Annotated in this window: 45 protein-coding genes (1 of these 45 running past the window's edge); 20 read left to right on the top strand and 25 right to left on the bottom strand. The window is 49.4% G+C overall.

The genetic code is table 11. The features are described 5' to 3' along the window. The 4 genes from tssM to AB1757_12830 form a co-directional block, all read left to right on the top strand. Positions 1-1,044: the 3' end of a type VI secretion system membrane subunit TssM gene (gene tssM / locus AB1757_12845; GenBank protein MEW6127919.1), read on the top strand. Its footprint begins 2,457 nt before the window's first position; the window shows 1,044 of its 3,501 coding nt (coding positions 2,458-3,501); its start codon lies beyond the left edge, outside the window; it ends in the stop codon at positions 1,042-1,044. Positions 1,045-1,330: 286 nt separating this feature from the next. Further along, positions 1,331-2,962 (top strand): 2,3-epoxybenzoyl-CoA dihydrolase, encoded by a 1,632-nt coding sequence (boxC, locus tag AB1757_12840; GenBank protein ID MEW6127918.1) that lies wholly within the window; start codon positions 1,331-1,333, stop codon positions 2,960-2,962. A 12-nt stretch (positions 2,963-2,974) separates the two neighbouring features. Continuing rightward, positions 2,975-4,375, top strand: a complete 1,401-nt coding sequence (boxB, locus tag AB1757_12835) for a benzoyl-CoA 2,3-epoxidase subunit BoxB (GenBank protein ID MEW6127917.1) — start codon at positions 2,975-2,977, stop codon at positions 4,373-4,375. Positions 4,376-4,411: 36 nt separating this feature from the next. Then, the gene (locus tag AB1757_12830) at positions 4,412-5,293 is read left to right on the top strand and encodes a shikimate kinase (protein ID MEW6127916.1); all 882 of its coding nucleotides are present in this window, start codon (positions 4,412-4,414) and stop codon (positions 5,291-5,293) included. Positions 5,294-5,301: 8 nt separating this feature from the next. Here the strand turns inward: AB1757_12830 and AB1757_12825 are convergent, their stop codons facing one another. From AB1757_12825 to AB1757_12790, 8 genes are all read right to left on the bottom strand, one after another. Further along, positions 5,302-7,023: a serine/threonine-protein kinase gene (locus AB1757_12825; protein MEW6127915.1), complete on the bottom strand. Its 1,722-nt coding sequence runs from the start codon at positions 7,021-7,023 to the stop codon at positions 5,302-5,304. Further along, complete coding sequence (locus tag AB1757_12820) at positions 7,020-7,934, bottom strand: Stp1/IreP family PP2C-type Ser/Thr phosphatase (protein ID MEW6127914.1); 915 nt, start codon at positions 7,932-7,934, stop codon at positions 7,020-7,022. Before AB1757_12820 ends, AB1757_12825 begins: the two co-directional genes overlap by 4 nt. Before the next feature lie 11 nt (positions 7,935-7,945). Continuing rightward, positions 7,946-9,214, bottom strand: coding sequence for a serine/threonine-protein kinase (locus AB1757_12815; GenBank protein ID MEW6127913.1), 1,269 nt, complete (start codon positions 9,212-9,214; stop codon positions 7,946-7,948). 79 nt (positions 9,215-9,293) lie between these two features. Then, on the bottom strand, positions 9,294-11,057 hold the full coding sequence (locus AB1757_12810; GenBank protein ID MEW6127912.1) for a trypsin-like peptidase domain-containing protein: 1,764 nt from the start codon (positions 11,055-11,057) through the stop codon (positions 9,294-9,296). 297 nt (positions 11,058-11,354) lie between these two features. After that, the gene (locus AB1757_12805) at positions 11,355-11,531 is read right to left on the bottom strand and encodes a hypothetical protein (protein MEW6127911.1); all 177 of its coding nucleotides are present in this window, start codon (positions 11,529-11,531) and stop codon (positions 11,355-11,357) included. Between the two features lie 328 nt (positions 11,532-11,859). After that, entirely contained in the window at positions 11,860-13,005 is a 1,146-nt protein-coding gene (locus AB1757_12800; GenBank protein MEW6127910.1) for a hypothetical protein, read from the bottom strand. 283 nt (positions 13,006-13,288) lie between these two features. After that, positions 13,289-14,809 (bottom strand): M48 family metallopeptidase, encoded by a 1,521-nt coding sequence (locus AB1757_12795; protein ID MEW6127909.1) that lies wholly within the window; start codon positions 14,807-14,809, stop codon positions 13,289-13,291. A 144-nt stretch (positions 14,810-14,953) separates the two neighbouring features. Continuing rightward, positions 14,954-15,358 carry a DUF4190 domain-containing protein gene (locus tag AB1757_12790; protein ID MEW6127908.1) on the bottom strand — a complete coding sequence of 135 codons (405 nt, stop codon included), beginning with the start codon at positions 15,356-15,358 and terminating at the stop codon, positions 14,954-14,956. A 205-nt stretch (positions 15,359-15,563) separates the two neighbouring features. Here AB1757_12790 and AB1757_12785 point away from each other — a divergent pair, with 205 nt between their 5' ends. From AB1757_12785 to AB1757_12775, 3 genes are all read left to right on the top strand, one after another. Then, the gene (locus AB1757_12785; GenBank protein MEW6127907.1) at positions 15,564-16,133 is read left to right on the top strand and encodes a sigma-70 family RNA polymerase sigma factor; all 570 of its coding nucleotides are present in this window, start codon (positions 15,564-15,566) and stop codon (positions 16,131-16,133) included. Next, a complete protein-coding gene (locus AB1757_12780; protein ID MEW6127906.1) occupies positions 16,126-18,792 on the top strand; it encodes a protein kinase in 2,667 nt (888 codons plus the stop codon). Before AB1757_12785 ends, AB1757_12780 begins: the two co-directional genes overlap by 8 nt. A gap of 261 nt (positions 18,793-19,053) precedes the next feature. Then, a complete protein-coding gene (locus AB1757_12775; GenBank protein ID MEW6127905.1) occupies positions 19,054-19,554 on the top strand; it encodes a nuclear transport factor 2 family protein in 501 nt (166 codons plus the stop codon). Positions 19,555-19,580: 26 nt separating this feature from the next. Here the strand turns inward: AB1757_12775 and AB1757_12770 are convergent, their stop codons facing one another. Next, positions 19,581-20,261, bottom strand: coding sequence for a response regulator transcription factor (locus AB1757_12770; protein ID MEW6127904.1), 681 nt, complete (start codon positions 20,259-20,261; stop codon positions 19,581-19,583). A 214-nt stretch (positions 20,262-20,475) separates the two neighbouring features. Continuing rightward, a complete protein-coding gene (locus AB1757_12765; GenBank protein MEW6127903.1) occupies positions 20,476-22,230 on the bottom strand; it encodes a HAMP domain-containing sensor histidine kinase in 1,755 nt (584 codons plus the stop codon). Positions 22,231-22,498: 268 nt separating this feature from the next. Between AB1757_12765 and AB1757_12760 the strand changes: the two genes are divergently transcribed. Beyond that, on the top strand, positions 22,499-25,816 hold the full coding sequence (locus tag AB1757_12760) for a S41 family peptidase (GenBank protein ID MEW6127902.1): 3,318 nt from the start codon (positions 22,499-22,501) through the stop codon (positions 25,814-25,816). Between the two features lie 68 nt (positions 25,817-25,884). Here the strand turns inward: AB1757_12760 and AB1757_12755 are convergent, their stop codons facing one another. Beyond that, positions 25,885-27,108: a hypothetical protein gene (locus AB1757_12755; GenBank protein ID MEW6127901.1), complete on the bottom strand. Its 1,224-nt coding sequence runs from the start codon at positions 27,106-27,108 to the stop codon at positions 25,885-25,887. Between the two features lie 199 nt (positions 27,109-27,307). On the opposite strand from AB1757_12755, the gene AB1757_12750 reads away from it, so the two are divergent. After that, positions 27,308-27,967, top strand: coding sequence for a hypothetical protein (locus AB1757_12750; GenBank protein ID MEW6127900.1), 660 nt, complete (start codon positions 27,308-27,310; stop codon positions 27,965-27,967). A 90-nt stretch (positions 27,968-28,057) separates the two neighbouring features. Here the strand turns inward: AB1757_12750 and AB1757_12745 are convergent, their stop codons facing one another. Both AB1757_12745 and AB1757_12740 read right to left on the bottom strand, forming a co-directional pair. Next, entirely contained in the window at positions 28,058-29,770 is a 1,713-nt protein-coding gene (locus AB1757_12745) for an NAD-dependent malic enzyme (protein ID MEW6127899.1), read from the bottom strand. A gap of 168 nt (positions 29,771-29,938) precedes the next feature. Beyond that, positions 29,939-31,186, bottom strand: coding sequence for an ROK family transcriptional regulator (locus AB1757_12740; protein MEW6127898.1), 1,248 nt, complete (start codon positions 31,184-31,186; stop codon positions 29,939-29,941). A 175-nt stretch (positions 31,187-31,361) separates the two neighbouring features. Here AB1757_12740 and AB1757_12735 point away from each other — a divergent pair, with 175 nt between their 5' ends. Beyond that, positions 31,362-33,113 carry a CRTAC1 family protein gene (locus AB1757_12735; protein ID MEW6127897.1) on the top strand — a complete coding sequence of 584 codons (1,752 nt, stop codon included), beginning with the start codon at positions 31,362-31,364 and terminating at the stop codon, positions 33,111-33,113. 9 nt (positions 33,114-33,122) lie between these two features. Beyond that, entirely contained in the window at positions 33,123-34,880 is a 1,758-nt protein-coding gene (locus tag AB1757_12730) for a tetratricopeptide repeat protein (protein ID MEW6127896.1), read from the top strand. Between the two features lie 81 nt (positions 34,881-34,961). Here AB1757_12730 and AB1757_12725 read toward each other — a convergent pair whose 3' ends face one another. The 9 genes from AB1757_12725 to AB1757_12685 all read right to left on the bottom strand — a co-directional run bounded on the left by AB1757_12725 (position 34,962) and on the right by AB1757_12685 (position 40,372). Next, positions 34,962-35,360: a YciI family protein gene (locus tag AB1757_12725; protein MEW6127895.1), complete on the bottom strand. Its 399-nt coding sequence runs from the start codon at positions 35,358-35,360 to the stop codon at positions 34,962-34,964. 8 nt (positions 35,361-35,368) lie between these two features. After that, entirely contained in the window at positions 35,369-36,244 is an 876-nt protein-coding gene (locus tag AB1757_12720; GenBank protein MEW6127894.1) for an alpha/beta hydrolase, read from the bottom strand. A 68-nt stretch (positions 36,245-36,312) separates the two neighbouring features. Next, positions 36,313-36,918, bottom strand: coding sequence for a dihydrofolate reductase family protein (locus AB1757_12715; GenBank protein ID MEW6127893.1), 606 nt, complete (start codon positions 36,916-36,918; stop codon positions 36,313-36,315). Between the two features lie 188 nt (positions 36,919-37,106). Continuing rightward, on the bottom strand, positions 37,107-37,499 hold the full coding sequence (locus AB1757_12710) for a YciI family protein (GenBank protein MEW6127892.1): 393 nt from the start codon (positions 37,497-37,499) through the stop codon (positions 37,107-37,109). Between the two features lie 110 nt (positions 37,500-37,609). After that, positions 37,610-38,863 (bottom strand): RNA polymerase sigma factor, encoded by a 1,254-nt coding sequence (locus tag AB1757_12705; protein ID MEW6127891.1) that lies wholly within the window; start codon positions 38,861-38,863, stop codon positions 37,610-37,612. A gap of 420 nt (positions 38,864-39,283) precedes the next feature. Continuing rightward, positions 39,284-39,448 carry a hypothetical protein gene (locus tag AB1757_12700; GenBank protein MEW6127890.1) on the bottom strand — a complete coding sequence of 55 codons (165 nt, stop codon included), beginning with the start codon at positions 39,446-39,448 and terminating at the stop codon, positions 39,284-39,286. A 248-nt stretch (positions 39,449-39,696) separates the two neighbouring features. Next, positions 39,697-39,852, bottom strand: a complete 156-nt coding sequence (locus tag AB1757_12695) for a hypothetical protein (protein ID MEW6127889.1) — start codon at positions 39,850-39,852, stop codon at positions 39,697-39,699. A 42-nt stretch (positions 39,853-39,894) separates the two neighbouring features. Continuing rightward, positions 39,895-40,086, bottom strand: coding sequence for a hypothetical protein (locus AB1757_12690; protein ID MEW6127888.1), 192 nt, complete (start codon positions 40,084-40,086; stop codon positions 39,895-39,897). Between the two features lie 133 nt (positions 40,087-40,219). After that, positions 40,220-40,372: a hypothetical protein gene (locus AB1757_12685; GenBank protein MEW6127887.1), complete on the bottom strand. Its 153-nt coding sequence runs from the start codon at positions 40,370-40,372 to the stop codon at positions 40,220-40,222. 562 nt (positions 40,373-40,934) lie between these two features. Here AB1757_12685 and AB1757_12680 point away from each other — a divergent pair. After that, positions 40,935-41,690 carry a hypothetical protein gene (locus AB1757_12680; GenBank protein MEW6127886.1) on the top strand — a complete coding sequence of 252 codons (756 nt, stop codon included), beginning with the start codon at positions 40,935-40,937 and terminating at the stop codon, positions 41,688-41,690. A gap of 50 nt (positions 41,691-41,740) precedes the next feature. On the opposite strand, the gene AB1757_12675 is transcribed toward AB1757_12680, so the two are convergent. The 3 genes from AB1757_12675 to AB1757_12665 all read right to left on the bottom strand — a co-directional run bounded on the left by AB1757_12675 (position 41,741) and on the right by AB1757_12665 (position 45,832). After that, the gene (locus AB1757_12675; GenBank protein MEW6127885.1) at positions 41,741-43,492 is read right to left on the bottom strand and encodes a CRTAC1 family protein; all 1,752 of its coding nucleotides are present in this window, start codon (positions 43,490-43,492) and stop codon (positions 41,741-41,743) included. An 89-nt stretch (positions 43,493-43,581) separates the two neighbouring features. Next, complete coding sequence (locus AB1757_12670) at positions 43,582-44,622, bottom strand: tetratricopeptide repeat protein (protein MEW6127884.1); 1,041 nt, start codon at positions 44,620-44,622, stop codon at positions 43,582-43,584. Between the two features lie 109 nt (positions 44,623-44,731). Beyond that, positions 44,732-45,832, bottom strand: a complete 1,101-nt coding sequence (locus tag AB1757_12665) for a GntR family transcriptional regulator (GenBank protein ID MEW6127883.1) — start codon at positions 45,830-45,832, stop codon at positions 44,732-44,734. 406 nt (positions 45,833-46,238) lie between these two features. Between AB1757_12665 and AB1757_12660 the strand changes: the two genes are divergently transcribed. From AB1757_12660 to AB1757_12625, 8 genes are all read left to right on the top strand, one after another. Beyond that, complete coding sequence (locus AB1757_12660) at positions 46,239-49,598, top strand: TonB-dependent receptor (GenBank protein MEW6127882.1); 3,360 nt, start codon at positions 46,239-46,241, stop codon at positions 49,596-49,598. Positions 49,599-49,949: 351 nt separating this feature from the next. Next, entirely contained in the window at positions 49,950-50,990 is a 1,041-nt protein-coding gene (locus AB1757_12655) for a hypothetical protein (GenBank protein MEW6127881.1), read from the top strand. A gap of 3 nt (positions 50,991-50,993) precedes the next feature. Then, positions 50,994-51,914, top strand: a complete 921-nt coding sequence (locus AB1757_12650) for a carbohydrate kinase (protein ID MEW6127880.1) — start codon at positions 50,994-50,996, stop codon at positions 51,912-51,914. A gap of 44 nt (positions 51,915-51,958) precedes the next feature. Further along, positions 51,959-53,035 (top strand): sn-glycerol-3-phosphate ABC transporter ATP-binding protein UgpC, encoded by a 1,077-nt coding sequence (gene ugpC / locus AB1757_12645; GenBank protein ID MEW6127879.1) that lies wholly within the window; start codon positions 51,959-51,961, stop codon positions 53,033-53,035. A gap of 153 nt (positions 53,036-53,188) precedes the next feature. Beyond that, the gene (locus tag AB1757_12640; protein MEW6127878.1) at positions 53,189-54,469 is read left to right on the top strand and encodes an ABC transporter substrate-binding protein; all 1,281 of its coding nucleotides are present in this window, start codon (positions 53,189-53,191) and stop codon (positions 54,467-54,469) included. A gap of 64 nt (positions 54,470-54,533) precedes the next feature. After that, positions 54,534-55,418: a sugar ABC transporter permease gene (locus AB1757_12635; GenBank protein MEW6127877.1), complete on the top strand. Its 885-nt coding sequence runs from the start codon at positions 54,534-54,536 to the stop codon at positions 55,416-55,418. Between the two features lie 92 nt (positions 55,419-55,510). After that, positions 55,511-56,329 carry a carbohydrate ABC transporter permease gene (locus AB1757_12630; GenBank protein MEW6127876.1) on the top strand — a complete coding sequence of 273 codons (819 nt, stop codon included), beginning with the start codon at positions 55,511-55,513 and terminating at the stop codon, positions 56,327-56,329. 204 nt (positions 56,330-56,533) lie between these two features. Next, positions 56,534-57,529, top strand: coding sequence for a nitrilase-related carbon-nitrogen hydrolase (locus AB1757_12625; protein MEW6127875.1), 996 nt, complete (start codon positions 56,534-56,536; stop codon positions 57,527-57,529). Positions 57,530-57,671 lie beyond the last annotated feature (142 nt).

Here is a 57,671-nt window from a genome sequence, read left to right as displayed (position 1 = left end):
TTGTCGCAGGCGAAAAGCGAAGGGTGGTGGGGATGGATTACAGGGCTGTTCTCATCGCAGGCAAACAGCAATACCAATGTCAGTGAAGTTGAAAAAGATTTCGACCCATTATACAAATTTACCAACTCGGAAGGCTCAAAAGAATCACCGGCGATTTCTGCCTATCTGACGATATTAACTACCATGCGCGATGGGCTGGGCGATCCTTCAAAATCCGTGCTTACGCAAAAAGAGGGCGAGAACCTGCAAAAAGCTGAACAACAAATCGGTAATCTCCTGGCAACTTTTACGACGGCTGCGACCTCGGAAGCCGGTCGCGTGCTGAGGCAACCGTTGAGTCGGATTCGCGAGATGGGCAATGTAGGTGAATTAGACCAGATTACGCAAATTTGGCGCAATCAATTATATCCGCTGGCTGTGAGGTTGCAGGATGGCTATCCTTTTTCTGCATCAGGGGAAGTCGCCATCACCGAACTTGCGGGATTCCTCAATCCGCAGGACGGGAAATTTTCTCAATTTTTTAAAGAAAAACTGGCGACCTCTTTTGAAGATGTGAACGGTCAATATACATTGAAAGAATCGGGGGCTTTCCGGTTGACGCCGGAGTTCATTAAATACCTGAACGAAGTGCGACAACTTCAGGAAGCTTTATTTCCGAATGGTTCAAAAGAAGCGAATTTCAGCGGCACGCTTTCAATAGACCCGGCGGCGGGCGATGCGGTAATTGAGATTGGCAATGATCGCGTCAGTCAAACAACGCCATCAGTAAAGTTCAACTGGCCGCCAAAGACTGGCGCGTCAGGAGCCAGAATTTCATTTACTCAAGGCGGAGATAAAGCCTGGACTGGCGACTGGGGATTATTCAAGATGTTCCAGGAGGGAAGCGGTGGCAATAGTTCGCCGCAAGGCGACGGGCAATTTCAATTAATCTGGCGAGTCGGTGCTGGGAGCATCAAAGCCAAACTCAATACTGGCGATAAGAATCCCTTTAGAATTTTAAATCTTTGTCGGCAGATGAAAGTACCTGAGCGGATTCGAGAATAACCCAAGTGCCAAATAAGAAGCCCTAACGATGACCGCCCACATTAACCTGAAGTTCTCCTCTGGTTCAATCATCGCATGTCGAGTCCGATAATCAATCTTACGTACAATTCAACCCCCTCACCCTTATAACTCTAATCCTCTCATTCATGCTTTATTCTACTCACTTCCCGTGTTATCAGACTTTAGTTTAATTAATTTTGGAAATATAGTGCGCTTGCAATTAAATAAGTAGCGTACTATATTGCACTGTTGAAATTATCTCCGTTTAACGATTAGAGGAGGCACGATGGCAGTTATTAATTTTGAAACTTCTCCAGAGCAATATCACCACTGGAAGCTGTCCATTGACGGGCAGGTAGCAACCTTGGCAATGGACGTCGATGAAGAGGAAACCCTGGCGGAGGGTTATAAATTGAAACTCAACTCCTATGATTTAGGGGTTGATATCGAACTCGCCGATATGATTCAGCGACTGCGATTCGAGCACCCAGAGGTCAAGGTGGCGATCATCACCAGTCTCAAACCGCGAATCTTCTGCGCGGGCGCTAATATTTACATGCTTGGTCATTCAACTCATGCAGCCAAAGTCAATTTCTGCAAATTCACCAATGAAACCCGCTGCGCCATTGAAGATGCTTCAAGTCATTCAGGTCAACGCTACATTGCAGCTTTAAATGGCACAGCCTCAGGCGGTGGCTATGAACTCGCCATTGCCTGTGATGAAATCTATCTGGTTGATGATGGGAACTCTGCCGTGTCGCTTCCCGAAGTCCCGTTACTTGGTGTCTTGCCCGGCACTGGCGGACTCACACGACTTGTCGATAAACGCAGAATTCGCCGCGATATTGCCGATGTCTTCTCAACCCTTGCCGAAGGCTTCAAAGCCAAACGCGCCAAAGCCAGCGGACTTATCGATGGCTTTTTCTCTACTTCAAAATTTCAAGAGGGCATCAATGAACGGGTTAAAATCTTAATCGAATCAACCCACCCGATAACCGAAACCGGTATCAAATTACAGCCATTAAAAATTGCGGATTCTGAAACCCTTCGTGCTTATGAATATGTCGCTTTAAACTTTCATCGAGAGCAACGCTACGCCGACCTAACTATATCCGTGCCCGATACCCCGCAACCCACTGAACCGGAAACCATCAAAGCCTTGGGCGATAGTTACTGGGCGCTTCAGGCTTACCGGGAACTTGATAACGCACTCTTGCATCTGCGCGTCAATGAACCTGAAATCGGGCTGGTCTGTTTGCGAACCAAAGGCAATCCCGAACAGCTTCTCTCCATTGATGCAACCCTCAATAAACATCGCGATCATTGGTTGATTCGTGAAATCATCTTACACATGGCGCGGGTGCTGCGCCGTTTGGATCTCACAGCTAAAAGTTTTTTTGCCATCGTCGAACCCGGCAGTTGTTTTGCCGGAAATTTATTAGAGGTGGCGCTCGCAGCTGATCGCATCTATATGCTGGACGACCCGGCGCAAAAAATCGAACTGATTACCAGTTCTTTAAATGATTCGGCGTTACCGATGAGCAACCGGCTTTCGCGGCTGCAATCGCGCTTTCTTGCCACCCCTGAGCGCGTCGCAGAGATTCTCGAACAACAACGCTTCGACACCAAAGCGGCTCTGGAAGCCGGTTTGGTGACTTCTGCGCCTGACGATCTCGACTGGGACGATGAAATCCGTCTGGCAATCGAAGAACGCACTTCCCTGTCGCCGGATGCCTTAACCGGCATGGAAGCCTCTTTGCGGTTTGCCGGTCCTGAAACACAGGACACCAAAATTTTCGGACGCTTGACGGCATGGCAAAACTGGATTTTTCAAAGACCGAATGCCACAGGCGAACACGGGGCGCTGACGAATTATGGCAAGCCCACACAACCGAAATTTGATTATCGAAGAACCTAACAGGAGAATTTTATGAGCCTTTATGATCGCATTCCTAACAATGTCAATTTGTCCGAAGACCCGCATCTGCAACGCGCCCTCGAAAAATGGTTGCCCAATTACCTCGAATGGTGGCGCGAAATGGGACCTGACGGTTTTCAGGATAAGGATATTTATTTGCGAACTGCCGTGAGCGTTGAACCGAACGGTTGGGCGCATTTCGATCATGTGAAAATGCCTGATTATCGCTGGGGCATCTTCCTGACCCCTGCGGAATCCGACGCCACTATCGGCTTTGGCGATAATTTCGGCAAAGCCGCCTATCAGGAAGTGCCCGGCGAATTTCGCAACCCCCTGCGTCGCATCATCGTCACCCAAGGCGACACCGAACCGGCATCGGTCGAGCAACAACGACAACTCGGACACACCTGCCCTTCGCTTTACGATTTGCGCAATCTCTTTCAAGTCAATGTCGAAGAGGGGCGTCACCTCTGGGCAATGGTTTATCTACTGCACAAATATTTTGGACGCGATGGACGCGAAGAGGCTGAAGAGTTATTGCAACGTCGCAGCGGCAATCCCGACAAACCGCGCATCCTGCAAGCCTTCAATCAACCCTGCGATGACTGGCTGAACTTTTTCTGCTTCACGATGTTTACAGACCGCGATGGCAAATATCAACTGGCGGCGCTTTCGGAATCCGGTTTTGAACCCTTGGCGCGCACCTGTCAGTTTATGCTTACAGAAGAGGCACATCATATGTTCGTCGGCGAAACCGGCATCGGTCGCATCGTCAAACGCACCGCCCAACTCATGAAGGAAAACGAAGATGTGACAAAGGTCGGCGGCATCCCGCTTTCGATCATTCAAAAATATATCAACTACTGGTTTACCTATTCGCTTGATCTATTCGGCGGCGAAATCAGTTCCAATTCGGCGGACTTCTTTGCAGCCGGTCTGAAAGGACGGTTCCAGGAACAGAAGAAATACATCGACCACATCGCCATCGAAGGCTCAACCAAAATCGATTACCTGGAAGGCGGCGTCATCAAAACTCGCGAAGTACCACTGCGTAACGGGCTGAATGAAGTGTTGCGCGCCGAATATATCAGCGATAGTGAACGCGGGCTGGCGCGTTGGAATAAGTTCATTGAAGACCAAGGCATCACCGAACGCCTCTATATTCCAAGCAAACGATTCCATCGCCATGTCGGTGAATTTGCCGGAAGTTTCTTCGATGTTTACGGCAATCCGTTATCGAAAGCGGAATTTGAACGTCGCCAAGGTGAATGGCTGCCAACCCTCGAAGACCGTCTCTATGTGAAAAGCCTGATGCAGCCGGTTTTCGAGCCGGGTAAAATTGCCAACTACATTGCGCCGCCCACCAGCGGCATCAATGGCAAGCCGTTCGATTTTGAATATGTTCGTCTTTAATTTCGTTGCCGAGTTGCTTGTCAATGCGATGGTTCAATGAATGAACGAGAGAAAAATTCGCTTTTAAAAAACATCGGTCTGCGCGTGAGAAACCGTCGTCTTGAAGCCGATTTGACGATTCGCGAATTGGCTTCACGCGCAGACCTCTCCTTGCGTTTCATTAATCAACTCGAAGCCGGACAAGGCAACATTTCGATTGCCGGTCTGGCGCGTGTCGCGCAGGCGCTTTCCTGCTCTCTAAATGAATTGCTCCCGCCGACCAATAGCGATCACTCTTTGCGCTCACAGGTCTGGAAAAAGTTTTCCGAATGCAGTGAAGCCGATTTACAGGCGTTGCAGGAATGGTTCGCAATGCGCGCGAAAACCCTGCACTCCAAATTTATTGCCCTCATCGGTCTGCGCGGCGCCGGGAAATCAACCATCGGTGAATTATTAGCCAACAAACTGAACACCGAATTTATAGAACTCGACGCGCATATCGAAAAAGCCGCGGGTATGAAACTCGGAGAAATTTTTTCGATTCACGGAGAAAATTATTATCACAGGCTTGAAGCAGAAGTTTTGCAAAAACTTTTCCGCAACTCGAAAAGCTGTGTGCTCGCCGCAGGCGGCTCCATTGTCAACGACACGGAAAGTTGGAATCTCGTCAAACGGTTCTGCTTTACCGTCTGGTTACGCGCAACTCCGAGAGAGCATATGACCAGAGTGTTGAATCAAGGCGACCTCAGACCGATGAAAGATAATCCCTCGGCGATGACCGAACTGAAAGCCCTGCTTGCCCGCCGCGAATCTGTATACGCTGAATCGGAACTCACAATCAGCACCTCAAGAAAGCATCCACAACAAATCGCTGACCTGATCGCGCAAAAAATCAATAAACATCGGACAACTCAGCTCAAAAATCCGAAAGCCGGTTAAGCTTTCAATTAATCATCATTGTCTTTTTTCTTCTTGAAGGGGTTCAATTTTTTAAAGGTTCCCCAAACGCCACCATCCTTTTTCTTATCTTTCTTCGCTTTTTTGTCTTCATCCTTTTTATCGTTCTTATCGTCATTATCATCATTGGAATCTTTTTTCGTCGCCGTCTTATTCGGCTCCTGTTTAGTTTCAGGTTGCGGTTTTACGGTTCGTTCGCGACGTTTGGTTGCGGGCTTTGAGGTCTCGCTTTTGCCTGCGGGCGCTTCATCGACAATGGCGATGGGTTTCTCCGTTTGCTCCTCTTTCGGCGCTTCAACCGAACCGTTGCCAGCTTCCGAAATCGTTGGTGTGACCGCTGATTTTTCTTCTCTGCTCCTTCCTGCTGATGACGAATTGGCATTGCCCTTTTGCCTAACCGTTTCAGAGTCACTCTGTAATAGTAGCGGTGGAATGAACCAAAAACTGATGATCAGCAAAAGTGTGAAAAGCCCTGCGCCAACGAAATATTTTTTGTTGATTTGTTGATTGAATGGCTGCCATTTTTTAATCAATCCCGAAAACCGAAAAGACCGCTTCTGATTTGTTTCAACGCCAACTGCTAAAGGGACATTCAAAGGTGTATTCAATTGTGGTGATACAGGCGATTGCCAGTACATCGGGTGATTGGTTTTTCCGGTAATCCCCTGTGAGCCGTTGTCGCTGGCAACTCTGGTCTCTTTTAACCGGTTTGCTTCATCCGCCAATCGCGTCTCTCGTACGCCTTCGCTGGCATCAGGCAAGCGCGTCTCTTTGATAACCGGCGCAGGCGGTTTGGAACCATCAACCAGGGTAGTGATTTTTTCCTTAGGGTTCTTAGCTTTTTGAATGCCCGCAACCTTGCTGCTTGAACGCTTCCCTTCTTCGACATTCGCGGAGGCGCTCTTTACACCGGCAAGCAAAGTCAAACGAAATTCATCGGCGGTTTGAAATCGCGCTTCCGGTCTTTTTGCCAACGCCCGCATAATCGCCTGCTCCAGTGCCAGGGGAATCTGTTTGGCAAAGGTGCGCGGTGGAATCGGCGCATCGTCAATCTGTTTGCGCATCAACTCGTATTCGCTGTTGCTTTGAAAAGGCACGCGCCCGGTGAGCATTTCATAAAGCAGAATGCCCAGACTGTAAATATCCGAACGAATATCGGTCTCTTCACCGCGCACCTGTTCGGGCGACATATACTCTATTGTGCCGATGAGATTGCCTGACCGTGTGAAGCGTGAACTGCCCATCGCCCGGGCAATCCCGAAATCCATCACTTTGACCAATCCCGCGTGCGTCAACATGAGGTTTGCGGGTTTCACATCGCGATGAATGATGCCGAGTCGATGAGCGTGCGCCATGCCTTCAAGCGCCATCGCAAACAACTCAATGGCACGGGCAACCGGAATCGCGCCGGTTTGCCGTATGAGTTGTTCAAAGGTGTAGCCTTGAACATATTCCATCACCATAAACAGGTCATCGCCCTGGCGCGTGAAACTATAAAGCGTCGCAATGTTGGGGTGGTTCAATTTCGCAAGGGTGATGGCTTCGGCGCGAAACCGTTCAACCAATGCCGACCGTCTGCTTAATTCCGAACGCAAAACTTTAATCGCCACGGGACGTTCCAGCATCAGGTCAATGCCTTTATAAACTTCGCCCATTCCGCCTTCACCGATTTTTTCAGTGATTTTGTAATTGCCTACGATATAGCCGATCATTGCAATACCTCCGTTTCCCGCGTCGGTTTCACTTCCCTGCTCTCACCATTTTCACGCGCCATTAAACTGACCACGCCCACAGTGATGTTGTCGTAACCGCCTCGCGATTTCGCTAAATCGATCAATACCTCACAGGCGCTATAAGGCGAATTTTCAATAATCGCGGTTTTCATTTCCCCATCTTCCACGAGGTCGTAAAGCCCATCCGAACAGAGCAAAAATTTATCGCCGACACGCACTGGCAAAGGGTGTGTCCAGGTGGCGACTTCTACGATAGGATGACTGCCGAGCGCCCTTAAAATCACATTCTTTTCAGGATGCTGACGTGCCTGCGAAACGCTTAACACCCCGCGTCTGACCATCTGCATGACTGCCGAATGGTCTTCGGTCATCAGATAAATTTCTCCGTCGCGAATCAGATACAGACGACTATCCCCGATGTGCGCCGAGATTGCCGAACCATTTTGCAAAACCAAAGCCGTGCAGGTGGTTCCCATACCCAAAAGATTCGGGTCTCTGGCGGCTTCCAGATAAATCGCGCTGTTGGCTTCAAGAATCGCGTTTTCCAGCGCCGATTGCGCATCGGCATTTTTTTCATAATAGAACCGGCTGACGACCTCAATCGCCAAACGACTCGCGACTTCACCGCCGCTATGTCCGCCCATGCCATCCGCCACCAGAAAGAGCATCCCTTTTTTCGCAAGCATCTCCGGGTCATTCGGTTTGATGTACCGACCATTATCTTCATTGATGGCGCGATGGCACCCAACATCCGAAAGAAAACTCGCGACAACATCATAGGAAACTTGCGGCGCGTTTTCGGGCGACTCGGATGGAAAATCCTGATGATGAGCGGTGGAAATTTTTTTCATACCAAATCGTGATTGAATGCCTTTCCAAAAGCTGAACATAGCGTGACCTCTTATTCTTTCTTTAAGGTGATGACGTATTCCGGTTTTTCAGTGACCGCAAACTCGACCTTCTCATTTAAAAATCCTTCGCTCTTTAGCAAGAGATTCACCGGCTCTCCCAATCGCGCCTTAATTTCATAAGGGGTTTTGCCGACCAACTGCCCGTTGCTGTAAACCTCTGCCTGACCGTTCGCAGCAATAATTTTTACGGTTCTCAGCGTTGCATCTTTGGTCGATGGCGGTTGCGATGGATTTTGACGCGACGGCTCGGCAACTTTCGGTGAATGATCTTCAGGCCAGAAGGCGATACCCAGTCCCAATAAAACGACAACCAGTAAGGATGCGACGGCAACCCAGCCGAACTTGCGCTGCCCGAATTGTTCCAGCACAACGCCGATAGAAAACGGCTCAACAGCGATTTTCTCTCCGCTGTTTGGTTTTTCCTGCAAATCCTCAGTCACCGAGAGGCGTTTGACATCTTCAAACAATTCCTGTGTCGTTTGATAGCGCGCCGCAGGATTTTTTTTCAAACAGCGGGCAATCACCTGCTCGACGGCTTTCGGGAGTTCCGGGTTGATAACCGTCGGCGGCACATACTCGCTCTTCAAAATGCTTTCACATAAGCGACCAAGGGTGGTGGCATCAAACGTCACTTTCCCGGAAACCATTTCATAAAAGACGCTGCCCAGCGCCCAAATATCGGAACGCTCATCGGCAACCTCGCCTTTGACCTGTTCCGGCGACAGGTATTGCAAGGTGCCGATGACCGAACCGGTGGCGGTCAGTTGCGGCGAAGTTTCGCCTTTGGCAATGCCGAAATCGAGAATTTTTACTTCGCCTTTGGCATTGATCTTGATGTTGTTGGATTTGATGTCGCGATGCACGATGCCATTATCGTGAATGTAATGGATGGCTTCGACCACGCTTTTAAAAATTCGCAGCGCATCTGCCAGAGGTAACGCGCCCGACAAGCGAATCTTTTCATCAAGCGTTTGCCCGTCGATGTATTCCATCACGATGCAGCATCTGCCGTCGGCTTCAATGAAATCGAAAAGCGTCGCGATGTTCGGGTGATGCAGACGCGCTTGCAGTTGGGCTTCGTTGCGGAAACGTTGAACGAGTTGTTGATTATTGTGGGTTTGCGTCAGCATTTTTACGGCAACCACTCTTCCGAGTCTGGTATGAACGCCGCGATAGACTTCGCCCATCCCACCGGCACCGATAAAATCAATCAATCTGTAATCCCCGATTGTCGAATTTAAATTTGCTCTGTTTCTCATCGCCGTTCTCCAACTCATCATTAAAACTAAAATTGACCAGGTGGTTGATGACTGCCGCCAATCAACCACCTGCCACCGTTCAGTTAATCGCCTTTCTCGTCGGGTCCATAATTTCCAGACCGAAACGAATCGGCACCGCTGCGGAGGCTTGGAAATCCGAAACCACGCCGTAGGTGTAGATGGCAATGACCCGCCCTTTTTCGTCAAACACCGGACCGCCGCTGTTGCCGCCACCTGTAGTATTGATGGTCAATTGATAAGCATCGCCCATCAGGCTGAAGAAAGAATCTTTGCCGGGTCCGCCGGGTTGGTCGCGCATAACTCGCGAAATGAAACCGGCGCTCAAGGTTGCATTGGGAACCACGCCTTGCTGTTTGCGATTGAAATTGTCGCCCCAGTTCTTTGCGCCAATGAAGCCAATCATATCGGGTGAGCCGCCGGGATAACCTAAAACGATGGTCTGGTCGCCGGTTTTCACCGACTCATAATTGTCGTGCAGTTCAACGGTCGGCACCGGCGCGGGGGCGCTGATTTTCACCAATGCTGCATCGTGATGCTCGGAGGTCGGGCCTAAGGTTGCCGGGAATCGCTGCGCCGATTTTGAAAAAGTCACATAGAGCGAATCGTTGCGACCTTCGACGGCAGGTTTGCCGAGTTGCCCCGCGCCGAATTGTTGGGTGTCGGCGGGAATCCAGCGGAACGGTTGCGCCACGAGCGCCGGTTCGCCATTCTGTTGCATCGCCGGTCTGCCGTCGCGACCGAGAATGACTCCCGGAAATGCCCATTTCTCCCAGCCTTGATAACGGGTCTTCCAGGCAGCCGCCACATGTTTATTGGTCATAATGAAGCCATCGCTTGAAACGCAGAAACCGCTTCCGGTGTGCGGTCCGCCGACGGGCAACAACGCATCTTTATCGTTGTATTCGACAAGCAGCGGTTCATAAGCATTTTCGACAATCGTATAAGCCATCACCCAGCGGCGTCCGTCCGGGACGATTTGCCGCAGTTGGCCATTCTGGTCTTTGTAGAAATTCGGCACGAATTTGAAATGCAGCGGTTGACCGTTGCGATTGTTGAGCAGTTGCCAGGTGACTTCGAGATACACCACCGCATCGGTGTGGGCTTCGGCAATTTCACCCGGCGTCATTGGCGAAGTTCTTTCTTTGAGTTTGGCGATTTCGCTGCCGGTGGTAGCGCCCTGTGAAGCGAGATTTTGCTGGAATTGATTGGCATCCACTCTGCCTTTGTAAAACAACACGCCGGCAACCAGAGCGACAATCAAGCACAACGCCGCGCCGCCGGCGATCATCCAGGTGCGATTTTGTTTACTGGCTTGCGAGACCAGGCGTTCGACTGTGGCTTTGCCGACGCGCGTGCTGTTACCCACACCGGTTGCTGCCGCAGCCGCTTGCGCCGCGGGGATTGCGCCTTCGCGAGTTGGCGGCATGGGGATGGCGGTCGGAGCGAGGTTTTCATCGCCGACGCGGGTGGCGCGGATGAAGTTTTCCGGTTTCGGTTCGATGTCGAACTCGAATTCGGGACCGCCCGCGCCAAATTGCACGAGGTCGCCCGGAGCAATCTTTGCCGTCCCGACAATGCGTTGTTTGTTGATGAAGGTGCCATTGCGGCTGCCTAAATCGGTAATCACAAATTGCGAAGCGTCCGATGCATCGCGGGAAATTTTGGCGTGTTGACGACCGACCAGATCGTCTCTGTCGGGGTCGTATTTAACGGTTGACGCGGGGTCGCGTCCGATGACCAGTTCATTGAATAGGTTAAGAGGAAATTCCTCTACTTGATTGACCTTTGATCCGTTTAAATGTCTGAGTACGATTCTTTCCATTTTAGTGACCTCCATTAAGTTGGTTTAAATTTTTTGTGCCCGTTGTGGGCAATTTCGATAAAAGCCGGAAGAGAGGTCACTACGGTTGAATTCATCGCCTCTCTTGCTGCTCACTGAGTAACGCGATAACGATTTGCAATTTGGCTCAGAAATATTTGAGGTTTTTTAAAATTTTTTGACGCTTGCAGACCTATCGGCGCAAGGTTTCCGTTGGCGCTCACAGCGCGACCACGCAAGCCCGACCGGCATGAACGTCGTAGACGCGATTCAACATCGGCGTTTATCGTCAATTACCGCCTATGCCTTATTCTTTTCATTGCGATACCTGACCAGACAACCGATGCCAGCGATAAACACGCCAAACGCCGCCGGATTCACCGGTTTTCCCTGCGGGCCAAACAGCATGAAAGCCACCAGGAAAAGTCCTACAACTAAACAAAAAATTCCTATGATTAAATAGATTTGTTTATTCATTTTTTTCTCCATTCTTGATTGATTTAATTTCGAGCGAATTGCTTGCTCACCTGATAACGCGAGAAGCTTTTTCGGATTGGCTCAAATTTTTTCAGAAATTTTTGAGCCGATTTTTATTGACTCATCATATTGGGAATTGAAGGCGGGTTGAGCATTGAAGGGATTGCAGAAACGTAACCGTTCATTCGATAAAAATAGATAAAATTGCCCGAAAAATCATCGATTTTTAAAATAGCGCGAGTTATTCACCACCCGATTGAATGGCGAAATTAAAAGGGCTGGCACAGTTGATTGCGCCAACCCTTAACTTCGCTCGTCGGCGATTTCATTATTCGGAATCATATGAAGAGTAATCATATGAGGATGAATAATCGGTCGTCGATGAATAATCCGAAGCATAGGACGCATCGGTCGAATAATCATATCCGCCATACGACGCATCCGGGACATCCGAGTATTGGTCATAAGCGCCGTTGTGTTCGCCTAAATCGCCATAATAATCGGCAGTGTCTTGATGTTCACCGGCTTCGGCTTGATACATTGCAGCGTTATCGAAATCGCCCTGCGCTGCATAAGCTTCGGCATCCTGTTGATAGCCGTCAGCGATGTCCTGCTGCCAGGTTGCCATATCCATGTTGGCATATTCCTGTTGCGCTTCTGCCGCGTGGTCTGCGCCACCGCCTTCAATATCGCCCCACTGCGTATAGGTCGCTGCATCACGCGAAGCATCACGCGCCGCTTCATAATCGCCAGCTTGCGCATAAGCAGATTGTTGTTCTTCCAGATCAGCCGCTTTGTCCTGATAATAATCTGCCATCGTCAGGTCGCTTGCGTCGCTGCCGTGAAGCATTGAACTATCGCCCGCTTCCCACGCGGCATTTTCGGCATCTTCGCGATACTGCGAAGCCGCTTCATAATCGCCCGCTTCAATGGCTTCGTCGGCTTTCGCCTGGGCTTCCGTTGCCAAATCGAAATTCGCCTGAGCCTCCGTATCAACTTCGGATTCGGCGCTTTCGGCGCTTTCTTCTGAAGTCGTATCCACAGAATCGAAGCTGCTGAAACTGCTGCCGGAATCAACCGAAGAATAAGCCATCGGGTCGCTTGCAAATCCCGAATCCAGACTGGTGGCATCGAAATCGGTTGTGGTCGTGAAATCGGCGCTGGCATCAAAAGCCAAATCGTTACCAGCAAGTTCATCTGTGGAAACTTCTTCGCTAATCAATTCACTGGTGACATAAGCATCAGGGGCGCTGATTACTTCAGCGTCGGTAATATCCTGATTATCTTGTGCCACATCCGTTGAATCCGAATCGTCAACGTGGTCAAACACGGCTTCAATCACTTCTTCAATCAACGTTTCGCCATCCCCGTCTTTATCGGAAAGCAGGGCGTCATCGGTAGCGATAATTTCAACCACAGTAGTTTCGCCGTTGGCATCTTCGGCAATGATAATTACTTCGTTGTTATTGGTCATTTTTTATATCCTCTCTTTTATCCAATCTTGATTTAAGCGTCTTCCGCCTTCACCAAGTAACGCGAGAAGGGTTTTCAAATTGGCTCAAATTATTTTTTATTTTTTTGGCGAGTCGTCCAACCGACAAGTAAAAAGTTAAAAGTAATAACCAAGGTGTGGTTTTTGCCTGGTGAATTTCAGCTATTGGGCTTTCAAAAATGCCCATAAAAAATGTTTGATAAATCAAGTAAGGGAGACAAGCCTGCGCTCATCTCCCTTTTTCGCCGGTTACGCTTATTTATTTTCAGTCTCCGTCGTCCATCTCATTTTCGCGTTTCAATTCCTCATTATTCGCCGGTTTTCCCTCAGCGGGTTTCTTTTTCAAGGTGTTGATTTTGCCGCACGCGGAATTCGGACATTTCACATTGAGCACGTCTTTTTCCGCCAACAGTTTTCGCGGAATGCGCATGGCGGTCTGGCAATGCGCGCAGTTGAGTTTAACGGTTTCTACTGAATTGACCTGCGGCTCGGCAACCGGTTTGGGTTGGTTTGCCACTTTGGGCTGGTTTGCCACCGGCGGCAAAACTCTCGGCGCAGGCGCTTTCGGCAATACATTCAAAATCATTGCGCGTTTGTAATTCATCTGCGGATCATTGGCAAACTCGCGCATCAGTTTCAAACGCCGCGTAATATAAGGCGTCGAAGATGACAGCATTTCAGAAAGTTTTGTCATTTCATCGTCGCAGTCTTCCTGTTGCTCCATCCACGCTTCGATATTGATCTGGCGATAGAGCATCGAAGATTTCAATGCCCACGACAGCAACACGCGACGCGCTACCTCTTCGCTGCCAACGGCAAGTAAACCTGCGCGGTCGGCAGTAATTTCCGCCTGTCTTGCCCACGCGAGCAGCGGGATTTCCAGCGCGCTTTCGACCCATTGAGTCGGGTTCATGGCTTTCGATACCATTGAAAAAACCCCGCCTGCCATGAGTCCGCGTCTTGGTCCCTGTTCGCCAACTAGAAAAGTGCCGACGGTTTTCCAAAGCGCGTGACCGGCGCGGCAATGCCCCATTTCACGGGCTAAAATGAACAACAAATCATCGCCCCGGAAATTGGTGATAATCGCGGTTCCCAAAACTACAAAAGCATTGTCATCGCTGCCGAAAGTCAGCGCGTCCCACATCCGGTCGCCCGACACATAAACTTCCGGCATATACCGCATCCCCAGAATGCGCGCCGCTTTGACCGCCTGAAAGTAGACTTCCGGCAATTGCTTTTCGCCCAATCGAATGGCGTTCAAGGTGGTTTCAACCCAGCGTCGCCCGATTTTATCGGAAATCGATTTTGCCACGCTTTGCAGCGGGCCGATGGAACGCAGTTTCGACATCGCCGCGCCGTCCTGTGCCCATTGAAAGGCTTCACAATCCAACCGGTAATTTGCGGCTAACGGGCGCAGCCAACGGCACTCGGAACAGACAAGAATTTTTTCATGCAATCGCGAACCATCGCCGCCACAGGTCGCGCAAAATTTAAGGGCTGGCATTTGTCCGTTGTAGGGTTGCATCTGATTGCCGAATTGATTGGGTATAAATTGCTGATTGGGCGCGAAACCATTCATCTGCCGGTTGCCATTAAAGGGCTGCATCTGCCCGAAATGTTGCGGCTGATTCATATTCAAATTTTGTTGCACGGGGTTTGCCGGTCGCTCAGGAATCAATGGCGTGCCGCATTTGTCGCAAAAACGACTCCCTGGCATTGACGGCAATCCGTGTCCTTTCGGACAAATCAAGTTGGCTTGGTTGGTGGCGATGGCGTTCATTTTCATAATCTCCGATTTTTAATAATGAGCCGTTTTCCCGGCTCACTCAGTAACGCGAGAACTCAAAAAAAATCGGCTCAAAAATTTTTCATCTTGAGCCGAATAAAATTTTAATATTCGCGATTGGCAGCACTGCTGCATTGATTTTCCTTAATAACCGCCATAAGAAGCAAAAAGCGAGAGCAGGTAAAAGCCGCCGCATAAAAGCGAAAGTCCTGTGCCGACCATGCCGACATAAAAGCCGGTTTGCGCAAAGCCTTTTCCGGCAAGCGGCGCGCGCCCTTCGTCAATGGCATTTATTTCCATTTTGCCGAGAATCATTCCGGGAATGCTGGCAAACAACCCACAGAGAAAAACGCCGACGATACTTAAAATCATCGCCGTGATAGCGCGTCCGCTGGCGCTTTGTCTGGGTTGATTAAATTGGTGATTGAACTGTTGTTGTCCGTTAAAATTCTGTTGATTGAATTGTTGATTCGCCAGTAATGGCTGCGCGCAGGCTCGACAAAATTGCGCGCCCATCTGATTATCTATACCGCACTGATTGCAATTCATTTCCGATTTCCTCCTACCTTTTATTCTGGTCTTCAATAGTCGTTTTAAATTGAGCATTAATTGTTGCTCACCGGGTAACGCGAGAACGGGTTTGCGATTGGCTCATTTTCCATAATCTTTTTTCCTAAAATTGACAGGTACTTTTTGAGCAGATATTCTCGGCAGCATAGATTGAATCAATTCGCGCAATCGGAGGTGTATCCATATGTCTTCCTCACCCAAAGACGTCACCCAATTGCTGGTTGATTGGCAAGGCGGTGAACCGCAGGCGCTTGAAGAGTTATTGCCGCTGGTCTATCAGGAACTCCATCGCTTAGCCGACCATTATTTGCGCCGCGAGCGCGTCGGCCATACTTTGCAGGCGACCGCCTTAATCAACGAAGCCTATTTGCGAATCATTGATCAAAAAGCGGTCAACTGGCAGAATCGCGCCCATTTCATCGGCGTTGCAGCACAAATGATGCGCCGCATACTCGTAGACCATGCGCGCAGTCATCTCTACGCCAAACGCGGCGGCGGAGCGCAGAAACTGACGATTGATGCCGCTATCGAACTTCCTCAACAGGAACGTGATTTGGATTTGGTGGCGCTCGATGACGCCTTGCAGAGACTCGAACAGATTGACCCAAAACAGAGCAAAATCATCGAACTCCGCTTTTTCGGCGGACTCACCATCGAAGAAACCGCCGAAGTTTTAAAAATTTCTCCGGCGACTATTAAACGCGAATGGAATTGGGCAAAAGCCTGGCTTTATCGTGAACTGAAAAATGAGTGAAGAAAACCTACAGCAGACGCTTGATTACAGTTCAAAGCGTTATCATCAGGTCAAAGAAATCTTTCAGGTGGCGCTCGATAAACTGCCCGCTGAGCGCGAAGCCTATCTCAATGAAGCCTGCGCCGATGACCCGCTGTTAAAACAAGAGGTCGAAGAATTACTGGCAATGAACGAGGAAGCCGATGACTTCATCGAAGCCCCTGCCTTTCGCCCTCCTGATGATTTCATCACCAAAAAAGACGAAGCGGTTTTTGAAGGTCGTCGGCTGGGCAATTATCAAATCATCCGCGAAATCGGACACGGCGGCATGGGCGCGGTTTACCTCGCCACCCGTGCCGATGACCAGTACAAAAAACGTGTCGCCATCAAACTCATACGCGGCGGCGCTGATAATGAATTTATTCGTCGCCGCTTTTTGAGCGAACGCCAGATTCTCGCAAGTTTAGACCACCCCAACATTGCCAAGCTCCTTGATGGCGGCACCACCGAAGAAGGTATTCCCTATCTGGTGATGGATTACATCGAAGGCTTGCCGATTGATGATTATTGCGACCGCAATAAACTGACGACCGCCGAGCGTGTGCGTCTGTTTCGCACAGTCTGTTCGGCGGTGCATTACGCGCACCAGAATCTGGTCATTCATCGCGACCTCAAACCCGGTAACATCCTGGTCAGCCAGGATGGCACGCCACATCTACTCGATTTCGGCATCGCCAAATTACTCAATCCCGCGTTATCGAATTTGACGCTGGATTTAACCGCAGGTCCAATGGGACCGATGACGCCCGAATATGCCAGCCCTGAACAGGTGCGCGGCGAACCCCTGACTACCTCAAGCGATATTTATTCACTGGGCGTCGTGCTTTATGAGCTGCTCACCGGTCATCGCCCTTATCAATTTCAAAGTCGCGTCCCGCACGTCATCGCTCAGGTGATTTGCGAACAGGAGCCGGAAAAACCGAGCACCGTCATCAATCGCATAGAGACCAATCCTTATGCGATTGATACGGAATTGAGCCTCACGCCGGAAAGCGTCAGCCGCACGCGCGAAGGTCAGCCCGATAAATTGCGTCGCCGATTACAAGGCGACCTCGACAACATTGTGTTGATGGCGATGCGCAAGGAACCGCAGAGGCGTTATGCTTCGGTTGAACAGCTTTCCGAAGATTTGCGCCGCCACCTTGAAGGGTTGCCGGTCATTGCGCGCAAACCAACCTTTTCCTATCGCGCTTTGAAATTCGTCAATCGCAATAAAGTCGGGGTCGCGGCAGCCGCTCTGGTCATCCTCGCCATCATCGCCGGCGTGGTTGCGACCTTGTGGCAGGCGCGCATTGCCCGATTGCAGAAAATCCGAGCCGAGCAGCGATTCAATGATGTCCGGCAACTGGCAAACTCCTTCATGTTTGAAATTCATGACCAGATTGAAAATCTGCCCGGCTCAACGCCTGCGCGAAAACTGCTGGTCAGCAAAGCTTTGAATTATTTGGATAGTCTCGCGGGTGAATCGCATGACGACGCGACGCTGCAACGCGAATTAGCGACGGCTTATCAAAAGGTCGGCGATATTCAGGGCAATCCGTATAATGCCAATCTCGGCGACCCGGATGGCGCGTTAGACAGTTATCGCAAATCCTTGATGATTAGAGAGCGCTTGTTTGCGCTGGCGGCGGACGACCAGGCAATCGGCATTGAACTGGCGACCAGTTATCATCGGGTTGGCGATATTTACCAGATGAATCACCAATTGACTGAGGCAAAGGAGCAGTATCAAAAAGCCTTCGAGATAGCTGAAACCCTCAATAAAAAAGCGCCTGACAAACCGGAAATCCTTCAACTCATCTCATCCAGCCTTGAACAAATCGGTGAAGCGACAGCGCGCGGCGGCAATATGGAAGAGGGTTTGGCGAGTATGAAAAAGGCGCTCGTCATTAGCGAATCACTCTACGCCAAAGACCCGGATAATTGGCAGATGCGCCGCCGTCTGGCAATCACTCACCGGTTGATGAGCACCTGGCTTTTCGATAGCGGCGATAAAACCGGCGCATTGCAAAGCTCATTGAAAGCCATCGAACTGCTCGAAAGCGTTGCCAGAGATTCCCCGAATAATGCGCGCGCGCAACGCGAACTGGGCGTAGCCTATAATGGCATTGGCGATACCTACTGGTATTCGGGCGACATCACCAAAGCCCTTGAGGCTTATCAGAAAGCCCTGAAATTGCGCGAACAACTGAGCCAGACTGACCCGGCTAATGTTCAACTCCTAAGAGATTTCGCCAACAGTCTGAGCAATGTCGGTTACACCTTGGCACAAACCGGTAAAGGGGATGAAGGTCTGGCGCTTTATCAACAATCAATGGAAATTGTTGAACAGTTGCTACAAAACAATCCATCGCATGGCAACACGCTCAGAGATGCCGCCGTCGGATATAAATACTTTGCCGATGTTTATAAATATCTGGCTGAACAAAAAACCGTCAATCTGCAACAACGGATTGATTATTACCAGCAGGCGCGGCGGGTGATGCAGCGCAGCCGCGAACTGTTCATTAAAATGAGTGAGCTTGGAGTGCTCAATGAAGTCGATAAAGGCAACATCGACCAACTCGATAAAGATATTCAGGAACTCAGCGCCGCAATCGACAAATTAAAAAGCCGGTAATCGGTTGCTTCTCGGCTGATTTTTTTATTCGATGGGCGTTTTTACAACTTTTCACATCTTTTAACAGCGATTTGATGACTCTTATTAACGAATTTCGTATGCTCCACAGTGCGAGTGGCTCAAAAGGACGTTATAAAAAATCGGCTGGGTTTCGGTTCAATTGAGCCACACAACATTTCCTTCAAATAACCTTTTCGCTTCCACCCAACAATATTTTTCGATTCGCGAGTTGCGGTAATTTTCTAATTGGAGGTCCCAGCGATGAAATCGCTATTTCGATTAGCAATTTGGGGAATGATGCTTCTCCTTGGCGGCGGAATTTTCAGTTTTGCCCAATCCTCATCTCAAGTTTTCGCTACCCAAACCGGGGAGAAAGCTGCTAAACCAAAATGGGACTTAACGAATCCCAATGTCAAAGTCGCCCTGCAAATGTTTGAGGCGTTCAACCAACACGACTGGGCAAAGATGGCAAGCTTTTACATCGAGGACGCCGAATTTCTCGACCCCTCCTACGGCGCTGAATATGTGAAAAAGCGACGTGAAGCGTTAATCGCCAAATATTCGGGTATGGAAAAAATGTCGCCCGATATTCGCGATGAAATCGTTGGGGTTTATGCTGCGGACGATAAAGTCATTGTCGAGTTTATCTCAAGCGGTTCGATTAAAAATGGCGGGAAATGGAGTCTGCCGATTTGTTCGATTTTAACCGTTAAACAGGGAAAGATTATTAAGGACGCGACCTATTATGATAATGGCAAATGAAACGCTGTTCATGGGGTAGCCAAAGGCTACCCCATGAATTTATAACCGACGCGATGAACCGTAATGATGAAGTTGGGATTGCCCGGGTCGTCTTCGATTTTCTGCCTCAGTTTAGCAATGTGTGTATCAACCGTGCGCGTCAGCGGAAAACTTTCATATCCCCAGACCGAATCGAGCAACTGGTCGCGGGTTAATACTTCGCCGCGATGTTCGATGAAATATTTCAGGATGTTAAATTCGCGGTGAGAAAGTTCAAGCGGTGTGTGTGCTTTAGTGGCTTCGCATTTTTTGAAGTCCAGGTGAACATCACCAAACGAATAAATATCAATATTGGATGTCTGTTTGGTTGCGCGTCTGAGGATCGCTTCGACGCGCGCCATCAGTTCCATAAAACTGAAGGGCTTGGTCACATAATCATCGGCACCGAGTTTAAGCCCCAAGACTTTATCAATCTCCTGCCCGCGCGCCGTAAGCAGAATGATCGGCACTTGATTGCCGTCGTTTCTCAGTTGCTTACAAACATCCAGACCGCTCATTTTCGGCAACATCACATCTAAAATCATAATGTCCCAATTTTCTTCCGAAGCGGCGTGCAGTCCTGCCTGACCATCTTTAGCGACCGATACATGATAGCCTTCGTAATCAAATCCATCGCGAAGCGCGACCGCCATTGCCGGGTCGTCTTCTACTACTAGAACCTTGGTCATACTCATCACATCCTTATAATCCAATAAACTCTAAACCGAGTAAGGCGCGGTCAAAGACCGCTTGCTCAACTTGAGATTAACTAAGCGCGGTCAAAGACCGCTTGCTTAACTTTGAGCTTGCCTAACTTTTAGCGTGGTCAAAGACCGCTCGCTTTAAGCTATGCGGTGAGCCACGGCTTGCTCGACCCGCGCATTTTTCCTATCACGACAGCCCTCACTTGCTGGTTGCCAAATCCGCAACGATTCCACTGGTTTTCCCTTCTTTTTTATTCTTCGCACCGGCGCTCATCTCTGCCGGTATGTGAATCGTAAAGGTGCTTCCCTGCCCTGTGCGACTGCTCACGGTCACCAAACCGTTATGCGCCTCGACAATATGTTTAACAATTGAAAGTCCCAAGCCACTGCCTTTGACGTCGTGAACCAAGCCGGTGCTCACGCGATAAAACTTATCGAAAATTTTATCGCGTTCCTCGCGTGGAATACCGATACCGTAATCGGTCACGGAAATCGTGATGTAGTCATCTCTTTCGCTGATCTCGACATCAATCTTCTTCTCTTCGCCGGAATATTTAACCGCGTTATCGAGCAGATTGATGAACGCCTGCGCGATGGCGTCTTGATCGATGATGGCTTTCGGCAAAGGCGTTGCCGGTCTATCAAAATCAACGATGAAACCGTTTTGTTGCAAGCGCACTTCAAAGGCTTTCAAGGTGTCGCTAATGACTTCGACGATATCGCCTTCGACAAATTGATAAGTCTTGCGACCGGATTCGATTTTTGAAAAATCCAGTATGTTATCAATCAAACGTGTCAGTCTGCGGCTTTCGGTTTCGATGTATTCGCCGTACTCGCGAATCTTTTTCTCGTCCTTGACTCTGCCCAGTCGCAAAAATTCACCGAATACGCGAATTGATGAGAGCGGCGTTCTCAGTTCATGTGAGACATTGGAAACAAAATCGGCTTTCATTTGCGACAACCGCATTTCGCGTGACGCGGCTCTAAAGGTCAAGCCGATGGCGGTAATTAACAAAGCGGTCATCAAAATCGAAAGCGACAGGCTGATATAAAATGACCGCTGTGCCACGTTTTTATCAATCGCCTGCCACGAAACCACACCCAGCATCAACCGGCGAAAAACGAATTCAAATCCGGTCATATGGGCTTCGTCCTCTTTGCCCTCATAAGGGCGTGTCGAATAGATCAACTCGCCGTCGTATTCGCGAACTGTAACGATGGTGTTTTTATAGGAATCGGGTAAAACTTTCGGCAGATAAGTGTCAATGGCTTTGGGAACCACCTGATTTAAAAAATAGTCGCGATTTAAAATCATCCCGGCGATGCCGATGATTTTATCCTTTTCGGTAATCGGTTTGAGAATCAGCGGATGATTGCGGTCTCTTTCCAACCCTTGCGGTCGCGAATCAACTGCGACTTCCGAACGGATGTACAGCAGAAATGGCGCGAAGGCGACTTGAATGGCACGCCATTCCGGGGTGTCATCTCTGAACTCCATCGCCTTCTTTTCAGGATTATAAAAGAGCGTCACAGCGAGGCTTTCGCCGCCGGGTTTGGGATTTTTAACTGCAAAAGCGACGAAATATCTTTTAGCGCCTTCAAACTCTCTGGTTTTGAAATGCTCCGCAACGTCCTGCATCAGATTGACCAGTTTGTTTCTGTCGCCATCCGTTTGCACGATGCCGTTGACGCGATTGGGGATTGCATAATTGGGAACTGCCAGTAATTCTTCGGCTTTGTAATAATATTGTTCCGAGATGTCTTCGGTAACCGAGGTTAGATATTTTTTAAATAATTCGTTTTGATAAGCGGGCATCGTTGCCTGAAGTTTTGAAAGCGACTGATATTGCATCCCTAAAAGCGCCATTAAGGGGATGAGCGCCGCAACCAGTCCAATAATGATGATGTGTTGGCGAAAAAACTTCTTCACTTTTTCGATAAAAACCCTATCCACAAATCCTCCCCATTGCGCCTTCGACACTATACAATACCTAAACGCCTGCCGGTGTATTTTGCCGCAGATTTTTACAACTCTTTGACATATTTAACCTATTTTGACAACGGTTAATGAACCGAAAAGTATAATCAATTTTTCGAGTTTAATCGGGTAAATGTTTTTGAGATACTCCGCGGTTCCCGTTACGCTCTTGTATTAAACAAAATCGCGAACTTGTCGTAAACTTTTATACTAATCAATGGAAAATTTTTGGAGGAGTCTTCGCATGCATTGCAAACTTTTATTTAAAGCTATGCTGGTCGCAGTGTTTCTGCTGCTGCCTGTCAAATTGTCGGCGCAAACCAAACTGTTGCGCTTTCCCGATATTCAGGGCGATAAAGTCGTCTTCACTTATGCCGGTGATTTGTGGACAGCCCCGGCGACCGGCGGCATGGCAACCCGCCTGACGGCGCATCCGGGCGTCGAAGTATTCGCGAAATTTTCGCCCGACGGCAAATGGATAGCCTTCACCGGTCAATACGATGGCGATGAACAGGTTTACATCGTCCCGGCGACCGGCGGCGTTCCCAAACAACTGACCTTTTATCCGGCAAAGGGTCCCTTTGCGCCGCGCTGGGGTTATGACAATCAGGTTTATGGTTGGACGAATGATGGCAAGGCAGTCATCTTCCGTTCGCAACGCGATTCCTGGACCTTGCCGCAAAGCAAACTCTACAGCGTCTCCATCGAAGGCGGCGCGGCTGAAGCCTTACCAATGCCCGAAGCCGGTTCCGGCGATTATTCGCCCGATGGCGCGAAAATGGTCTACAGCCCGCGCACCCGCGATTTTCGTTCGGAAAAACGCTATGGCGGCGGACAGGCAAACACCCTTTTCATTTTCGATTTAAAGACCTACGACGCGAAAAAAATTTCCGAAGGACCGCGCGCTTCTCGCGACCCGATGTGGATTGGCAACACGGTTTTTTACAGTTCCGATAAAGACGGTCATTTCAACCTCTATGCCTATGATGTCACCAGCGGCAAAACCGCCCAACAAACTTTCAATAAAGAATGGGACATTCGCTGGCCCTCTTCCGATGATGACAGTCGCATCGTTTATGAACTCAACGGTGAATTGCAAACCTTCGATGTGAAATCCAGAAAAACCATCTCGATTTCCATCACCGTTCCCGATGACGGATTATATCGCCGACCGACCAGAATCAATGTCGCCAACTTCATCGAAAATCTCGAACTCAGCCCGAAAGGCGAGCGCGTTTTATTTGCGGCGCGCGGCGATATTTTTACCGCCCCGGTTGAAAAAGGTCCGACGCGCAATTTAACCGCGTCATCGAATGCCCACGATAAACTGCCGCGCTGGTCGCCCGATGGTTCGCGCATCGCCTTTATTTCCGATAAGACCGGCGAAGAAGAAATCTACCTTATCGCCCAGGATGGTTCATTGCCCGCCGAACAAATGACCACCGGCGGCAAAGCCATGCGTTATGCGCCTGAATGGTCAGCCGATGGCAAGCGCCTGGCGTTTGGTGACAAAGACGGCAAAATTTACGTTTTAAATATGGCGGATAAAAAATTGACCGAGATTGTTGATTCGCCGCGCGGACAGATTCAGGATTATTCGTGGTCGCCGAAAGGCAATTTTTTAACCTTCAGCATGGGAAATGCCAACGGTTACTCTTCGGTTTATATCTGGGATGGCAATGCCAACAAATTAAACAAAGTCACAGACGCCTTGTTTAATGCCTTTAATCCGGCGTGGGACCCGCAAGGCAATTTCCTCTATTTTCTCAGCAATCGCGATTATGTGCCGCAGATTTCCACCGTCGAATTCAACTATGCGACCAATCGCAATACCAGTATTCATGCGCTCGCGCTTCGCAAAGATGTCAAACATCCCTTCCCTTCCGAAAGCGATGAGGTGACGGTTACCAAAGAAGAAGGCGATAAACCAAAAACCGATTCAGCCAATGCCCAGAGCGCAAAACCGGCTGCGGATTTAAGCATTGATTTTGACGGCATCAATCAAAGAGTCGCGCGTGTTCCTCTGCAAGCCGATAACTATGCGGGGCTTTCGGCGAAGACCGGGCATCTGCTCTATTTCGTCACTCCGGCTTTTTATTATGGTCGCGCGCCGGAGCGTCCGGCATCTGTCAGAATCTATTCCCTCAAAGACCGCAAAGAGACGACGTTGGTTGAAGGCGCGGGAACCTATGTGTTGTCGGGTGATGGCGCAAAAGTGTTAATCGCACAGGGCAATCAACTGTCGATGTATGATGCCAACCCGCAAGGCGAACGCACTAAAAAACCCGTGTCAACCGCAGGCTTGATGGCAGACATCAACCCGACCGAAGAATGGAATCAGATTTTTAATGAAGTGTGGCGACGTTATCGCGACTGGTTTTATGTTCCGAATATGCATGGATTCGATTGGGAAAAGATTCGCGAGCAGTATCGCGCCTGGCTTCCCTATGTCGGACATCGTTCGGATTTGAACTATGTGATTCATGAAATGATTTCCGAACTCACGGTGCAACACGCCTATATTGATGGCGGCGATTTCCAGTTGCCCCCGCGTCCTCGCGTCGCGCTACCGGGCGCGCGCTTTGAACTCGATAAAGCCGCGGGCAGATACAAAATCGCTAAAATTTTTGAGGGACAGAACGAAGAAGACATCTATCGTTCGCCGCTCACGGAAGTCGGCGTCGATGCCAAAGTCGGCGATTATGTTCTGGCAATCAACGGCGAAGAGTTGAAAGCCAACGACGACCCCTATCGTTTATTGAAAAACAAAGCCGATAATCCTGTTCAACTGACGCTCAACAGCAAACCGTCAATGGATGGCGCGCGCACTGTTTCGTTTAAACCGGTCACCGATGAAACCAATTTAATTTATCTCGGTTGGATTAGTGAAAACCGTAAAAAAGTTGGTGAAATGTCGAACGGTCGCATAGGTTATTTACATGTGCCGGATATGGGCGCAAATGGCATACGCGAATTCATCAAGTGGTACTATCCGCAACTCGACAAAGAAGGCTTAGTCGTTGACGTGCGCGCCAATGGCGGCGGCAATGTGTCGAGGATGTTGATTGAACGCTTGCGGCGTAAACCTTTGGCGCTCGGTTATTCGCGCACCAATGATGAAGCCACGACTTATCCTGATGGCGTATTCATTGGGCCGATGGCGGCGATGTTGAACGAAAACTCGGCTTCGGACGGCGATATTTTCCCGGCGATGTTTCGCGAAGCGGGACTTGGGCAACTCATCGGCAAACGTTCGTGGGGCGGTGTCGTCGGCATCACCAGTCGCGGGCAGTTGATTGATGGCGGGGTGGTCAACGTTCCCGAATTCGGATTTGCCAACACCAAAGGCGAATGGATTATCGAAGGCTACGGCGTTGACCCGGACATCGAAGTCGATAACGACCCGAAAGAATTAATCAAAGGTCGCGACCAGCAACTTGAACGCGCGGTTGCTGAAGTGATGAAAAAACTCTCACGTCCCGTGAAGTTGCCGCCGAAACCCACAGGACCCAATAAAGCTGCAACCATTGCCGCGCCTTCATCGGTCAAACCCAAGCAGTAATCAACAAAAGGCGAATGATTCCAATCAAGAATCATTCGCCTTTTGTTTAATTTAAAGAAACTTTTGCCTCACTGATTCTCCTGATAACTTTGTATCGCTTCCATTGCCGGGTCGCGGTTGGCTTTGAATAGTTCAAACGACGGCGGCTCATTGGTTGAAGCCACAGCTTTGAGAATCCATTTGCCATTGGCTTTTTCATAAGTCTCCATCCAGGCAAAAATGGTTGTCTCTTCGACAGTCTGCCCCTGTTCATTTTGGGTTTTAAGCCGCACACGTTTTTTTACAATCTTATATGCCATCGAGGCATCTTTGGCGACGCGAATGATTGGCGGTTCCATATCATCCCATTCAATGAATTCCACCTGGTCGAAATAGCCTTGAATTCTTTTTATAATGTCTTCTCTTATCGGTCGATTAATTTTACCGGCGGAAATATTGATATGGTCATCAGCAAACATTGAAACCATCAGTTTCGCGTCTTTGCCAAAATGAGCTTTTCGCGCCTGTTCGTGCATTTGCATGAGTTCGACTTGAGCGGTGACCGTTGCAGGAATCGCAAAAATTTTGTTATCGACAGTGTTCAATCGAATGGTGTGAAAATCGAGAAGGAAATCGCCGGTGGAATCCGTAGCCCTTACTTTGCCGGGGATTTTCACTTTGCCTACTGTTCGCCATTCTTTGTAGACAACGGTGATGACTTCGCCTTTATCACTTGCGGGGTTGGGGCTGATCACTCCGGCTAATAATTTGGTTTGCCAGTTAAAAAACAGATAAGTGGTTAAATTGAGTTCATCAACGGCGCGTATTTTGATGCAACTTGCGCCGGCAAAATTTTCTTTGCCTTCAACCGAAAAATTTTTGTATCGCTCTCCAAGCGCCAGCGGAATCATTTGAAATTCGTGACCGCGAATCATCCATGCGCCGGTTTTATCGAGTAATGAAAATTCCTGTTTCCGCGAATCAACCGTCCAGGCGGTTTCACCGTTCACATACCCGATAAAGGTGTTGCCACCGACTCGCACCTGTTTAAACATCAAGCGATTACCGCGCGCCGATTGAATTTCGGTGGTGTAAGCTCCTCGCGGTCCCCTGCAACTCGCAAAAGCGTAAATGCTGCGAATGCGATTTACCGACGCTTGCCCGCCAATGGCTTTGATGGAAGCTGCGATAATATCTTCGGGTGCGGGTGATTGAGCGGACACGGATGAGCCGGGAAAAATGGCAACGGCAAGCAGAAGACTGAACCGGCAAACCAACTTTTTTATTCTTGATTGAATCGCTCGGTTTTTCATTGCACCTTTTGAATGAATAAAAATAGTCCGAATTTGCGAGACAAAATCGCCTTGCACAACTTTGGCAATTCAATGCATTACTATACGCCACGCTAGAATCTGCACATTGTCAAAACCGGTTAAATTTGTAAAAACTTGTTAAAGCAAATTTGTTCATCATTTTGTCGAGAGAAAATGAATACTGAGGTTGTTTTCCAAAATGAACAGTGAAGGTTCAATTACCAGTAATGAACGGGCTTTGGTTGTCGTTTCAAACCTGGTGACCCACGGCAGAAGCGATTTGCGCTGGCTTTATCAATTCATCGAACATTCGGGCGTTAAACTCACGGACATGATTCTCGGTTCGCGTTACCGACATTTTCATAAGCTGGTTGGAGAACCGGCAACGCTGACGAATTTCTTAACCACGCTTGCGGCTCTCACAAACGAAGATTCGCTTCAAGCAATTGATGTGATTTTGCATCTGCATGGTGATGAAAAAGTTTTATTTTTTGAAGATGGCGAATATTCAACCGAATCAATCAAACAGGAACTTTTAGAGTTAAATCACCGGCACAAACTCCGAATGCTCTATTCGACCGGTTGTTACGGCAAACATCATGCGGTTGATTTGGTTGCAGGCGGATTTAAAGTGGCGTGCGGCGCAATCGCTACGAATGCCAATGCCGCAACCGAATATCCGACCTTTTTAACCTTGTGGGCGGCGGGCAGCAAATTTAAAGAGGCAATTGCCGCAGGCGACATTGCGCTTACCCGCATTCCCCAAGACCGCGCCGCCAAAGCGATGGGCTTTGCCGATGCCGACAGTACAAAAACCATCATTGGCGACGGCAACCTGACTATAAAGTCTGGAGTCTGAAGTCTGGAGTCCGGAGTCTAAAGTTAAAACAGAAACTATTTGAAATTGGTGATCCTGCTTTTTGAGAACTTTTTCTTCCCGACAAAATCTTTAGTCGATTTTCCGGCGGTAATTTACATATCGCGGCGTCCACATCGTCTCATCAATTCGCTGTTCCAACGCTTCCAAAGAAATTTGCGGGGCTAATCCTGAGCGCGCGGCTTCGAGCGCAACCGCGAGGGCGACCCGACGCGAAACCGCGCGAATATCTTCTAACGCCGGAAACAGCGAAGCCGACGGGTCGTTAATCGCCGGTGACATTTCACTCAAAGCAATCGCCGCTACCGTAAACATCTGTTGGGTGACGCGCCTTGCGCCCGCCGCAATCACCCCCAGTCCGACGCCCGGGAAAATATACGAGTTGTTACATTGCCCGATTTTAATGGGGTTTTCATTGCCAAAAGTATTCGCGGGGATTTCTTCGTAAGGGCTACCGGTGGCGACCAGCGCCCGACCATTTGTCCACCTCAGCAAATCAATCGGGTTTGCTTCGCTGCGCGATGTCGGATTCGATAACGGAAAAATAATCGGGCGTTCAACGGGTCGCGCCATCGCTTCAATGATGTCTTTGGTAAAGGCTCCGGTCTGCGCGGCGATTCCCATGAGCACCGTCGGCTGAACATTGTTTACGACTTCGGCGAGGGTGATTTTGTGAGCATCGGCAATCGTCCAATTTTGAATGTTCGCTTCATCCTGCGCGTAGGGTTTGCTCAAATCCTCCATGTCGGCGCGCCCCGTATGCAATAAACCGCCGATGTCAATCATCCACAAACGCGATTTGGCGTCGGCTTCGCTGAGTCCTTCGCGCATCATCGCGGCAACCATCTGTTCGGCAATTCCCGTAGCCGCCGACCCCGCGCCGAACATAACAATTTTCTGGTCGCTGATTTTCTGCTTGATGACCCGCGTTGCAGACATCAAGGCGGCGACCGCGACGGCTCCGGTGCCTTGAATATCGTCGTTAAACGTGCAGAGCCGATCTTGATATTTTTCAAGCAAACGTTTGGCATTGTGGCGCGCGAAATCTTCCCATTGCAAAAGCACATTGGGAAATCTGCGCATCGCCCCTTGAACGAATGCCTCGACAAAATCGTCGTAATCTTTGCCGCGCACACGCCGATGTCGCCAGCCGAGATACAACGGGTCTTTGAGCAAATCCTGGTTATCGGTTCCGACATCTAAAAACACCGGCAAAGTGGTCGCCGGATGAATGCCTGCGCAGAGTGTATAAAGCGAAAGTTTGCCGACAGGAATTCCCATACCGCCAAAACCGAGGTCGCCTAATCCGAGAATGCGTTCGCCGTCGGTTACAACAATCACCGCAATATCATCATCGGTGACGTTGGCAAATAATTCATCAATGATGTCGCGATGCTCATAGGAAATATAAAGACCGCGTGAACGGCGAAAGATGTGACTGTAATTTTGGCTCGCCAAGCCAACCGTCGGCGTGTAAATAATCGGCATCATTTCGGCGATGTGATGTTCCAGCACGTAGTAATAAAGGGTTTCGTTGCGGTCTTGCAGCGAGACTAAAAAGATATAGCGTTCCAGGTCGGATTGTTTACGCTGATAATTGTCATAGACGCGCAGCGCCTGTTCTTCGATGGTGGTAATGTGCGGCGGCAGCAGTCCAAGCAGGTTGAATTCGCGGCGCTCATGAGCAGGAAAGGCGCTGCTTTTATTAAGCAGCGAATAATCCATCAACAATTGCCCGGAAAGCGAAACCTCCAGATAGGTTTCGCCAGTCCGTTCATCCTTAATTTTTTTTAAAAAGCTCAAACCTGCTCCTTGCAATGTTGGTGGTCAAAGACCGCTCACTCAACACTGATAATGAATTCACCATCAAAGTCCTACTCCATTTACGCAACCATGAACTTGCGGTCAAGCGGGCGTTCACAAACGGAAATATTTCAAACTATCTCCATCAGGCTAATCACCGCTGACGGCTCGCGCAACCCGGCTGAAGGAAAAGCGTCTGGATATTGCCAGCGCCACCGCTCCCAGCAGCGAGCCATCCTTTCCAAGCGTCGAACGCCGGACTTTGGTTTTCGCCAACCCGAATTGAATATTGCGCGCTATGCTTTGTCGCATCGAAGGTTCAATCAAATCCCAACCTTCAACGATTTGCCCGCCGATAACCAACTCCAGCGGGTTCAAGGCGGCAATGATATTGCCAATGCCGATACCGATGTAACGACCGGCTTCGAGCAAACATTCGTGCGCCTGTTCATCGCCGCTGCGCGCCAGTTTGATCAATTCGGAAACCGTCAAATGCAACGGTTCGACTTCGATGTTGGCTTCGGGTTCATGCAACCCGTGCGTCGAATCTCGCGAATAGTATCGGGCAATGGTGGCGTGGTCAGAGGCGTAGAGTTCCCAGCAACCGGAATTGCCGCAACGACATTTTTTGCCATTAACCACCACCACCGTATGACCGAATTCGCCAGCCGTGCCATTGGCTCCGCGATAAATATCGTCGTTGACAATCATGCCAACGCCCACGCCTTCGCTCACCAGCACCATCACCAGGCTCGACGGTAAATCTTTGCGCGTCGAATACCAGAGTTCGGCAAGCGCCGCGGCGTTTGCGTCATTATCAACATAAATCGGCATTTTTATGCGGGGTTTTAAAAACGCTTCGACGCGCACATGTCGCCAACCGAGATTGGCGGCAAATAATATTTCACCCGTCGAATAATCAACCAGACCGGGAATGGTGATGCCGATACCTTCATAATGCAGATGCTCCTGTTTGCGCGCTTCAATGATGTGATCGATTTTTTCGGCAATCATTTTGAACATCGCATCGGGCGTTTCTTCCGGTTCAAAGGTTTCGCGATAAAGTATTTCGCCATTGAGGTCGCTCATTGCCAGGACGACCTCTTTGACGCCAAGCGATAAACCGAAAACACAAAAGCGTTCGGCATTGAGGCGCAACATCGTTGGTTTACGTCCGCCCGAAGAAGACCCCGCGCCGGTTTCAACCACCAGTTCTTTTTTGAGCAAATCGCCCATGATTTCGGAAATCGTGCTGCGTTGCAGACCGGTGAGGCGGGCAACTTCGGCGCGCGAAATCGGTTGATGACTGCGAATAATATTTAAGATGAGCGTCGAGTTAATATCGCGAATGGTTTCGGCTTTGGCAGGCAAATATTTTCGGGTACGAAACGGTGACATTCTCAGTTGTCCTCAGTAAAAACCGGTTTGGAGAAAGACTTTGGCATCCCATTCGCCACAGTTGATTCGCAAACCGTATGGTTTTATCGGAACACGTTTGGGTAGTCAAGCAGTGATTGTCGCCCTTCTCCGGTGATTTGCCTGTGAAATTACATTTGCCTATGATTGCATTTCAATGAACAGATTTTCAGCAACCAATTTATTACCCATCGGTTTTCGATTATTCGTGAGTTGGATAATGGTCTGCCCGTTAATCGCCCCCGGAATTTCGGCGCAAAACGAGATGGGCATCTCATTCGTTAATGTCGCTCAAACCGCCGGATTAACCAAAGCCAAAACCATTTACGGCGACGAGAAGAAGAATCGTTATTTGCTCGAAACCACAGGCTGCGGCGCAGCTTTCATTGATTATGACAATGATGGCTGGCTGGATATTTTTCTGGTCAACGGCACCAGGCTCGACGGACTCCCGAAAGAGCAAACGCCGACCAATCGGTTATATCGCAATAATACTGATGGCACATTCACGGATGTCACCGAAAAAGCCGGTCTCACGCGCACAGGTTGGGGGCAAAGCGTCTGCGTCGGGGATTTTGATAACGATGGTTTCGACGACATCTTTATCAGTTATTTCGGCAAAAATGCCCTCTATAAAAATAACCGCAACGGCACCTTCAATGACATCGCAGAAAAAGCCGGGGTCGCCGACAATAAATCCAAGTGGGGTTCGGGATGTGCTTTTCTGGATTATGACCGCGACGGCAATCTGGATTTATTCGTTGCCAGCTATATTGATTTGGATCTGAAAACCGCGCCGCTTCCCGAAACCGGTCCCTGTTTGTACAAAGGCATCATGGTCGCCTGTGGTCCCCCCGGACTTACGGGCGGCGTCAATATGTTATTTCGCAATAACGGCAACGCGACCTTCACGGATGTATCGGAAAAATCGGGAATCAGAAAAACCAACGGCACTTATGGACTGGGGGTTGTGGCTTCGGATTTCGATAACGATGGCTTCACGGATATTTACGTCGCCAACGATTCGGCTCCGGCGGCGTTTTATCACAACAATAAAAACGGCACGTTTACCGACATTGCCATCGAAGCCGGTTGCGCTTTCAGCATTGACGGCAAACCGCAAGCCGGGATGGGCGTATCGGCGGGCGATTTCGACCGCGACGGCTTGCTCGATATTTTCAAAACCAATTTTTCGGGCGATACCTCTACGCTTTATCGCAACGCCGGCAAAGCCACCTTCGATGACATCACTTTTCCGGCGGGCATCGGCACAGTGACGCGCTGGCTCGGCTGGGGATGCGGGTTTCTCGATGCCGATAATGACGGCTGGCTGGATGTTTTTCTGGTCAACGGACACGTCTACCCGGAAGTCGAAAAGCTCACCACCGAAGCGGGCTACGCGCAACGAAAAGTGCTATATCGCAATCTGCGCAATGGCAAACTCGAAGACGTATCCGAAAAAGTTGGCGGCGCAGTGACGCAACCCTCGTCGGCGCGGGGCTGCGCGTTTGGCGATTTCGATAATGATGGCGATGTGGATATTTTGATTAACCTGGTAAACGCCATGCCGGAATTGCTGCGCTGCGATTCGACCAATCAAAATAACTGGATAACCATTAAAACCGTTGGCGTGAAATCCAACCGCGCGGGCATCAATGCGCGAATCAAATGTTACACGGACGAAGCGACATTCATTGATGATGTCAGAAGCGGCGGCAGTTATTATTCGCAAAATGATTTGCGCGTGCATTTTGGTTTAGGAAAACAATCGAAGATCAAAAAAATCGAAATCACTTGGTCAAGCGGGCAGGTTGACACTTTAACCGACATCGCCGTCAATCAATTCATCATTGTTAAAGAAGGTGTTGGTTTATTAAAAACTTCTCCGGCAAATAAAGCGAAGAAATAATGACAAGCCATGTTTCAAATTAAAAATTTCGTTGTCGCACTAATCATCATCCTGTGTCCGCTGATGCTGGTCTTCGGTCAGCGCAAGCAAATGTCTGCCGCCGATTATCATTTGAAAAACGGCATCGCCTTTTTAGAGAAGCAACAAATCGACCGGGCGATTTTGGAATTCAACGCCGCAATAAAACTCAAACCCGCATTTGCCGAAGCCCACAACATGCTTGGGCTTGCCTATGCGCGAAAAGGCGATGCCAAGACCGCGCTCGAATCATTTCGCAAAGCCACTGAGCTTGACTCGAAAAATTTCAAAGCCTTTCGCAATATCGGCAACGCCCTGCAGGAACTCGGCGATATAGACGGTTCGATTGAAGCCTTTAAACAGGCGGTTAAATTACAACCCGCAGACGCCGATACGCGCCTGTTGCTTGGTCTCACCTATCAACGCAAACAACTCGTAGATGCATCCATCAGCGAATTAAAAGAAGCGGTAAAACTCAACCCGCAACTCATCGAAGCGCAATTTTATTTGGGATATGCGCTGGCTTCCAAAGGTCAGTTTGACGAAGCGATTATTGCTTTTGAACGAACCATAAAACTCAATCCCAATTTCGGCGACGGATTTTATTATCTGGGAACCGCGAGACTGTTTTCCGGCAATGTCGAGGGCGCAATCCCGGTGTTAAAAACCGCAACCAAACTGCTGCCCAACCATGCGGATTCGCATTATTACCTGGCGGTGGCGCTCAGAAAAATGAACGACCCGCAAGCCGCGATGAATGAGCTGGTAACGGCTGCGAAACTTGCGCCCGAAATGATTGAAGCGCGTCAGGCGATGGGGCAGATGTTGCAGGAAAACGAAGACCTCGACGAAGCCATCGCTCAGTATCGCGAGGTCATTAAACTCAAGCCCGATTATGTGCAGGCTTATAATGATTTGGGATTGGCGCTGGTGGCAAAACGCGAACCCGATGCGGCAATCGAAGCCTTCACAACGGCGATTAAATTAAGCCCGAATTATTTAATCGCCCACCTCAATCTGGGAATGGCTTATATTCAAAAAAGCGATTACAACGCTGCCATCGCACAATATCGCCGTTTGCTTGAACTCGCGCCCAATAGCGCAGAGGTGCATTACAATTTAGGTCTGGCGCTAAAGAGCAAAGACCAGTTTGACGAAGCATTGATTGAATTGAAAATGGCTGTGGCGTTGCAACCTGATTTGCAGGAAGCCCACTACACGGTTGGAGTGATTTTGCTGCAACAGGCGAAACTCGATGACGCCGCTCTGGCATTTAATAATGCCATTAAAGCCAAAGCCGATTATGCCGAGGCGCAGTATGCGCTCGGAACGGTTTACCAGCAACAGGGTAAACTCGATGACGCGATTGCTGCATTTCGTTTGGCGTTAAAGACCGCGCCGAACGCGCCGGAAATTCATAACACGTTGGGAACCGCGCTCCGGCAAAAAGGTGATATGGAAGCGGCGCGCGCGGAATTTCAGGAAGCCGCCCGACTCAATAAAAAGAAATCCGATTTACAAGCCTCGATATTTGCGTTAAACACCGGCATTGCAAAAATGAAAGAAGGCAAGACCGATGAGGCGATGGAACGTTTCACAGAAGCGATTCGCTTAAACTCGGAAGACGCCAAAGCGCATTTTTATCTGGCAAAGGCGCTACTCGCGAAAGGTCAACGCGAAGCTGCGCTAGTCGAATATCAAAAAGCCAAACAACTCAACCCGCGCATCAAACCGCTCGAAGACAAGTAAAAAATAAAAAGGCAAAAGGAGGGTGGCGGATTTCATTTACACAAAATCCGCTACCCCATATGACCGTTTATACAAAATCTTTTACACCCTCAAGGTATCCTTTCGCCGCCGCTCGTTCCTCTTGATGATTTCGCTCAAATCGGCAACCGGTCGTATCTCATTCGTTCCACACTTCATGCCTGGATGCTGCGAAATAAGCTGAATGGCATGGTTGAGGTCTCGCGCCTCAAGGATGAGAAGGCAGGCGAGTTGTTCCCTGGTTTCCGCATAGGGTCCGTCGGTCGTCGCGACTTTGCCGTTTTGCCAGTACAGGGTCACGGCGGTCTCTGGAGGCTGAAGCGGGACTTCGGCAGCTACATGTCCGTTGGCGCGCAGACGCTCGTTATACTCAAAGCATTCATCGAACCTGGCGTGTCGCTCGTCCTCGGTCATTGCCTCGAATGTTCCCGGCTTGATATATCCCAAACAGATGTATTTCATCGGTTCCTCTAGGGCTTCGCATCGAGAAAGTCGTTCACCAGCGGGACGATTGTTGACATGCGCGCCATCAGCGTAACGTGTGTTGTGTTGGGCAAAATAGCCAGTCTCGACTCCGAGCGCGGTTGCATGTCGCCAGAGATCCCGCCGCCCTTCAGGCTGAACATTTCCGAAATGTGATCGAGCCGTACGCCGTCGGCATCGCCGTGGATGAAAAACATCGGCGCTTTAGTGGCCTTGAGTTTGTCGGCGTCAAAGTCGTACGGGCTTGAAGCCAATACTTTGACGTGATTGACAAAATCGGCGAATTTGTCAGGCGTCGGGCTTAGTTTCTTGTATTCGGTTTCGATGGGCGAGTCCTTGAACGCTTCCGGCGTCAGCTTCGGGAACGCGTCGTTCACTTCCTTGACCCATCCGTCACGCCGAAAAGAGTATGAAATGATGACAACCTTACGCACTTTTTCCGGATGTCGGATCGCACACTGCATTGCTGCGCCGCCGCCAAGGCTATATCCGAGGATGTCTGCCTTTGGGATCTTGAGATAATCGAGCAACGCGGAAACATCGTCGGCGAGGTTTTCAGGGCTGATATCGCGTTTGATGTCGGCTGTACGGCCGTGACCCTGCATTTCGATGGCGATCACTTTCCGCGTTTTGGAAAGCTCGTTGACCCAATCGCTCCAGTCGCCTGTAATTGCCATGAACGCACCGTGGAGCAACACCACGGGATCGCCGCTGCCGTGGATCTCGTAATACATTTTTAGTCCGTTGACCGGCGCATAGCCCGTAGTCGGTTTTTGCTGCCCCGATACGACCCCCGGCAGGAGCAGTGTCAAGAGCAGCGACAGAAAAAAAGCTGTGGTCTTCATATTTGGTTTCCAATTCATAATTTTTCTCAGGTGGCGAATACGTCTTTAACGGCAAGCCGCTATCTCGCGAGATGTGTTGTCCGTGGTCACTTATCGTCCTCTTCTATCTGAGGGGCGCCGGTTTTTACATCACCGTTGCGTTCGTAGTTCACGATGAAGATGCCGTTCGGAGAGACCTGGCTATAGGTCACCTTGAAGGCTGCGGGAATAGTGCCGTCGGCGAATAGTCGTTTTCCCTGGCCCAAGGTTATCGGCAAAATCATGAGATTCAGCTCGTCGACAAGATCGTTTTTGAAGAGCGTCTGAAGCATATCTGCGCTACCCATTACGTGCAGATCTGTCCCATCCGTTTGTTTCAACTGCCTGATCTTTTCCGCAAGGTCTCCATTCAAAAAGACTGTGGGCTGCCAATCGCTTGAGTCACGGGTATTTGAAGCGACGTACTTCGTCGCGGTCATGACATTCGGCCAGAAGCTCGAATGCGTCGGCCAATAGGTTTCCCATCCGGCGAAGGTCTTCCGTCCTAACAGCAGATCTACCGGCTTGGCCAGCCGCTCCTGTACCACAGCTCCTGTCGCCTCGTCCGCATACGGGAAAAACCACCCGCCATACTTGAAGCCGTCGCCGTCATTCTCCTCGTTCTGTATGACACCATCGAGTGTCATAAATTCACATGCAATTATTTTTCTCATGATTATTTTCCTTCGACTCCTATCTGATTTTGACGCAACGCCATCCTTCAGCGTGGGATGGTCTGTCACCGCCGCTCACTTGTATTTCTTCGCTTGTTTAGGTCTGTCGCGAGCCGAGTCTCAAAGAGGCCGCTCTGGCAGCGCCAGTTGGTTGCTGCCGTGAAACTCAGTTCTTTGCGGCGGCCCGACTATTCCGTTGCTACTCCGCTCAGGAACTGGGCAATATCCGGGGCCGGATAGAAGAAAATCTCTTGCACCTCAATCGCCGTGCGGCACGCTTTGGCGCCCTTGCGCACCCACGCCAGCGCCTCGTCCATGTCAGCGCATTCCAATATCCAAAAACCGCCGATGTGTTCCTTGGTCTCAAGGTACGGCCCGTCGGTGAGGAGCAGTTCACCATTGGGCTGCGGGCGCAGTGTGCGGGCTGGGCCCAGACCGCCGGCGAACTTCCTGACGCCAGCAGCGATCATTTCGCGATTGAGCGCGTGAATCTCCTCCATAATCTCCTCCATCATCGCTTCGTCCTGTGTGGACGGGTCAAAGTCGTCGGGGCGGTAACCAGAAACCAGATAATGCGGCATAATTTCTCCTTGTCTGTGTAATAGTTTTCGGGCGGGTCGTTTGCCCTGCCTTCACGATATAGTCGAACAGCCATACTGGAATTCGACCAATCGCGCAAAAAAAATTTTTTTTATTTCAACTGTCGGATTCGCTCCTGTAGGAATTGCCGCTCCGGTTCCTGTTGGGTCAGCTCGAGAGCTTTCTTATAAGAGGTCCGAGCCTCGGCTGTCCTGCCAAGCCTGCGGTACATATCTGCACGGGCTGAATGCGCCAGGTAATAATTTGCCAATTCGCCATGTTCCAACATCGCGTCGATAAGCATCAGACCGGCATCTGGACCTTCGCACTCGGCAATTGCCACGGCACGATTTAGCTGTACAACCGGCGAAGGCTGAATTCGTACCAAGCAGTCGTAAAGCGCAACAATCTGCCGCCAGTCGGTCGCGGCGACCGATTTCGCCTCCGCATGAACGGCAGCAATCGCCGCCTGTAGTGTGTAAGAACCGAAGCGGTTAGACTTCAAAGCTCTCTCCACCAATGCCACGCCCTCGACGATTTGCTCGCGGTTCCAGAGCGAGCGGTCCTGGTTCTCCAGCAAAATCAGCTCTCCGGTCGGAGAGCTTCTCGCGGCGTGACGGGATTCCTGTAGCAACATCAAGGAAAGCAGCCCAATGACTTCCGGCTCGGGCTGGAGTTCTGCCAGCAACCGGCACAGTCGAATCGCTTCAGTGGTTAGCTCTGCCCGCATTACCTCGGCTCCCGTCGCCGCCGAATACCCCTCGTTAAAGACGAGATAGATGACCTGTAGCACCGCGCCCAGTCGCTCCGGCAATTCCTGCGGCGTCGGCACCTCGTAGGGGATCGGGGTCTCGCGAATCTTTGCCTTGGCGCGCACAATGCGCTGCGCCAGCGTAGGCGGAGTGATGAGGAATGCCTTGGCGATCTCCTCGGTTGTCAGCCCGCAGACCTCACGCAAGGTGAGCGCAAGGCGCGCTTCCGGCGCTAGAGATGGATGACAGCAGGTAAAGATCAGGCGCAGCCGATCATCCTCAAGGCATTCCTCCTCGTTGGAGCATTCCGCCGAACTCCATTGGGCTTCGAGATAGCGCGCGAGTTCGTCTTGAGAGGCATCAAATCTTGCCCGTCGACGCAGCGTATCAATGGCTTTGAATCGGGCTGTTGAAATCAACCAGGGTCGCGGGTTTGCGGGTACGCCACTCGTTGGCCACAGGCTCAGCGCCGCCGCAAAGGCTTCGTGCATCGCCTCCTCGGCAAGATCAAAATCACCAATGAAGCGGATCAGCGTTGCCAGGATTCGTCCCGAATCCACGCGATAAAGGGAGTCGAGCAATTCGCGTATCGGCTCGGTGGAAGGCTCGGACATGCCGACGACTTTAGCAAACCAGCTACCTCGAATCAATTTGCCGTAGATCGGCGGAGGGGTTGACGAAGATATTTGCGGTTTGCTCGCCACTGATCGAGCGAGCGAGGGTGTAAAAAATTTTGTGCAAACTCGTGCCTCAGTTTTTGGGGATGAAAATTTGTGTGTGTAGATTCAGCTATTTCAATTATCGCCGTTAGCCAGAGCGTTAGGAATCAAAATTGAAAAAGTCAATTTACCCAAAATTTCAAACACCCCTCGAAATACATTGGCACACCCAAGGTTGCGAGAATACCCATAAACAAGGCTTCATCACAATATGGAGTGTGCCAGGCTTCGGCATTCCGGTTTAGTGATTATCTTCTGCGATTTTCAATTCCCGAGCGCCAGGTCGTCCCGTTACGACGGGGACTTTAACTGCGCTTATAAACCTTCTCCGCCTCCGTGTCCTGAGATTTGATAGTTAGAAATGAGGCATTCTTTAAGTTTTATGCCACCTTTGATTTTACTCGCTTCTGCATTCACCGTGCTCAAGTCCTCAGTGACGATGGCTTGCTCATTGGTTTCATCATTTTCTTTTGCGTTCATCAAGTTCATCTCCTTCAGTTGAAAATTTAATCTTTACTTTGAGCGCCTCACTCGCGCTCTTCGGTTCAGGCGTAAGTCAGCGGCAAAAACTATCATCAAGTTGTTCGACGTTTGCCAATCATCCCCGGCACATCGGAATGATGAACTTACAACTGCCATTGCCCTGTCATAGCCGTGTTGCTGGTTTAGCTGAAAAGACTCAGAAGGAGTTTTGCGCCGCTTTCGTACCGTCCTGGAAAATATCAATGTCATTGATCGAGCCGCAGTTCGTGTGCGAGCACTTCGGCAGCCATTGTCTTGCCCGTCCCGCTCGCGCCGCCTCTGGTCTCCTCAGCCCGCTCATCAGTGACCGGCAGGTCGTTGAGGTTAAGCTGATTTGTCTGTTCGGTTTCTTGTTTGCTCATCTATGCTCCTTTTCCTCAGTCAAGCGATTCGTTAAGGGGGTATCAGTCTCGGCCAGTGCCGCCAACAATCCAATCCTGTCCCCATCCGCCAATAAGGACATCGCGTCCACCATCGCCTCGAAGGACTCCGCCTTTGGTCTCCTCAGCCTGCCCCTCAGCGACCGGCAAGTCGGTCAGGGCATCCATCTGAAAGTTGCTTCTGTCGTTCTTTGTTTTCTCTTTTACGTTCATCATTAGCTCCTATCTGACAAATTAAAATAGTTTCCCTTAAGCTAGCAGTAGTCATTCACAACCGACTGCATCAGATGCCATCGACTGCTTGATTTCGCTGGCGCTAACCCCGTTGAATCGTATTCGGGGGTCATTTTCATAAGGCAATCACAACCTGCTTACCTTCACCGCAGAGTTGACCCTCGAGGAGGCGCGAACCTCCGGCATTGATCTCGCCGACATGCTCTGCCGTCAACGGCAAATCGGCCAGTGACTCGGCGCGGTCTTGAATCTGATTTTGTTGGCTCATATGTCTTAACTCCTACGCTTAATCTCTTGAGCGCCTCACTCGCGCTCATTTGTTCAGGCGGAAACGGAAGGTGAAAACTATCATTGGGAATAAGATTTTTTGTGTGATGCGCAAGAGATGGCTGTGATGCCGGTTAATCGCACACACTTTGCCAATTGAAAGCCGGAAGGCAGAAGGCTCCACTGCAACATTGCAGCCTCAAAGCCATCTTCAAATCAATTGGCGATTCTGTTTCCCGATAGAGTGCCCCTGCAATTTAGAAATTTCATTTACACAATATCCCGGACGCTTCGGCAAAAGTAAAAAGTTAAGAAAAGATCTCCCACAAGTTATTCACTCACCGTTTAAAAAATCTCCCCCCAGATGAGCTAATTCCATTTATTCGCTTCACCTTCTTCATTTTGCCTTTTTACTTTTTACTTTCTTCTTACACCATTTCGTATTACAGACTTTCCTTATCGTGTAAAAAACCTTGATTTTAAGCTGTTTTTTACCGTTTTTGCGCGGAACCCGAATTGCTCAACGGGTGGAACCCAATCTAGCTAATAAACAAGGAGACCTTATGGACATTACAAAAAAATGTCTCTCCCGATTGTCTTTAGGGAATCACTCAAACAAGCATCGGGGATACCTCACCGCATTTCGTATCTTGCTTTTAACCCTCGGATTTTTAGGTTTAATGGCTTCCGCACAGGCGCAGAATTATCAAGCGGGACTTGATTTCACAACCGTCTTTCCGGTCGGTGAATTTCGCGACAACGTCAATAACAACGGTTACGGCATTGGCGGGCACTTTCTTTTCGGAGTTGGAAACAGCCCCGTGTTTATTGGTTTCGACGGCGGCGTGGCGGTTTACGGTTCGCAATCGCGCAGAGAAATTCTCAGCCCGTCGATTCCCGAACTGCGTTTGAAAGTGACCACTCGCAATAATATCGGCTGGACGCATTTCCTGGTGCGTCTGCAACCGCGCAAAGGCAAAGTGCGCCCCTACAGCGAAGCCCTGGTTGGCGCAAAATATCTTTTCACTAACACCACCATCACCGATGATTTCAGTGATGAACAGATTGCCGGAGACACCAATTTCAGTGACACGACCTTGAGCGCAGGTTTTGGCGCGGGAGTGCAAATCGAACTCACGAAAACCGGTAAACGGTCGGACATTTCGCTCGATACCGGTGTTCGTTATATGTTTGGCGGAGAAGCTGATTATTTGAAGAAAGGTTCAATCATTCGCACACCCGGTGGGGTCTTTTTCGATGTGCTTTCATCGCGTACCGATACCGTCACCCTCAAAGTCGGCATTACTTTTCGATTTTAATGATTTCCATCAAGAAAAAGTAAAAAGGCAATGTAAGGATAAACGATTTTTTACTTTTGCCTTTTTACTTTTGCCTTTTTACTTTTTAAAAGGCTGTCGCCTTCTTTGATTTTGACAATCTGATTGGCGTTGAGGTTTTTGAAAATTTCGGTTTGACCGTTAGTCCAACGGATTTCCACTTCATCGGCTTTGGTGTTTGCGCCAAGCCCATAATGGACGCGCAAATCATTGGTTGAATAATAACTCGCTTGACTGGTTACTTCTTGAAGTTGCACACGACCGCCGGTTTTTAATCTCACCTGTGAACCAATCGCCGAACGATTCGACCTGGTGCCGATGAGTTTTATGGTCAGCCAATTATTTACTCCCGGTTTCCCTACAGTGTTGTATTCATTCCTCAGTAACGTCGGCGCTGCATTCATATTCATAATCAATACATCCACATCACCGTCATTGTCGAAATCAGCGAACGCGCAACCGCGACTGGAATGCGGTTCATTAATCGCTGTGCCGCTTAGTTTGGTCACATCCTGAAAACGCCCGTTGCCGAGATTGCGATAAATCAGACGTGGGGTTTGATGCGGGTATTCTTTAAAAACTTTTTCGATTTCAGGGTAGACATTTCCGGTGACGGTTAAAATATCCGACCAGCCGTCATTATCAAAATCAATGAGTCCGGTTCCCCACTGCACATAAGGCGTATGGTCAAAGCCCGCCAGTCGCGAAGCGTCTTCAAAAAACCCGCGCCCCGAATTTTTATAAAGCACAGGCAAATCGTCGGCGAAATGAGTTTTGAAAATATCCGGCAAGCCATCGTTATTGTAATCGCCCAGTCCCACGCCCATCCCTGCCTGCGCCTGTCCATCTTCGTTAAACGCCGAGCCGGTTTCCAACGCGACATCGGTAAACGTGCCGTCTTTGTTGTTGCGGTAGAGAATGCTTGCCGTCGAATCGCAGGCAACATAAATATCCGACCAACCGTCATTATTGAAATCCGTCACCACGGCGGTCATCGCGTAACGATTTACGACTTTATTAATGTTTGAACTTTCCGAGACATCGGTAAACGTGCCGTTGCCATTATTGCGATAGAGCAAATTGGTATCTGTTGGCAGTCCCTTGGGTCCACAGTTAATCGGCACGCCTTTCCAGAAACAGTTCGCGCCTTTGCCGGGTTCGGGCGCTGTCGCCAAATCAAAAATCAAATAGTTGGCGACGAACAAATCCACATCTCCGTCACGGTCATAATCGATGAATGTGCAACCCGAACCCCAGCGTGTGCCCCTGATTGCGACCCCGGCTTTTTCGGTGACATCCGTGAAGCTGCCGTTGCGATTATTGCGATACAACACATTTTGCCCCCAGTAGGTGGTGAATAAATCGTCAAAGCCATCATTATCAAAATCGCCGACGCAAATCGCCGAGGCAAATCCTGTACGGGCAAGACCGGCTTTTGCTGTGACATCCGTAAAGCTGCCGTTACGATTATTGCGGTAAAGTTTACTGGTTGGTTCATTGCCTTTGGGAAAACTTTCAAGGCGCGAACCATTCAACATAAAAACATCAAGCCAGCCATCATTATCAAAATCGAAAAAAGCCACCCCGCAACCGTTGGTTTCGATGATGTAGCGCTTTTTTTCAACCCCGCCATAAATCGTTGGTTCAATCAGTCCCGCCGCTTTTGCAATATCGGTGAAATTAAAACCGGCGGTGGTGCTTGATGCTTGGGGCTTGGTACTCGGTACTTTGTGCTTTGTACTTTGTGCTTTGCAATAAACCTCAATGTAGTTGTGTTTAGTCAAAGTTGACAAAATGAGAATGAGAGCCAAAGCACAAAGTACAAAGCACAAAGTACAAAAATATTTTGGAGTTCCTGGCAACACCTGATGCCTCATCTTTCGGAAATTGATTGGAGTTTAGCGGCAATCTCGAATTCGCGTTTCGCTTCTTCGAGGCGATTCATTTGCTGGAGAGTTTGCGCAAGCAGGTGATGTGCGGAGTAGTTGTTCGGGTCGATTTGAATGGCGCGTCTTAACATGGCTTCGGAGTTGGCAAGGTTTCCGGTCTTCAAATAGACCTTGCCCAACACGATATAGGGACCGCTAAAGAGCGGATTCAACCAGATGGATTTCTGCAATGGCGCAATGCTCAAATCCCATTTCAATTGCCGCGTGTAGGCTTCGCCCAGTCGGTAATGCGCCATCGCAAATGCCGGATTGAGGGCAATCTCTTTTTTCAAATAGTCGATGCCCGCGTCAACATTGGCTTTGTAAATGGCGATTTCTCCCAGTAAGAAATTGGCTTGCGGAATTTTCGGGTCGAGTTCGAGGGCTTTCAATAACTCTTTTTCGGCGGCAGCTTCGATATTTTCGCGCATCAACATCTGGGCATTGAGCAGATACGCCGCCGCCGTAGCGTTCGCCACAGCAAACATTCGCGCAAAGGCTTCGCGCGATTTATCGGGGTTTTGGGTTTTGATGTAACAAAGCCCCAGCGCATAATTCATCTCAGAATTATCCGGCATCCAGGCAACCGCCTGTTCAAAATGGGGAATCGCCTCTTTCACCTGCCCGAGATAGTAATAAGACATGGCGAGCAACTGGATTGCCTGTCTTTGTTGTTTACTGTTTGCCGCAGATTGTTTCGAGGAGAGCAGAAAAAATTCGATGGCTTTTTGAAAATTGTTTTTTTGATAGTAGGCGAGCGCCATCAGGTGGTTGACCTGCGATTCATTGGTCGCGGATTTCTGAAGTTCGGAAAGCAAAGCGATGGCTTCGTCAAGTTTTCCGCTTGTCAAAAGGGTTTGCGCGCGTTCAATTTCGCTGGGCTGACCGGCAGTTGATTGGGTTGTGGTAGTTTGCGAAACCGCAGTTACCCACAGAAGCAATATCATGCCTAAGATAAACAATAAATTGATTGATTTTTTTTTCATACGAACGGATAAAAAAACCGAACGGCTATTCGGCTCATCATGGCTTTCGGGCTTATCAATTTTTCAAATCACGATTGGCTGAACCGTTGAGCGGTTGACATCGCATCAACTACTTTTTCTTTTTGAGATTGACGCCGCACGATTCCCGCACCACCAGGTGAAAATCCAGCAACACGTCACGGGTTGGTAAATTCGGATATTCGATGCGATCCACCATGGTTTTAACCGCGACCTCGCCGATACGCTTGCACGGTTGGTGTATCGTCGTTAAAGGAACTTTCAGTAACTTGGCATATTTGACATCGTCAAATCCGACGATGCGGTAATCCTGCGGAATCCGCGCTCCCAGTTTATCCAGGGTGTGCATCAAATGCGCCGCCGTATCATCATTGGCGCAGACAAAGGCTTCCAGGTCATGTTTATTGATGATGCCTTTAACAAAATTTTCATCCGCAGGGTCGCCCCACCAGACCATATTTTTTCGAGGCGTCACCCCATGTTGAAGCAAAGCGATGTGATAACCCGCAATCCGCGCATCAACGGTCGGCGCTGAGCCTTCGCGAGCTAAGAAGCCGATACGTTTGCACCCTAATTTTAAAAGGTGTTCGGTGATGACGAAGCCGGCGCGACAATTATCAATCCCGACCAAATCGAAGGGGCTGCGGCGCGGGTGTTCATAAATACAGCGATCCAGCAACACCACCGGGATATGGGCTTTTTGCAAATCGTTAGTAATTTGCTGATTCACCTGATTTTTATTCGGAGAAAATTCGAGTGGCGCAAAAAAGACTCCCGAAACTTTTCTGGCGATTTGCAACTGGCACAGTTGTTTGGCTTGTTCTTCAATGGCTAAGGATTCGCTCGTCGTATCGCCCCACAATAAAGCGTGGCGGCTCTCTTCGGAAAACCGCGACATTTCGCGACATATCGGCTCAAAAATTTCCGTTTCCCCAAGACCCGGTATCAGCAGTCCGAATAAATCTGTGCGCACCGAGGTAATTTTACGAACATAACTCCCGGAACCTGCCCGCCGTTCAATCAAGCCTTGATATTGCAATTCTCTGAGGGCGCGGGCGACCGTGGGTCTGGAGGTCGAGAATTGTTCAACCAGTTGCGCTTCGCTCGGCAGGCGATGCCCGATCTCATACCTGCCGCCGACAATTGCGTTATGCAACTCCTGATAGATGTGAAAATGTTTGGGCTTTTTCATCCGTTGATCGTTTTGAACCTGTAAAGCATGTAGTCCACTGAAAAACGCCAGTTGATATTACAACTTTCAATTTTTCGGTTCAATGTGATTTCAAATGCTTTACAAGTTCAGATAATTTGTTATTACAGATTTTATATAGTCGACTTGACCGATTTATCTAAGCTGAGCTATAACTTTTGCGCCTTAAATTAGACGAATTAATTATCAGAATTAGAAATAATAAAATAGAGGAAGCTTACAGCTCTCATACCTTTTCCGAAAATTAAGGATTGGGAAAAGCAGTTTCAAATCGAATAAGAAATCTAACCATAGGTTTTATATTTTTTATTCGATTCCAAGCAGCCAACTTTCCGGGTATCCGGGTTTCCGATGTACTTGGAAGTTAATCCCACAGGAGGCACCTAAAATGCAAAGAAGCAAAATACCGCTGCTGGTATTCAGTCTGGTGTTAGCTTTCACCTTGTTATCTGCAAACACATTCGCACAGGCTGTTTACGGAAGCATTATCGGAACAGTGACCGACCAGAAAGGCGATGCCGTTTCAGGCGCAACGGTTACGGTTACCGATTTAACGAAAAATATTACGACCGTCGTAAAAACCAATGACGATGGCAACTACACAGTCACACACTTAATCCCCGGTCGCTACAGCGTCAAAGTTGAAAATCAGGGATATAAAACCGCGACGCAAGAGGTGGAGGTGCGCGCAGACGTCGCCTCGCGCACGGATATTGCAATGGAAGTCGGCGCAGTAACCGAGCAGGTGAACATCTCTGCCGATACGCAACAGATTTCCTTGAAGACCGACCGCGCCGATGTCGCCACAACTTTTGATCAACGGCAACTCACGGAATTGCCGATTCTGGATCGCAACTTCACCAAGTTTTTGCTGCTTACGCCCGGCACCCAACAACTCGGCTGGCAGCATGCATCAAGCGAAAATCCGCAAGGCTCGGTGCAGATTATGGTCAACGGGCAGCATTTCAGCGGAACTTCGTTTCAGTTGGATGGCACAGACAATCAAGACCCGATTTTAGGAATTATCGTCATCAACCCGACGTTGGAAGGCACGGTTGAATCCAAGATTACCACGCAGAATTATGATGCTGAATTCGGTCTGGCAATCGCTGGCGTAGTCACCGCGCAGACCAAATCGGGAAGCAACGACTTGCACGGCAGTTTGTTCGAGTTTCGTCGCAATGACGTCACCAGCGCCCGCAATCCCTTTTCGCAATTTGCCGACAACCCGCTAACCGGCAAAGCGATTCCCGATACCTTGTGGAATCAATTTGGCGGGTCTGCGGGTTGGCGAATCCTCAAAGATAAAAATTTCATCTTTGGCGATTATCAGGGAACCCGCCGTAAAAACGGGGGGTCAAAGTTGACCACCGTACCCACTGCCAGAGCGCGAACCGGTGATTTGAGCGAGTATGGCAGAAATATTTACGACCCGACAACCGGTTCAGCTATCGGTACGGGACGCAGTCAATTTGCCAATGCGCGTATACCTGCAAATCGCTTGTCACCGCAAGCCATCGCGTTACTCAATCTGCTGCCATTGCCTAACGCGCCGGGCATTCAGAACAACTATTCAGCGTCCGGCACGGAATCGTTCAATAGCGACCAGTTCAATATTCGCAATGACCATTATTGGAGCGATACGCTGCATCTGTTTGGGCGTTACAGCTACGCGCAGTTTAAAAAGACGGCACCGGGCGCTTTTGGCGAAGCGCTGGGCGGCGAAGCATTCGACAATATCTTTTTTGCAGGCACCTCGGATGTTCGCAATCAATCGGTGGCTTTCGGGTTTGACAAAACTTTCTCGACCAACAGAATTACCGATTTTCGGTTTGGTTTCTTCCGCTATCGGGTGAATGTTTTGCCGGGTGGCGTGGGCACCAGTCCGGCATCCGATTTGGGAATTCCGGGACTCAATGTGGATGATTTCTTCACTTCGGGTTTGCCTGATTTTGGGATTCGCGGACTCGGCGGTTTCAAAATCGGTTATTCGCTGGATGTGAATCAATGCAATTGCCCGCTCGATCAGCAAGAACAACAATTCCAATTTGTCAACAACTGGAGTTTCATCAACGGCAATCACACCTATAAAACCGGTGGCGATATTCGCTATGCGATGAACTTGCGTGTGCCATCGGATGCGCATCGCGCCGGACAACTGCGGTTTGAACCGGGGCGCACGTCTAATTTCAACGCCAATGGTACAGTGCAGGATGAAGGGCTTGGCATCGCCACATTCTTACTTGGTGATGTGAGCAACTTCCAACGCTATGTCGGAAGAACCACGACCGCCGCCGAACGCCAACGCCGTTGGTTCTTCTATGGGCAAGACACCTGGCGCAAGAGTCAAAAACTCACCCTCAATTACGGGCTGCGTTGGGAACTGATTTTCCCCGAAAGAGTAAAAGAAAACGGCGATGGCAGTTTGTTAAACCTTGAAACCGGCGAATTGTTTGTCGGCGGCATTGGTGAGGTCAATAAACATTTCAATGTTGACCCGACCTATAAAGCCCTTGCGCCGCGTTTAGGCATCGCTTATCAATGGACGGAAAAAACGGTCATTCGCGCAGGTTACGGCAGAAGCTTTGACATCGGCGTGTTCGGCTCATTGTTCGGACATACGGTAACGCAAAACCTGCCGGTGCTTTCAGCGCAAGACCTCTCGACTTCCGGTTTCAATCGTGTATTCACCCTGGCATCAGGACCTCCGGCGCCGGTCTTTGTTGATGTGCCGTCAAACGGCAAGATTCCCTTGCCCAATGGGGTATTCGCCAGAGCCAGACCTTTCACGCAAACTTTGCCTACGGTTGATGCCTGGAACGTCACGGTTCAGCATCAACTCAAGCAAAACACTTCGGTGGAAGTCGGCTATGTCGGCAACAAAGGCACGCATGTATTTGCAGGAAACGGGCCGGCATTTAACATCAACCAACCGGTCAGCGATCTGAATCAGCCGGATGCAGACAGACGCAAACCGTTCTTCAATAAGTTCGGCTGGACACAGGGAATCGATTTCTTCTGTAACTGCGCAGACAATCGTTACAACGCCTTGCAGACGAAGTTTGAAACCCGTTTTTCGGGGCTGAGCATTCTGGCGCATTACACGCTCGCCGCGGCTCGATTCAACGACTCCGATTATTTCATCCATGACCGGTCAGTTGGACGCGGCCCGACGGATGAAGACCGCACGCATCTGTTCTTCTTCTCAAACGTGTGGGATTTGCCAATCGGACGCGGAAAAGCCCTATTGGGTAACGCCTCCAAAGCGATGGATTTAATCTTCGGCGGCTGGCAAATCAATACGGTGTCCACCTGGTCGAGCGGCTTACCGTTTACGCCTTCGGTGACAGGCGCAAACTGTTCGGTCAACTCCGGTCCCTGCCGGCCTGATCTGGTTGGTGACCCGGATGGCGACAGAACGCAATTTAATTGGTTTGCGGTAGGCATTGGGTCGGGAACTCCCTGGGCGAAAGCTGCCACTGGGCAATTTGGAAATGTCGGTCGCAACACCTTGCGCGGGCCGCGCTTCTTTAACACTGATGCTTCACTGTTCAAGAAATTCCAGATTTCCGAAACCAAAAAATTGGAGTTCCGCATCGAGTCGTTCAACGTGTTCAACCACGTCAATCTTGGGCAACCGGATACCTGCGTAGATTGCGGACCAACCAGCAATGCAGGTCGCATCACTGGATTGGCTGCCGGCGCGCAAATGCGGCAGTTCCAGTTCGGGCTGCGCTTCACCTATTAAGGCAACCTTCGCGTTGCCATCAACCTCGGTGGCTGGTTTGAATCTTTTGATTTCAAATCAGCCACCGATTTTTCAAACGCGCGAAAAGTAAACCTCCACCCCAATCAGTGATTAAAGAATGGGGCTTAGGTCTGAGTTGTTCAACCTACTCTCTCCCCGTCGAAAAACTAAGGTTGTAAAAATTTCAAAGGTTTGGAGTTCCGCCCTCGGATTTAAGGCTGAGAAGCAATTGCTTCACTCTCTGGGCGGAACTCCGAATTACCTTCGCCACGAAACTGGCTACGGTAGCCGTTTTCAACGGATTCACCTATTCAGGAAGCGGGCGAAGAACAATTGGTAGAGAGATAAAAAATGACCTGGCTTCCCGATAATAAATATTTTTGGGATTTTTGGTTTGCTGAACGGGCGGGCAATCTCCACCTCTTTTATCTGCAAGCTTCAAAACCCCAATGCGGCTACAACCCAGACCTCAGACACAATCTATCCTCGATAGGTCAGGCGACCTTAACTCCTCATGGGTGGCGAGATGAGGGAACCGTTTTTACGGCTTCGGAAAATCACGCTTGGGACAATCTGTCCATCTGGACAGGGTCGATTATTGAACATCCGACGAACGGCTGGTTTTATCTTTTTTACACGGCGCGTGGTAAACAGGATGCCCGGCGTTGGACGCCTGCGGAATGGCAGCGAGCGCAGCAAATCGGGATTGCCCAATCCAGTGATTTACGGTCGTGGGAAAGAATTGCGGAAAGTAAAATTCAACCGGCAATCCGAAATCCCGGCGTTGGCAAATTTGATGGCGTCGCCTGGCGCGACCCTTTCGTTATTTTTGAAAACCGGAAATTTTTTGCCTTTATTTGTGCCCGCCTCAATCCTGAATCTGACCCCGCCGCTTATCAAGCCCGGACGATGATCGATGCTGGCGGCGCAATCGCCTTTCTGGAATCGCCAGATATAGAAAACTGGCACGATGGCGAACCACAGATACTGGTCGCTTCGGATGAATTTTATCAACTCGAAGTCCCACAGGTTTTCTGGCGCAGGTTTGAAAATGGCAAACGGTTTTATTTGATTTTCTGCGCGCAGGAAAAAGATTGTTCGCGAGCGCGACGCGAGCGTTACCCGTTGAGCGAATGCCAGACCGGAACTTATTATATGCGGTCGCCGTTGCTGCCCTTCGATTTTCAAGGCATCCCGGCGCTTGAGTCTCCGGCAAAACTGTTTGCCAAAGGCTTATACGCCGGTAAGCTTTTACATCCTGAAACCGAAAATCATCCGACCTTTTTCGGTTTTGTTTGGAGCGATGCGAGCGGGCATTTTGTTGGCGGGCTTTCTGACCCTTTGAAAACCATTTTTCATGACGATGGCTCTCTGAAATTGGTTAGCGGATAAACCTTGAGCTTTACAGATTCAAGCCTGACGAATAAAGACCCAAAGTTATTTGTGGGAATTGGTGAATTGCTTTGGGATCAATTACCGAACGGGAAAAAACTGGGCGGTGCGCCGGCGAATTTCGCTTACCACGCAGCCCAACTCGGCAATCTTGGCATCATCGCAAGTCGGATTGGCGTGGATTTAAACGGTAAAGAAGCGCTCGCCGGGTTGCAGGAAAATGACCTCGATACGCAATACATTCAAATCGATAAACTGCATCCGACCGGAACGGTTGATGTTGAGGTCGATGCCTGCGGTCAGCCAAATTTTATCATCAACTCAAATGTCGCCTGGGATTTTTTGGAATTTACCGCACAATGGCAAGCCCTTGCAGCGCAAGCCGATGTCATCTGTTTTGGCACGCTGGCGCAACGAAGCGCCGTTTCAAAAGACTCGATAAGCGAATTTCTCAAGGCTTCAAAAAACGCCGCATTGAAAATTTTTGATGTGAATTTGCGCAAACCTTTTTACACCTTTGAAGTCATTGAAGAGGCGTTGAATCTGGCAAATCTTTTAAAGGTGAATGAGCAGGAATTTCACTATCTCGCAAATTTGTTTGCCGTTGATGGCGGCGATGAGTTAGCCATCGCCAAACGCTTGCTTGACAGGCATAACCTCAAAATGGTTTGCGTGACCAAGGGGGCAAGCGGAAGTTTGCTGGTAACCGAAAATAATTTTTATCTGCATCACGGCTTATCCGTAACCGTGCGCGATGCGGTAGGCGCAGGGGATGCTTTTACAGCGGCGATGGCGCACCATTACCTGCGCGGCAGCAGTCTCGAAAAAATCAGTAAGGCAGCCAATCGTCTGGGTTCCTGGGTGGCGACTCAGGCAGGCGCAACGCCGCGATTCAGTCTGGATGTTTTACAGGAAATCATCTGAAAAATTTATCGGTCTTAACCAAGCAGCTTTTTAAATAGAAACCTATGGCTGATGTGTCGCTCAAAAATATCTCGAAACGCTATGCGGGTGAAGTTCGCGCCGTAGCGAATGTCAATCTCGAAATCGCCGACGGTGAATTTATTATTCTGGTCGGACCCTCGGGCTGCGGGAAATCCACCTTGCTCAGAATGGTCGCCGGGTTGGAAGAAATTTCCGAAGGCGAACTTTATATCGGCGGCAAACTGGTGAATGACCTGGCGGCAAAAGACCGCGACATTGCCATGGTTTTTCAAAATTATGCGCTTTATCCGCACATGACGGTTTATGAAAATATGGCTTTTGGCTTAAAGATGCGAAAGTATCCAAAAGCTGAAATTGATAAACGGGTGCGCCAAGCCGCAGACATTTTGGATTTGACCCAATACCTTGAGCGCAAACCCAAAGCCTTATCGGGCGGACAACGCCAGCGCGTCGCCGTCGGTCGCGCTATCGTTCGCCAGCCCAGACTTTTTTTATTTGACGAACCGCTGAGTAACCTTGATGCGAAATTGCGTGTGGCGATGCGCTCGGAGTTAATCAAACTCCATAAACGCCTGAAAGCTACTATGATTTATGTGACCCATGATCAACTGGAAGCGATGAGCATGGGTGACCGGTTAATGGTTTTAAAAGACGGTGTGGTTCAACAGATCGGCGCGCCGCTTGAAGTTTATAATCACCCTGCAAATACTTTTGTTGCCGGATTCATCGGCAGCCCGGCAATGAATTTATTAAGCGGCAAAATCGTTCTCGGAAACGGTGGTTTGAAATTCGATACCGGCTCGCTGCAACTTGATGTCAATCAGGTGAAGCCTGAACTGGCTAACCGACAGGTCACTATGGGGATTCGCCCTGAGTGGATAAATATCAACCATCCTTCTGCGGTTTCAAAATTCACTGCAAAAGTTGAAGTGCTTGAACGCATGGGAAGCGATACGTTTGCGACGCTTTCGGCAAACGGACATGAGTTGATTGCCAGATTCGATCCGACAATCGCCATCAACCCGGACGAAACGCGAGAGCTTTCAATTGATTTAACCCGAGCGCGCTTTTTTGACGCCGATAGCGGGTTGGCGATTTGAGGGATTGAAACCTTCACCCAGTCATTCATCAAAAGCCCACCGGCGGTTTGGATTGATTTAGGAATAATTGCAAGAGCGACAAAAATTTTATCAGCCTTGATTCCCTTCCCGGTGGTTTCGCAAGTATTTCTTTAAAGGGTTAAACCGGTTTCGATGAACCAAAAATTATTTTTCAAAGTGAAATTTAAACTGGTCGCGACGATAGCGTTATTGGCTATCGCATTTTTTAATTTGCATTGTTCAACGGTCACCGGAAACGCCAAACCGATGACGGTGACCTTTTGGCACGGCATGGAATCGGGAATCAACAACCGGGTTCTGCAAGCCAAAATTGATGAATTTAATGCAACCCATGCGGATATTTTTATTGACGCGCAGGTGTATGGCGCAGCCGACCAACTCGGTCCCAAACTTGATGCAGCGGTTGCCGGAAAGACGCCGCCGGATTTGTTGTGGTGGGCACCGGCGTTTTTTCCGAAATATGCCGAAGCCGGCGCGCTTCGCTCCCTCGACGATTTGATCGGTGAAGATCGGGATTTCAATAAAAACGAGGTCTATGATTTTCTCTGGCAAGCAGGCATCTATCAGGGAAAAATTTATACCGCGCCGTTTTCCGCAAATAATCTTGCCATCTACTACAACAAAAAAATGTTTGCCGATGCGGGCATCAACAAACTGCCGCAGACCTGGGAGGAATTTAAAACCGTCGCCCAATTATTAACCGATGAAAACACCCACGGCTTGCTGATTCCGATTGGCAGTTCGGAATGGACGGTGTGGACCTGGCAATGCTTTTTATGGCAAGCGGGCGGCGAATTATTAACCGCCGATCATCGCGCCGCATTTAATAGTCCGGCGGGGGTTGAGGCGCTCGATTACTGGCGGGCTTTTATGAAAGACGGCAGCGGCGTGTTTTCGGAAACCGATGCCGGATATAAAACCGATGATTTTCTATCGGGTCGCGTCGCCATGATGATTAACGGCCCGTGGAATTATTCTTCGTTGAAAACGCAAACGGCTGTCGATATTGGCGTTTTACCTTTACCGCGAAACGCCCGCGCCGCTACCAATATTGGCGGCGAAGCGCTTTTTTTATTCAAATCGACTCCGCAAAAAGAGCGTGCCGCATGGGAATTTATGAAATTCATCATGAGCGCCGATTTTCAAACCGACTGGGCAATCAACACAGGTTATTTGCCGGTGTCGAAATCAGCGGCACAGAGCATTGCGTTTCAGGAATTTTTACAAGCCAACCCCTTTATGAAAACTTATAACGAGCAGATGCCGACCGGAAAGACGCGCCCTTCGATTGCCGCCTATCCTGCCCTCTCGGCGACACTGGGCAAGTATCTGGAAGCGGCTTTGTATGACAAATATTCTTCACAGGAAGCACTCGATAAAGCGGCTGAAGAAGTCAATCGCCTGTTGAAATGAAAGCCCATTTTGCGCGAATGGCTCCAGCGGTTGGCGCGCTGCCAGACAGTCAATTATCAAATTTATGAATGCAAGAAAAGACACCTTAACGGCTTATCTTTTTATCGCCCCGGCGCTGAGTTTACTGGCGGTTTTCGTGATTTATCCGGTGCTGCAACTCTTCTGGGTAAGTTTTCATGACTGGAATATCCTGAAAGATGAAATGACCTTTAACGGCACGAAAAACTTCAGCGAGATTTTATCGGAGAGCGATTTTTGGAAAGCTCTATTCAACACTTTCTACTATGTCGCCATCACCGTGCCGGTGGGAATGGCGGTATCGCTTGGTTTGGCGCTTTTGTTGAATGACAGGATTAAAGGCGTCGGTCTGTTTCGCACTGCGGTATTTACGCCGGTGGTGACTTCAACGGTTGCTGCCGGGGTCATTTTTGTGTGGTTGTTGAATTACGAACAGGGCGTCGTCAATTCTTTTTTACAGACAATCGGCATCGGCAAAATCAACTGGTTACAAAGCGAACGATGGGCGATGCCGGCGGTGGTTTTAATGACCATCTGGAAACAGGCGGGATACAACATGGTACTGTTTCTTGCAGGGCTTCAAGGCATTCCCGATGCCTATTACGAAGCGGCTTCGATAGATGGAGCCAAGCGCGGCTGGCAAACGTTTCGCTATGTCACCTGGCCATTGTTAAAACCGACGACCTTTTTTGTTTTGGTCATCTCGGTCATTTTTGCTTTCCGAAGTTTTGAACAGATGTATGTGATGACGCGAGGCGGGCCGGTGGGTTCGACGATGACCCTGGTTTATTACATCTTCGACAAAGCCTTCAAGTTCGGCAATATGGGACAAGCCGCAGCGGTGTCGGTTTTAATGGTCATCATCGTTTTGCTGCTCACCTGGTTGCAATTCCGTCTGCAAGGCGCAGGCGACGTAGCGAGCAGCGATTAACGAATTCCCTTCCGCGAAGGGAAAAATTAAACAGGGGGCGCGTTGATGGTTGATGGGTTCATCTAAAATGCGCTCGCAAATCACCGGTAAAAATGCAAAATTCCAAACTTCAAATTTATTTCAAATACAGCGCCATCATCGGCATTTGTTTGATTTTTCTTGCGCCGCTTATTTTGATGATTTTCGTTTCCCTGCAAAATCCTGCCGATGCGTCTTCGGGATTTTCATTGATACCCAAAAGTTTTCACTGGCAAAACTATATGGAAGCCTGGAAGGCAACCAATTTTTTACGGCAGTTTATGAACAGTTTGGTGATGTCGCTCAGCGTAACTTTCGGGCAAATCATCACCTCATTAATGGCTGGCTACGCCTTTGCGAGAATGCAATTTTTCGGCAAAAACCCATTGTTTATTGTCTTACTGGCAACGATCATTATTCCGTTTCAAATTCTGGTGATTCCGATTTTTATCGTTCTGGTCAAACTCAGTTGGGTCAATAGCTACTGGGCATTGATCGTGCCTTCTTTGGCAAATGCTTTTGGCATTTTCCTATTTACTCAATTTTTTAAAACCATTCCCTATGAACTCGAAGAAGCCGCCTACCTGGATGGCGCAAGTCGTTGGACGGTGCTCTGGAAAATTATGGTGCCGCTTTCGCGTCCGGCGCTCGCTACATTGTTTATGTTCACGTTCATTGCCGAATGGAATGAGTTATTCAAGCCCCTGGTGTTTACCAGCACCAGAAATATGCGAACCGTACAACTGGGATTGACGGTCTTTCAGGAGCAGTTCAAGGTGGAGTATTCATTATTGATGGCTGCCGTGGTGTTTGTCACTATTCCAAGTGTCCTGCTATTTTTCTTGGGTCAGAAACAATTCATTAAAGGGGTCGCAGCCAGCGGCTTTAAGTAAATGCATCAAGAAAATCGAAGCCGATTGAACCCCTTGAAATCGCCGAAAAATCAATCACTATTTTATTTTGAACGCCTTTCCGGTTATCTAAAGCTCTTTTCATCTGCTTATAGACATCGCGGTTTTGAAAAGCTATAAACCTTGTGACAAACTCTTTTATTCAGAGTTCAGAAACCTAAATTTCATTTTAAGGAAGCCATTTTCATGGAACCGATTCGTTATTCAGTGGCGGCCTGTCAGACTGACTTTGCCAATCCGATTGACCGTCGGCAAATGCGCGCCAATACGGAAAGAATGCTTTCAATGATTGATTCGGCAATCGCCGGGGCGGCTCCGTTTTTGCCTGTGCGACTGCTGGTTTTTCCGGAGTTTGCGCACGCCGCGCCGGTCTTTCCGACGGTCAAAGAATTGAAAGACAAACTGGCGGTGCCGATTCCCAATGAACACACCCACCGTCTTGAAGAAAAAGCTAAAGAGATGAATGTTTATATTCAATCCGGCTCAATGATTGAGAGTGATGACAAGTATCCGCGCGTAGTTTTCAATACCACCTGTTTAATCGGCCCGGAAGGCATTCTATACAAATATCGCAAAGTAAATCCCTGGATTCCCTACGAAGTTCACGCCAGCCCACACGATATTGAAGATTACGACGAACCGCTCTTCCCCGTAGCCGATACAGCGATTGGCAAGATTGGCTGTGCGACCTGTTATGATTGGCTTTTTCCAGAAGCCATCAGACAGTTGGCTGCCAACGGAGCGGAAATTTTTGTGCGCGTTTCGGCTTACATGGATCCTTGGGGAGCCACCGAACCGATGAACTGGTGGACGATTGTTAATCGCTGTCGCGCCCTTGAAAATATCGGTTATGTGGTTGCCGCCAATCAGGGCGCACAGTTGAAATTTTATCCGCCGTATTCCTGGCCCGGTGGCAGTCAGGTTGTCGATTTTGATGGTCGTTTACTGGCGCAGGCTTCACCTGGCGCGGGCGAAAAAATTGTCATCGCACCGGTTGACATCACGGCGCTTCGCCACGAACGCAAAACCCGCATTGGTCATCATATGCTCGCGCATCTGCGCACCGAAGCTTACCCGATTTATAAAAATCCGATATATCCACCGCGATACGATGGAGAAAATCTCACTTATGAATCCAACAATGAATTAATTGAATTATCCAAAAAGCGGCTTTATGAATAGGCTTCATAGTTTGGAATGGCTTTGTTGCATAAAGCAGGGAGACGATAGTGCTGGTATTCTTGATTTGTGAAGAAAAAAAACACCAAACGCACTTATCGCCTCCGCAACTGGAAACAATATAACGCGGCTCTCGTGCGACGCG

It is taken from the genome of Acidobacteriota bacterium (assembly GCA_040754075.1).
In the GTDB taxonomy this organism is placed as follows: Bacteria; Acidobacteriota; Blastocatellia; order UBA7656; family UBA7656; genus JBFMDH01.
The sequence above is the reverse complement of the archived record's forward strand: the minus strand, read 5'-3'. Positions and strand labels throughout refer to the sequence as shown.

What these genes read in the sequence shown, in the direction of transcription:
- boxC (MEW6127918.1), top strand. Translation starts at nt 1,331, where the DNA reads ATGGCAGTTATTAATTTTGAAACTTCTCCAGAGCAATATCACCACTGG.
- boxB (MEW6127917.1), top strand. Translation starts at nt 2,975, where the DNA reads ATGAGCCTTTATGATCGCATTCCTAACAATGTCAATTTGTCCGAAGAC.
- AB1757_12830 (MEW6127916.1), top strand. Translation starts at nt 4,412, where the DNA reads ATGAATGAACGAGAGAAAAATTCGCTTTTAAAAAACATCGGTCTGCGC.
- AB1757_12825 (MEW6127915.1), bottom strand. Translation starts at nt 7,023, where the DNA reads ATGATCGGCTATATCGTAGGCAATTACAAAATCACTGAAAAAATCGGT.
- AB1757_12820 (MEW6127914.1), bottom strand. Translation starts at nt 7,934, where the DNA reads ATGTTCAGCTTTTGGAAAGGCATTCAATCACGATTTGGTATGAAAAAA.
- AB1757_12815 (MEW6127913.1), bottom strand. Translation starts at nt 9,214, where the DNA reads ATGAGAAACAGAGCAAATTTAAATTCGACAATCGGGGATTACAGATTG.
- AB1757_12810 (MEW6127912.1), bottom strand. Translation starts at nt 11,057, where the DNA reads ATGGAAAGAATCGTACTCAGACATTTAAACGGATCAAAGGTCAATCAA.
- AB1757_12805 (MEW6127911.1), bottom strand. Translation starts at nt 11,531, where the DNA reads ATGAATAAACAAATCTATTTAATCATAGGAATTTTTTGTTTAGTTGTA.
- AB1757_12800 (MEW6127910.1), bottom strand. Translation starts at nt 13,005, where the DNA reads ATGACCAATAACAACGAAGTAATTATCATTGCCGAAGATGCCAACGGC.
- AB1757_12795 (MEW6127909.1), bottom strand. Translation starts at nt 14,809, where the DNA reads ATGAAAATGAACGCCATCGCCACCAACCAAGCCAACTTGATTTGTCCG.
- AB1757_12790 (MEW6127908.1), bottom strand. Translation starts at nt 15,358, where the DNA reads ATGAATTGCAATCAGTGCGGTATAGATAATCAGATGGGCGCGCAATTT.
- AB1757_12785 (MEW6127907.1), top strand. Translation starts at nt 15,564, where the DNA reads ATGTCTTCCTCACCCAAAGACGTCACCCAATTGCTGGTTGATTGGCAA.
- AB1757_12780 (MEW6127906.1), top strand. Translation starts at nt 16,126, where the DNA reads ATGAGTGAAGAAAACCTACAGCAGACGCTTGATTACAGTTCAAAGCGT.
- AB1757_12775 (MEW6127905.1), top strand. Translation starts at nt 19,054, where the DNA reads ATGAAATCGCTATTTCGATTAGCAATTTGGGGAATGATGCTTCTCCTT.
- AB1757_12770 (MEW6127904.1), bottom strand. Translation starts at nt 20,261, where the DNA reads ATGACCAAGGTTCTAGTAGTAGAAGACGACCCGGCAATGGCGGTCGCG.
- AB1757_12760 (MEW6127902.1), top strand. Translation starts at nt 22,499, where the DNA reads ATGCATTGCAAACTTTTATTTAAAGCTATGCTGGTCGCAGTGTTTCTG.
- AB1757_12755 (MEW6127901.1), bottom strand. Translation starts at nt 27,108, where the DNA reads ATGAAAAACCGAGCGATTCAATCAAGAATAAAAAAGTTGGTTTGCCGG.
- AB1757_12750 (MEW6127900.1), top strand. Translation starts at nt 27,308, where the DNA reads ATGAACAGTGAAGGTTCAATTACCAGTAATGAACGGGCTTTGGTTGTC.
- AB1757_12740 (MEW6127898.1), bottom strand. Translation starts at nt 31,186, where the DNA reads ATGTCACCGTTTCGTACCCGAAAATATTTGCCTGCCAAAGCCGAAACC.
- AB1757_12735 (MEW6127897.1), top strand. Translation starts at nt 31,362, where the DNA reads ATGAACAGATTTTCAGCAACCAATTTATTACCCATCGGTTTTCGATTA.
- AB1757_12730 (MEW6127896.1), top strand. Translation starts at nt 33,123, where the DNA reads ATGTTTCAAATTAAAAATTTCGTTGTCGCACTAATCATCATCCTGTGT.
- AB1757_12725 (MEW6127895.1), bottom strand. Translation starts at nt 35,360, where the DNA reads ATGAAATACATCTGTTTGGGATATATCAAGCCGGGAACATTCGAGGCA.
- AB1757_12720 (MEW6127894.1), bottom strand. Translation starts at nt 36,244, where the DNA reads ATGAATTGGAAACCAAATATGAAGACCACAGCTTTTTTTCTGTCGCTG.
- AB1757_12715 (MEW6127893.1), bottom strand. Translation starts at nt 36,918, where the DNA reads ATGAGAAAAATAATTGCATGTGAATTTATGACACTCGATGGTGTCATA.
- AB1757_12710 (MEW6127892.1), bottom strand. Translation starts at nt 37,499, where the DNA reads ATGCCGCATTATCTGGTTTCTGGTTACCGCCCCGACGACTTTGACCCG.
- AB1757_12705 (MEW6127891.1), bottom strand. Translation starts at nt 38,863, where the DNA reads ATGTCCGAGCCTTCCACCGAGCCGATACGCGAATTGCTCGACTCCCTT.
- AB1757_12700 (MEW6127890.1), bottom strand. Translation starts at nt 39,448, where the DNA reads ATGAACGCAAAAGAAAATGATGAAACCAATGAGCAAGCCATCGTCACT.
- AB1757_12695 (MEW6127889.1), bottom strand. Translation starts at nt 39,852, where the DNA reads ATGAGCAAACAAGAAACCGAACAGACAAATCAGCTTAACCTCAACGAC.
- AB1757_12690 (MEW6127888.1), bottom strand. Translation starts at nt 40,086, where the DNA reads ATGATGAACGTAAAAGAGAAAACAAAGAACGACAGAAGCAACTTTCAG.
- AB1757_12685 (MEW6127887.1), bottom strand. Translation starts at nt 40,372, where the DNA reads ATGAGCCAACAAAATCAGATTCAAGACCGCGCCGAGTCACTGGCCGAT.
- AB1757_12680 (MEW6127886.1), top strand. Translation starts at nt 40,935, where the DNA reads ATGGACATTACAAAAAAATGTCTCTCCCGATTGTCTTTAGGGAATCAC.
- AB1757_12670 (MEW6127884.1), bottom strand. Translation starts at nt 44,622, where the DNA reads ATGAAAAAAAAATCAATCAATTTATTGTTTATCTTAGGCATGATATTG.
- AB1757_12665 (MEW6127883.1), bottom strand. Translation starts at nt 45,832, where the DNA reads ATGAAAAAGCCCAAACATTTTCACATCTATCAGGAGTTGCATAACGCA.
- AB1757_12660 (MEW6127882.1), top strand. Translation starts at nt 46,239, where the DNA reads ATGCAAAGAAGCAAAATACCGCTGCTGGTATTCAGTCTGGTGTTAGCT.
- AB1757_12655 (MEW6127881.1), top strand. Translation starts at nt 49,950, where the DNA reads ATGACCTGGCTTCCCGATAATAAATATTTTTGGGATTTTTGGTTTGCT.
- ugpC (MEW6127879.1), top strand. Translation starts at nt 51,959, where the DNA reads ATGGCTGATGTGTCGCTCAAAAATATCTCGAAACGCTATGCGGGTGAA.
- AB1757_12640 (MEW6127878.1), top strand. Translation starts at nt 53,189, where the DNA reads ATGAACCAAAAATTATTTTTCAAAGTGAAATTTAAACTGGTCGCGACG.
- AB1757_12635 (MEW6127877.1), top strand. Translation starts at nt 54,534, where the DNA reads ATGAATGCAAGAAAAGACACCTTAACGGCTTATCTTTTTATCGCCCCG.
- AB1757_12630 (MEW6127876.1), top strand. Translation starts at nt 55,511, where the DNA reads ATGCAAAATTCCAAACTTCAAATTTATTTCAAATACAGCGCCATCATC.
- AB1757_12625 (MEW6127875.1), top strand. Translation starts at nt 56,534, where the DNA reads ATGGAACCGATTCGTTATTCAGTGGCGGCCTGTCAGACTGACTTTGCC.